This is a genomic window from Aquisalimonas sp. APHAB1-3 (genome assembly GCF_048323695.1).
In the GTDB taxonomy this organism is placed as follows: Bacteria; Pseudomonadota; Gammaproteobacteria; order Nitrococcales; family Aquisalimonadaceae; genus Aquisalimonas.
In genome coordinates this window covers 1-56,810 of record NZ_JBLWFT010000014.1, presented here as the reverse complement: position 1 = coordinate 56,810, position 56,810 = coordinate 1, and the positions used below count along the sequence as shown (strand labels likewise).

Genomic DNA, 56,810 nt, shown 5'->3' with positions numbered 1-56,810 from the left:
CTGGCGATGCGTCGGCTGCGCAATCGCCTCGTTCACGAATACATCGAGTCTGCCGCGGATATGGTGCCGGCGCTGCGGGCGGCGTATTCCTTTGCGGATGACTTGTCGGAAACGTATGGCGGGATTGCGGAGTACAGCAGGCAGCGGCGTCTCGTTTGAAGCGTTTACGTCCGGCGTTCCCGAAGCGCCCCTCACCGCCGGAAAAGCCAGAACACCACGCTCACCACCACGCTGATGACAATGCACGTCGTGATGGGGAAGTAGAACGTGCCGCCGTCGCGTTCGATGATGATGTCGCCCGGCAGGCGGCCGAGGCCGAGTTTCGAGATCCAGGGCCAGAGCAGGCCGGCGGCGAGAGCGACGAGGCCGATGGCGATGAGGGTGCGTTGCATGGTCGCCTCCGGGGGGATCGTTACACCCAGTTCTCCACCAACAGGCCCGGCACCCGCGTGAATTCGCCTTCGTTGTTGGTCACCACGGTGAGCCCCCGGCTGCGCGCGTGGGCGGCGATCATGAGATCGTAGGGGCCAATGGGTGTGCCGGCCCGGGCGAGGTCGGCACGGATCTCTCCAAAGTGGCCCGCCGCGTTCTCGTCGAAGGGCAGGATGTCGAGCCGCGCAAGGAATGACTCGACCTGCAACAGGTTATGCTCCGGCTGCCCCGAGTGCGCCGCACCGTAATAGAGCTCCGCGGCGACGACGCTGGAGGTGCACAAGTGGGGGCCGTGGTGGTTGAATCGCTCCCGGGCCTGCGCGGGACGGTATTTGATCACGTAAATGCAGATGTTGGTGTCGAGAAGGTAGCGTAGCACGCAGCGTTCCCTCGCATGCGGGTGGGGTTACAGGGGGTCGCGTTCCTGTGCGGATGGCTGGTCGCGCTCAGCCATGAAGTCGTCGCTCACGGCAGGGCCATCAAAGAAGTCATCCCACTCGGTCCCCGCAGGGGCGATCAGCCGGGCATTGCCGATGCGGAATATCCTGACCCGCCTGACATGCTCCGGCAATGCCATGTCCTGCGGCAGCCGGACAGCCTGGTTGCGGTTGTTCCTGAAGATGCTTGCTTCGGCCATGGTGCGGCTGCCCTTCCTGATAATGCTTTGAGTATTGAGGGAGGGGGCGTATATGTCAAGAGTAGATGCCGGCGATGCCCGTGTGTCGCATGGCGGTTTGCCCGGTTGGTTTTGCGATAAGGCGATCACGCCTTCAGCGTCTGCACCCCGTCCGCCCCGCCGAGCAGGAGCACGTCGGCGCCGCGGATGGCGAACAGGCCGTTGGTGACCACGCCGGGGATGTCGTTTAGAGTGCGTTCGACCTTCACCGGCTCGGCGATTTCCAGGTTGCGCACGTCCAGGATCACGTTGCCGTTGTCGCTGGTGAACCCCTCACGCAGCTCCGGCTGGCCGCCGATGCGCTTGACGATCTCCCGCGCCACGAAGCTGCGCGCCATGGGGATCACCTCCACCGGCAGCGGGAACGCGCCGAGGGTGCCCACGAGCTTGGTATCGTCGGCGATGCACACGAACGTGCGGCTGGCGCCGGCGACGATCTTCTCCCGGGTGAGCGCGCCGCCGCCGCCCTTGATCAGCGACAGATGCCGGTTGGATTCGTCGGCGCCGTCCACGTAGAGGTCCAGCGGCCCGGCGTTGTTGAGGTCCATCACCTCGATGCCCGCGTCCTCCAGCAGACGGGTGGACGCCTCGGAGCTGGAGACGGCGGCGCGGACCCGGCCCGGCTCCTTCGCCAGCAGTGCGATGAAGGCGTTGACGGTGGAACCGGTCCCTACCCCGAGAATGGCGCCTTTCTCGACGTACTGGAGGGCGGCTTCGGCGGCAGCGCGTTTGCCGGCGTCTGTGGACATTGTCTGGCTCCGTTGTCTGGTTAAGTAACCAGTATGGCACGAGCGCCGGGGTGTTCAGGAGGGGGCCGGCCTTTGCTGCGGGAGGTGCGGAGGTTAGACTGATCGCGGCTTGCGCCGCTCCTACGGCGGGCCTCGACACATGACCGTAGGAGCGGTGCAAGCCGCGACCAAGACCGCGACGACGAACAATACCGCCCACGCACTCATGCGCTGCAACTACGGATAATCCATGACCCAGGCCTATCTGGAACGCATTCTTACTGCCTGCGTTTACGACGTCGCCATCAATTCGCCGCTGGATCATGCCCCGGCGCTCTCGGGCCGGCTCAACAACCGCGTGCTGATGAAGCGCGAGGACCTGCAGCCGGTGTTCTCGTTCAAGCTGCGCGGCGCCTACAACATGATTTCGCTGCTGCCGGACGAGGCCAAGGCCAAGGGCGTGATCTGTGCCTCCGCCGGCAACCACGCCCAGGGCGTGGCGCTGGCGTCCAGGAAGCTGGGGATCAAGGGTGTGATCGTCATGCCGCGCACCACGCCGAGCATCAAGGTAGATGCGGCCCGGCGGCTGGGTGGCAAGGTCATTCTCCACGGTGACAGCTACGACGAGGCCGCCGCCCACGCCACCAAGCTGATGGAAGAGCGGGGCATGACCTGGATTCCGCCCTACGATGCGCCGGAGATCATCGCCGGGCAGGGCACCGTGGGCATGGAGATCCTGCACCAGCACCCGCAGAAGCTCCATGCCATCTTCGTGCCCGTGGGCGGCGGCGGGCTGGCGGCCGGGGTGGCGACCTACGTGAAACAGCTCCGGCCCGACGTGAAGGTGATCGGCGTGGAGCCGGAAGATGCGCCCACGCTGCATGCGGCGCTGAAGGCCAACAAGCGGGTGCAGCTGGAGCAGGTGGGGCTGTTCGCCGACGGGGTGGCCGTGCGGCAGATCGGCAAGGAGACCTTCCGGGTGCTGCGCAAGCACATCGATGACGTGGTGCTGGTCACCACCGACGAGATCTGCGCCGGCATCCGCGACATCTTCGACGACACCCGCACCATCAACGAGCCGGCCGGGGCGCTGGCCGTGGCGGGGCTGAAGAAGTACGTGGAGACCACTGGCATCGAGGGCGAGCACCTGGTGGCCATCAACAGCGGCGCCAATATGAACTTCAGCCGCCTGGGCCACGTGGCCGAGCGCGCCGAGGTGGGCGAGCACCGGGAGGCGGTGCTGGCGGTGACCATCCCCGAGCGGCCCGGCAGCTTCCGCCAGTTCTGTCAGGCAATCGGAAAACGGCAGGTCACCGAGTTCAACTACCGCTTCTCCGATCCGCAGCAGGCGCACGTGTTCGTGGGGCTGGGCCTGCAGGATGGCCTGCACGAAAAGGACGATCTGGTCGCCCATCTGACTGAGAACGACTACCCGGTGCTGGATCTCACCGACAACGAGATGGCCAAGGTGCACCTGCGGCACATGGTGGGCGGCCATGGCCATCAGGTGGAGCACGAGCGGGTGTTCCGATTCGAGTTCCCGGAGCGGCCGGGGGCGCTGATGCAGTTCCTGAACCAGCTCGGGCGCAAGTTCAACATCAGCATGTTCCACTACCGCAACCACGGCGCGGCGTATGGCCGGGTGTTCGTGGGCATTCAGGTGCCCCCGGAGCACGCCGAGCGGTTCGACCAGTTCCTGGACGGCATCGGGTACCGGTTCGAGGAAGAGACCGACAACCCGGCGTATGCGTTGTTTTTGAGTTGATTCTACTCCCGTAGGAGCGGCGCAAGCCGCGACCCGTCAGGCGTCGGATCACGGCCATGGTCGCGGCTCGCGCCGCTCCTACGCCCGTTATGCTGGTAGGAGCGACGTCAGTCGCGCATGGTGGACGTTCGCGTCCGCCAATCCCCGCTATCGCGCACTCCACTGCTGTGTCTCATTTGCTTATCTGTCATTAGTTGACACGTAATGCAAATGCTTGCTTTGATATGGATCAAGGCAAATCACAACGACAACAGTCTGGAGGAGATCATGACCGTGCAGCCTGGAGAGGTGCAGTGCACCGCGCTTGAGAAAGTCATTTTCGGTTATCCGGCCGCAACGGCCATTCGCAGCGAAGCGGAGCGGCTGGGTGCGCGCCGGGTGTTCCTGCTCGTGAGCCGTTCCCTGGAGGAGCAGACCGACGAAATCGTCCGGATTCGTGAGGCTTTGGGCGATCTTTTTGCCGGTTCCTTCTCCGGCATCCCGTCCCACGCCCCGCGGAGTTCGGTCCTGGCGGCCGCCGCCCGAGCCAGTGAGGTGGATGCGGATCTCATCGTTACCGTGGGCGGTGGCTCCGTTACCGATGCGGGCAAGATCATGCCGATCTGCATGAAGCACGGGCTAAAGGAGCACGACGACATGGAGCCGTACCACATGAGTGTGGAATCCGACGGCTCTCTGCACTTTCCCGCGTTCGACGCCCCGGACGTGCGTGTGGTCTCCGTGCCAACCACCCTGTCGGGCGGCGAGTTCAACCCGCTGGCCGGGGCCACGGACGAGGCCAAGAAGCTCAAGCAGGGCTATCTGCACCGGTTGCTGGTGCCGGTGAGCGTGATTCTCGACCCGAGCCTCACCCGGCACACGCCCGAGTGGTTGTGGCTGTCCACGGGCGTGCGCGCCCTGGATCACGCCATGGAGACCCTGGGTTCGCCGTATTCCAACGACTTCTGTGACGGCATGGCCGCCAGCGCCATTCGGCTGCTTCGGGACGGTCTGTCGCGGGTGAAGCGTGACCCCGGTGACATGGAGGGCCGGCTGCGCTGCCAGACCGGCGTCTGGCAGTCCATGCTGCCAGTGGTCGGCGGCGTGCCCATGGGGGCGAGCCACGCCATCGGTCATGTCCTCGGCGGCACCTGCGATGTGCCCCACGGCTATACGTCCTGTGTCATGGCACCGGTGGTGCTGGCATTCAACAAGCCGGTGAACGGCGAGCGCCAGACGCTCATCAGCGAGGCCTTCGGCGAGCCCGACCGGGATGCGGGTGAACTGGCCGCGGCCTTTATCCGTGATCTCGGCATGCCGCGGACGCTCGGCGAGGTGGGCGTGACAGAGGCGGATCTGCAACAGGTTGCGGAGTACACCATGGAGGATCTCTGGGCGCGCACCAATCCACGCACGATCAAAGGTCCCGAGGATGTCATGGAGATCCTCAAGGGCGCTGTGTGAGTAGCACGAGGGGAGAAGCAGTCATGTCGACCAACCAGGACCAAGCCGCCGTCAGTATGGACCCGCGCATCGTGCCGAAAGAGCGCTGCGTCACCCGTTACCTCCTCGATCACCACGCCCTGGAGCGCCCGGACCAGGTGTTTGCGGTGTTCGACGACGAGACCCGCTGGACCTATGCCGAGGTGCACGAGAAGACCCGCGCTTTCGCCGCCGGTCTGGCGGCCCTGGGCGTTCGCCAGGGCGATCACGTCGCGTTCTGGCTGCCCAACGGCAAGGAAGGCCTGATCGCCTTCTTCGCGATCAACTATCTGGGCGCGGTGTTCGTGCCGTTCAACACCGCCTACAAGGGGCGGTTGCTGGAGCACGTGATTGAAAACTCCGATGCGGAGGTATTGATTACCCAGGACTCGCTCCTGGAGCGCCTCGGTGATGTGAGCCTGGCGGGGCTCCGCCGCGCGGTGCTCGTCGGTGACGGTGGCCAGGCGGCGCCGGGGGGCCTGGAATGCCACCGTTTCGAGCAGCTCATGGAGACATCGGCGGAGGTTCCGGAACTGGAGGCGCCGATCGAGCCGTGGCATACGCAGTCCATCATCTACACCTCCGGGACCACCGGGCCGTCCAAGGGCGTGCTCTCGTCCTATCTGCACCTGTTCACCAACGCCGGCCCGGAGACGTGGCACTTCGTGACCGGCGAGGACCGCTTCCTGGTGAACATGCCCATGTTCCACATCGGGGGCGTGGGCCTGCCCTTCGTCATGCTCGCCCGCGGTGGCTCCATCGCCATGATGGGCCCGTTCTCCACGGACACGTTCTGGCCGTTCGTGCGCCGCACCGAGTGCACTGTTGTGTTCCTGCTCGGCGCCATGGCGACCTTCCTGCTCAAGCGCGAGCCGGACGAAGAGGAGCGCAACCACCACGTGCGCCTGGCATTTCTGGTGCCGCTCACCAGTAACCACCGTGAGGTGGCGGAGCGGTTCGGCATCGACATCTACTCGATCTTCAACATGACGGAGATCTCGACGCCGATCCTCACAGGAGCGAATCCGCAGAAGCCCGGCACCTGTGGTCAGGTGCGTGACGGGGTCGACGTGCGGCTGGTGGACCAGAACGACTGCGAGGTGCCGCGGGGAGCCGTCGGTGAGATGATCCTGCGCACCGAGCGCCCGTGGGCCATGAACCATGGCTACTACAAGAATCCGGAGGCGACCGCGGCGTCCTGGCGTAACGGCTGGTTCCACACCGGTGATGCCTTCCGTCAGGATGAAGATGGCCACTTCTACTTCGTGGATCGCGTGAAGGACGCCATTCGTCGGCGCGGTGAGAATATCTCGTCCTTCGAAGTGGAGGCCGAGGTGATTGCCCACCCGGCGGTGCAGGAAGCGGCCGCCATCGGTGTGGCCAGCGAGTACAGCGAGAACGAAGTGCTGGTCGCCGTGGCCCCCGTGCCCGGTCAGACCGTCGATCCGGAGGAGCTGCTTCTGTTCCTGCGGGAGCGCATGCCCCACTTCATGGTGCCGCGCTACATCCGGGTGCTGGACGAACTGCCCAAGACGCCCACGGCGAAGGTGAAAAAGCACCTCCTGCGGGAAGAGGCCGTTACTGACGACTGCTGGGACCGGGAAGTGGCCGGTATCCAGGTGCGGCGCGAGGTGCTGTGACGCCGCGATGGTTTGCTTCCACGTGAAACGCCCGCAGGGATGCGGCCGGTGGCGTGTCGATTGATCAAAATAGATTACGTGTAATTGATCTGCAGAGGCCCGACGGCCAACAGATCGTCAATGCAGAGGCCCAGTTGATGACTTCATCGGATCGCGAGACCGACTTTCACGCCCTGCCGGAGCCGGAGAAGTTCCGACGCGCCGTCGCCGGGGCCAATATCCCGACGCTGCTGCTGATGCTGGTGCAGATGACCGGAGACTTCGGCTGGCTTGAGCCGCCGTACTGTCCCGGTCGCGCCCGTGGACTCGACGACAACGACAGCGGTGGGTTGCCGCAGCCCGTGCAGGATACGATCCGGACTGCGGCGCTGGAGGCGATTCTCGCGTGGCGCAACGGCCGCCCCCTGGCCCTGCCCGAACCGGATGAGGCGGCCATTGTGCATATGCTTGGCGTGGCGACCGGCGAGGCGGTGCCGCCCACGTACGGTGCCATGGTTGCGGCGGACCTGCGCACGGGCGTTCAGGACGAGCCCCCGGTCAGGCCATCCGTGCCGCCTCCTGCCGACTTCCGCGTGGTGGTCATCGGGGCGGGGATATCCGGCCTGTGCGCGTCCTACTATCTCCAGCAGGCGGGTATCGAGCACGTCATCCTCGAGAAGAACGACAACGTGGGCGGCACCTGGTACGAGAACCGCTACCCGGGAGCCGGCGTCGACACCCCGAACCACTTGTACTCGTTTTCGTTCGCGAAACGCGACTGGGAACGGTACTTCGCGCTGCGGGGCGAGATCGAGGCATACCTGGAGCAGGTGGCCGCCGATTTCGGCATCAACGAGCGCACCCGTTTCGGGTGCACGGTGCTCGCCACGGAGTACGACGAGACGAGCCGGCAGTGGCTGACCCGGTATACGGATGCCGAGGGTGGTGAGCAGAGCCTCTGGTCCAATGCCGTCATCAGCGCCGTCGGCGCCCTCAATGTGCCCAAGGTGCCGCCGATCCCGGGCCTGGACGGGTTCTCCGGCCGCGCCTTCCATACAGCCCGTTGGCCGGAGGATCTCGATGTGACCGGCCAGCGGGTGGCCGTGGTGGGCAACGGTGCCAGCGCCATGCAGGTCGTCCCTGCCATCGCGGACCGGGTGGAGTCTCTGGACATCTTTCAGCGTTCCAAGCAGTGGGTCGCACCGTTCGACAAGTTCCAGCAGCCTGTTCCGGAGCCGATCCGTTTCCTGTTACGCGAAGTCCCGCTCTACCAGGCGTGGTATCGCATCAAGCTCGCCTGGAGTTTCAACGACCGCATTCACGAGTCGCTGCAGAAGGATCCCGAGTGGAGCCAGTGCAAACGGTCGGTGAACGCCACCAACGACGTCCACCGGGAACTGTTCGTGCGCTACATCCGGGAGGAGCTCGGCGAGCGACAGGACCTGCTGCCCGAGGTGTTGCCGGACTATCCGCCCTTCGGCAAACGCATGCTGCTGGACAACGGGTGGTACCGGGCCATCGCCAAGCCCAACGTCAATCTCTTCACCGACGCGGTGGCGTCCATCGAGGGCAGCACCGTCGAGACCCGATCCGGCCGGCGGCGGGACGTGGACGTCCTGGTGCTGGCGACCGGGTTCGACGCGGTGCGCTTCCTCGGCTCCTACGAGGTGCGCGGACGCGATGGCGTGACCTTGCGCGAGGTCTGGGGGGAGGACAATGCCCAGGCCTACCTCGGGGTCGCCGTGCCGGGGTTTCCGAACCTGTTCACCCTGCTGGGCCCCAATACCGGCCTGGGGCACGGCGGGAGTGTGATCTCGATCATCGAGACGCAGATGCGCTACGTCACCGAGGCGCTGCAGACCCTGGTCGAGCAGGATCTCGACGCCGTCGAAGTGCGTGAAGACGTGCACCGGGCCTACAACCAAAAGGTGGATGCCGCGCACGAGAACATGGTGTGGACCCACGAGGGCATGGACAACTGGTACCGCAACTCCCGGGGGCGCGTGGTGGTGATCACGCCGTTCCGGCACGACGACTACTGGCACATGATGCGGGAGGTCCGCATCGACGACTACTGGACCTACCCACCGCGCCGGCAGCAGACCGGCGGATCGAACGCCGGCTGAGGCAACCGCGGCTCCTAGAGCCGCCAACAGAAAAGCACCACTGGAGGAGACCACCATGACGACCACCAAGACTGTGACGACTGTTGCCGGGGCGCTGGCCCTCGGACTGGCTTCGTCGCTCAGCGCCGTCGAGGCGCGGGAGCTGAACTTCGCCATCGGCCATCCGCCGGGTGCGATGCTGGTTCAGGCTGCGGAAAAGTACGCGGATGCCGTCGAGAAGGAGAGCGGCGGGGAACTCTCCGTCAGGGTATTCCCCGGTTCGCTCCTGAGCATGGAGGAGACGTCGGCGGGACTGCGTGACGGCATGGCGGATATCGGGACGGTCATGACCACCTATTTCGGTGCCGAATATCCTCACAGTAATCTCATCCTGGAATCCTCCATGATGCTGCAGCTCCTCGGCGATGACGTGCAGGGGGTGGAAGGCATCGCCTATGCCGCGGCAATGACCGAGTACCTGATGCTCCACTGCCCCGAGTGCCTGGATGAGTTCGGGCGACAGAACCAGGTCTACACCGGCGGCGCCGGCACGCCTGGCTACAGCCTCGGCTGCACCAGCGCCGTCAACGACGAGGCCAGCATCCAGGGCAAGCGGCTCCGCATCGGCGGCGCCAACTGGTCGCGCTGGGCGAACTCCGTGGGGGCGAGCCCGGTGACCCTGTCGGGGAACGAGATGCTGGAAGCGCTCGACCAGGGCGCGCTCGACTGCGTGATCCTCTCCACCTCGGATATCGCCAACTTCCGCCTGGACGAAGCGCTCAGCGACGTGACCGTGGCGATGCCCGGTGGCGTCTACGTAGGCCAGCTCACCCAGGTGAATACCGGAGTCTGGCAGTCCCTGAGCGAGACGCACCGGGAGGCCATGCTCCGTGCGGCGGCGGTGGGCGCCGCGGAAGGATCGATGCTGTATCAACAGGGTGAAGACCGCTTCATCGCCGATGCGGAGAGCAACGGGATCACCATCCATGAAGCGGACGAAGGGCTGCAGGAGCTGACCCGGGAGTTCGTCCGTGAGGATCTCGAGCGCATCGCGGCGAACTTTGCCGAGCGGCACGGCGTGGAGCGCAGCGAGGCGATGCTGGAGGAGTTCCGCGACGTGCTCGAGACATGGGTGGAACGGGTCCAGGGCGTGGACAACGCCGAGGCCCTGGCCGACCTCTATTGGGAGCACATCATGTCGCAGGTCGATGTGGCCAGCTACGGCCTGTAATGTAAACGTACCAGTGCGGCGGCGAGTGACAGCTCGCCGTCCCTGGCGCCGCAAGGGGGCGGTCATGACGGAATGGCAGTCCGAGCTGGAGCCGGTTGCCCGGGAGACCGCGGGCGGTCCGGTCAGCGGTCTGGCACACGCGCACATGGGTGCGGTGGTGGACGCATTCGTGGACAACTTTGAGCGGCGTGGCGAGCTCGGCGCCTCCCTGTGCCTGCAGGAGCACGGTCGAACCGTACTCGACCTGTGGGGCGGTTTCGCGGACGCGGAGCGCACCACGCCCTGGACCAGGGATACCGTCTGCGTGGTGTTCTCCTGCACCAAGGCGGCCACGGCCGCCTGTGTCCATCTGCTCAACGAGCGGGGGCTGCTGGACCTGGATGCGCCGGTCGCGGAGATCTGGCCGGCGTTCGGCGACCGGGGCAGGGCGGCGGCCACCCCACGCATGATGCTCGATCATTCCTTGGGCTTGCCTGCGTTGCGCGACCCCGTCAAGGCGGACTGCATCGTGGACACCGGCTACATGGTTGATCGGCTGGAGCAGGAACCGCCGTTCTGGGAGCCGGGCACCCGTCACGGCTATCACGCGTTGACCTACGGGTTTCTGCTGGGCGAGCTGGTGCGCCGGGTCTCCGGCCGCAGCCTGGGACAGTTCTTCGCCGATGAAGTGGCCACTCCGTTCGGGCTGGATTTCTGGATCGGACTGCCCGAAGCGGTGGAATCCCGCGTCTCGCCCATCGTGCCCTACCGGTTGACCGGCGAAGAGCCGGTGACGCCGTTCATGGAGGCGGTCCGGGAGCCCGGGACATTGCCGAATCTGTTCATCTTCAACCACGGTGACTGGGCGGCGCGTGGCGTTAACACGCGTGCCGGACGTGCCGCGGAGATCGGCGCCGCTGGCGGCGTCAGTCATGCCCGCGGGCTTGCGGATCTGTTCACGGCGCTGGCCATCGGGCGGCCCGGGGATGGGCGGACGCTGCTGCAGCCGGAGACCATCGCCGGTCTGGGGGTAGTGTCCTCTGCTTCCCACCGGGACGCCACGTTGCTGGCCCCCACGCGCTTCGGGCCGGGGTTCATGGTTTCCATGGATAACCGTCGCCGCCGCGAGGCCACGGATAGCGTGATTCTCGGCCGAAACGCCTTTGGTCATGTGGGTGCCGGCGGCTCCATCGGTTTCGCCGATCCCGACCGCGGGCTTGCCGTCGGCTATGCCATGAACCGTCAGGGGCATGGGCTGTTGCTGAACGAACGGGGCCAGAGTCTGGTGGACAGCATCTACCGGCAGTACGAATGCACCACCAGCCGCTCGGGTTTCTGGGCGTAGGAGGAGGAATGGACCGCCAGTTCCCCGACGAAGAGCTTGCCCGCCTGACCGCGCCGTTGGAAGCGCGAGCAATTGCCGCGTTGGAACAGGATGATGACCCCGCGCTGGACGACTGGCTGCAACGCATGGAGACCGGTCACCTCGGGTTGCACATGCTTTCCATTCACACCCTGGCGCGCAAGGCGGGCATGTTGCGCCGGGACCACGGCGAAGCGAAGGCGCGGGAGGAGCTTCTGCGCATCGGAGCGCAGTTGATGGCCACCTGGGTACGACAGTACAGGACGGGGGATTATCGCGGCGCCATTGCCGATCTGGTTGCGATCTATGTTCACCAGGCCGGCGCTGTACCGCAGCCACTGGAGGAGACCGACGACGCGGTGGTCCTTGATCTCTCGCCCTGCGGCAGTGGTGGTCGGCTGGAGCAGGACGGTTTCGCGGACAAGCACCCGGAATGGTATGGCGGCTGGCGCGATGGTGTCAGCAGCCTCTGCCAGGCTTGCAAGGCGTGCCAGGGCGCGCTCAACAGCGCCCTGGGCGAGACGGTCTGGAGCACGGAGAAGGGGGCGGGTGGCCACTGTCGCATGCGTTTTGCCAAGCCATCGGGCCGGACTGCGCCACTGTTCAGCGATCAGGAGCGCACGGCGTTGGTCACCACCCGCGTTCAGTCTGCCCGTGCCCGGCTCGCCGCCGGCGGGCGTGACATTCGCGAACTGCTGGAGGGTCAGCGGCAGGAGTGGCGACCCTGGCACGACTTCGCCGTCGCCTGGCTGGCCTGCTTCTACGGAACGGCGCTGGAGTCGGGCGGCGCTGATTATCTCGACGCGATGCTTGCCGAGACGTTCGAGCCGGCGTTTCAGGTCGGTTTTCCCCGTTACGCCGCGCTGTCCGACGCGGAACTGGTGCACGAGGTCGCGCAGACCTGGCACTATCACTGCGCGGACTTCAGCGTGCGCGAGGAGTCGGATCGGTTCGTCTTCACGCTCGATCCGTGCGGTAGCGGAGGGCGGCTGTTCCGCGGCGAATTGTGGCGCGGGCTGCTCAATTACGGGGACGACCTGGTGCCGATCATGGACGAGCCGCATCCGGTGAATTTCCACCGTGTTGGGGCACCGTCTTACTGCACCCATTGTGCGGCGGCGAATCGCGCGCAGTTTGCCGGCCATGATGCCGGTGCAGCGCCTCTGTTCTTCATTGTGGACGGCCACGCCCAGCTCGTGCCCGGGCAGCCTTGTCGGCAGTTTTCTTACAAGAAAGGGGTTTCGGGGGGTGGCGTGGCTGCGGAGTTACGTAAGCAGATTGCCCCCAACGCCTGACGGGCCTTGCTATCCGTGATGGTCGGACCCGTTGGCGTAATCCGGCGACTTGCTGATTCCGAGAGCGACTTCAGGCAGGGTGTTCGCCCTGATGCGGTCGGTCAGCCGCACAAGCGTTTCCAGTTCATCGTCGTCAAGGATGCCGAAGATGCGCGCGGTCCAGTCCTCGTGTTCTCCCGCGATTGCGTGAAACACGTTCTCGCCTGCCTCGGTCATGAAAATGTGGCTCACGCGTCGATCTTCAGAGCAGGGGCGGCGCTGGACCAGGCCGTCGGTCTCCATGCGGTCAATCAGTCGCGTGATGTTGCCCTTGGAGGCGATCAGGCGTTGTGCCAGCCCCTTCGTGCTGAGCCCGTCCGGACCGGCGTGGTGGAGTTGGGACAGCACGCTGAAACGGGTCATGGAGGACTCATGCCGGATGCGCAGGAGATCGTTGATTGTCGTTTCCATCCGTTTCGAGCACATCAGCAGGTGCAACCATCCCCGCAAAGCCTGCTTGCTGGAGGGCGTTGTTCCGGCGTGGTTCAGAGGATTCAGCGTGGTTTTCATGGGTATGCGCCGACCTGTCTAAGACGGGATGGTGGATAACGACTGGTCTGTAAATGCTATCAGTCCGTGCGCCGAATACCTAATTCGGTTACGTGTGAACAATCTTGGCGCCGTTCCCGGCCGGTGGACCTGAAGGTCCGGCCGGGGCCGGTCGCGACTCACGTCGCTCCTACCAGGGTGATCGGCGTAGGAGCGACGTGAGTCGCGATTACCCCGTCTACTTCTTCTTCGCAGCCCGAAACGCGTCCGCGAGGCTGCCTTCCGCCGGCTTCTCTTTGGGCTTGTCCTGGTTATCGCGCGGTTTGCCGGGTTTGCCTTTCTTCGGGGCCGGTTTCTCCGCCGGCTCCTCGCCGGGTAGCGGGTCGTCCATGCGCATGGTGAGCGCGATGCGCTTGCGGCGCTCGTCGACGCTGAGCACCTTGACCTTCACCACGTCGCCCGGTTTCACCACTTCCCGCGGGTCGCGGATGAACTGTTTGCTCATGGCGGAGATGTGCACCAGGCCGTCCTGGTGGACGCCGAGATCCACGAAGGCCCCGAAGTTGGTGACGTTGCTCACCGTGCCCTCGAGCTGCATGCCGGGTTTCAGGTCGGCGAGGGTTTCCACGTCGTCGCGCAGGTTGGCGGTGACGAACTCCGGGCGGGGGTCGCGGCCGGGTTTGTCCAGCTCGGCGAGGATGTCCCGCACCGTGGGCTCGCCGAAGCGCTCGTCGGCGTAGTCGGCAGGGCGCAATTTGCCGAGAAAGGCGCTGTCGCCGATGGTGTCACCCAGGTTGCGGCCGTTGGCCTTGAGGATGCGCTCCACCAGCGGGTACGCCTCCGGGTGGACGGCGGAGCGGTCCAGGGGCTGGGCGCTGTCGTTGATGCGGAGAAAGCCCGCCGCCTGCTCGAAGGTCTTGTCGCCCAGGCGGGGCACTTTGTGCAGCGCCTTGCGGTCGGGGAAGGCGCCGTTGGCGTCGCGGTGGGCCACGACGTTCTCGGCCAGGGTGGTGTTGAGGCCCGAGACCCGTGCCAGCAGCGGCGCCGAAGCGGTGTTCACGTCCACGCCCACGGCGTTGACGCAGTCCTCCACCACGGCGTCCAGGGTGCGGGCGAGCTGGGCCTGACTGACGTCGTGCTGGTACTGCCCCACGCCGATGGACTTGGGGTCGATCTTCACCAGCTCCGCCAGCGGGTCCTGCAGTCGGCGGGCAATGGAGACGGCGCCGCGCAGGCTCACGTCCAGATCCGGGAACTCCTTCGCGGCCACTTCCGAGGCGGAGTACACGGAGGCGCCTGCCTCGGAGACCATGACTACCTGGGCGCGCAATTCCGTGTGGCGCTTGCCCACCTCCTTTGCCAGGCGTTCCGTTTCGCGGGAGCCGGTGCCGTTGCCCACGGCGACCATGTCGACGCCGTGGCGCTCAATCAACTGTGCCAGGGTGTGGACGCTCTGGTCCCAGGCGTTCTTCGGCGGCAACGGGTAGATGGTGGCGGTGTCCAGCAGCTTGCCGGTGGCCGAGACCACCACGACCTTGCAGCCGGTGCGGATGCCCGGGTCGATGCCCATGACGCAGCGGCTGCCCGCCGGTGGCGCCAGCAGCAGATCGTGCAGGTTGCGGCCGAACACCTGGATGGCTTCGGTTTCGGCGCGCTCGCGCAGGCTGCCGATGAGGTCCGTCTCCAGCCGGGTGTAGAGCTTCACCCGCCAGGTGTGGCGGACCAGGGCGGTCAGCCAGTCGTCTCCGGGACGGTCCTGGTGGCGGACACCGAAATAGCCGGCGACGCGATCATGGCAGGGCCCCGGCTGGTCGCCGTCGATCTCGATGGCGAGCCGCAGGATGCGCTCCTTGCGCCCGCGCAGCAGGGCGAGCGCCCGGTGGGAGGGGACCGCCTTGAGCGGTTCCCGGTAGTCGAAGTAGTCGCTGAACTTGGCGCCGGCCTCCTCCTGCCCGGGCGCGACTTCCGAGACCAGGACGCCCTTGTTCCAGGCGTGCTCGCGTAGCCCCGTCACCAGATCGGGATCCTCGGCGGCCTCCTCGGCGAGAATGGCGCGGGCGCCTTCCAGGGCGGCATCGGCGTCTGCCACGCCGGCGTCGGCGTTGACGTAATCGGCGGCGCGGGTATGGGGATCCACGGACGGGTCGCTGACCAGTACGCGCGCAAGCGGCTCAAGGCCGCCCTCGCGGGCGATCTGGCCCTTGGTGCGGCGCTTCTTCTTGTAGGGAAGGTAGAGGTCTTCCAGCCGCTGCTTGGTGTCCGCCGTCTGCAGGGCCTGGTGCAGGCTGTCGGAGAGCTGTCCCTGCTCGCGGATGGTGCTGATGATGGTGTCGCGGCGCTCTTCCAGCTCGCGCAGGTAGCCCAGGCGCTCTTCCAGCTGGCGCAGCTGGGTGTCGTCCAGGCCGCCGGTGGCCTCCTTGCGGTAGCGGGCGACGAACGGCACGGTGGCGCCGTCGTCCAGCAGCTGCACGGCGGCGTCGACCTGGTTGGTGCGCACGCCGAGTTCCTCGGCAATCCGTTGAGTCAGGGTATTGGCCATTGGGTCTTGTCGGGGTAGTGAATGTGGGGCCGGATGATAGCAGATCGGTTGGTGGGGCCTGGTGGGCGAGTGGCGTTATTGGTGGACCTGAAGGTCCACCCTACGGGCGCGTGCCCGCCGCCGAGACGTATGGGCGTAGGGCGTAGGGTGGATCTTCAGATCCACCATCATCAGGTCCACCATCCCGAAGGCCGACGTTCCCGTCACCGCATGATGCCGATCCCGATCCCGAAATTCACCCGCGGTTCGCTTCGCGTCCCGTGGCTGGTCCGGCGCGGCCACAGGTGGAGGTCCTCGGCGTGCACCACCGCGTAGGTGTACTCCGCCTCGCCGATGGTGGCCGTCCGCGCCTCCTCGAGCGGACCGCGCACGGTGATCTGGCGGCCCTCGCCGTAGTCGGCGGGCTCCAGGTAGCCGTCGGCGATAATCAGGAACCGGCCCTGGGATGAGCGGTCGATCCGTGGCTGATCCCCGCGGTCGAGCGGGTAGGCGAGGACCTCGATCTGGGTGGTGTCCTGTTGCGGTTTCACGGACAGAATCGTGCCGCCCCAGATCACCTGCTCGTCGCGCACCTGATCGGCGGCGGCCTGCCGCGGCTGCAGATCGCGGTTGACGCCATCGGTGTCGAATTGCGGGCCGGTGGCGCAGGCCGTGAGCACCAGCATGGCGGCGATTATGGGGAGCGTTTTCATCGCTGTGCGGCGCATGGGCGTCCTCAACATGGCAGTCAGTAGCGGAACCCGCGGCGATGGGGGTACCACGGATCGTACCAGGGGTCGTACCAGGGCCCGTAACGGGGGTCGTAGTAGGGGCCCGGGTAATAGCGGGGGGCGTGGGCGTACGGATCGGGCCGGGGTTCGGGCCACAGGTGATGGCCGCTGGCGCGCACGCGCACATACCGGTAGTCATGCTCGCCGACCGGGCGGGTCTCTTCCCCGTCCACGGTGCCCGTGGCGGTCATGCGGCGGCCTTCCTCGTACACGGCCGGGTCGAGGAAGCCGTCGATCACCGCCAGGAAGCGGCCTTCACTGGTGTCGCCGGTGCGCGGCCTGCCGCTGCGGTCCAGCGAGCGGCCCACCACTTCCACAAGCGTGACGTCCTGCCGGTTCTCAACACCGGCAATGGTGCCGCCCCAGCGGACGGTCTTGCCCTGGTGTTGCTCCGGTGATTCACGCACATCGCTGATCGTCGGGGCGCCACGCCCAGGGTCGGGAATGCTGTCCCGGGTGGTGCTGCAGCCGGTCAGCAGCAGCGCCAGACATGCCAGACACAGTAGAGCGGTCCTGGTCATGGATCCATGCCCTCGTCACACCGGGGGTCTACAGCGCCCCACGCGCTGTCAGGACTTCCGGTTCTCTGTTGAGACCGCTGAATCGGAGCCGGGTTCGTTTCGCCTGCCGCGATCCGCCAGCGTCACGGTCGCGACACCGGCTCCAATCAATAATAGCCCGACAATGTTGGTGCCGGTCAGTGCCTCTCCCAGCAGGACGGCGGACGCTGCAACGCCGAACGCCGGCACGCCAAGGCTGCCGATGGAGGTGGTCACGGCGGGCAGCGCCCGTGTGATGGTGATGATTGCCCAGAACGGAAACGCAGTGGCCAGCGGGCCGTTGTAGAAGAGGATGCCCAGCAGGACCGGATCCGACCACTCCACGGTGCCGGCGTCCTCGACCATCAGCGCAATGGGTAGCAGGACGACCGCGGCGATGCCGAACTGCCACGGGGCCAGCGTCAGTGGCGGGCCCTGGTTGCGCTGGGCGCGCACGTAGACGATCAGCAGGGCCCAGCACAGCGCGGCGAGCAGCAGCAGGCCGTTGCCTATGACCACGGACGGACTGGTCCAGTCGAAACCGAACGGGTTGAACATCACCGCGACGCCGCCGATGCCCAGGGCGAAGCCCAGCAGGCGCGGGCGCGTGAGGGTTTCGCCCAGGGTCATGGCGGCAATGGGCAGTACCCAGAGCGAGGTGGTGTAGGCGAGAATGGACGAACGCCCGGCGGGGACGTACTGCAGGGCTATGGTGACCAGCCCCAGGAACAGCGCCATCTGGATCAGGCCGACGCCGAACACCAGTGTCCACTCGTCGCGGTAGGGGCGGCGGAGCTGCCCCATGATGGCGGCGGCGATCACCATGCACAGGCAGCCCAGCACCATGCGGATGCTGGTGAACAGCAGCGGCGGGATGTACTCCAGGCCGACCTTCATCACCGGCCAGTTCAGCCCCCAGAGCACGATCACCAGCCCCAGCAGCACCAGGGCGGCGCGCCCCGACGGGATCATTCCTCGTCCCGCATCGCCAGCTGTTGTTCCTGCTCCTCGTGCATATCGTCGAGCTGCGCCACGAGGGGGGCGGCGCGGGCGACGAAGTCATCCATGTGTTCGCTGGCAACCGGGTCGCCGCTGGGCAGGTCCACCCGCATGGGGTTGCGGTGGACGCCGTCCTTCATGAATTCGTAATGCAGGTGCGCGCCGGTGACCAGTCCGGAGGCGCCGACATAGCCGATGGTCTGTCCCTGCTCGACGCGCGTGCCCACGCTGATGCCATTGGCGTAGCGCGACATGTGAGCGTACAGGGTGCGGTACCGGTTGGCGTGCTCGATGATGACGGTGCGGCCGTAGCCGCCCTTGCGCGAGGCGTGGACGACCCGGCCGGCACCGGCAGCCCGGATCGGCGTGCCCGAGGGCGCGGCGAAGTCCGTGCCCAGGTGCGGGCGGCGGACGCCCAGTACCGGATGCCTGCGGTTGGGGTTGAATCCGGAGCTGATCCGCGCATCGCCAACCGGGCGACGGAGAAACGCCTTGCTCAGGTTCTCGCCCTCGGGGCTGTAGTAGCCGCGGGTGCCGTCCGGGTCTTCGTAGCGCACCGCGTCGATCGCATTGCCGCGGTTAACGTAACGGGCCGCCAGAATGGGGCCGTCGCGCACGTGTTCATCGTCGATGTAGTAGGACTCGTAGGCCACCGAGAACATGTCCCCGGAGCGCACGTCGCGTCCGAAGTCCACCTGCCACTTGAAGATGTTCATCAGCCGCATGATCTGGCCGTGGCTGAGCCCGGCGTCCTGGCCGGCGACGAACAGGGAGCTGTTGACCGTGCCGCTGGCGTGCTTGACCCGCGTCTCGATGGCGCGGCTCTCGATGCTGACTTCAAAGCCGTCGTCACCCCGGGCGACGACCAGCGTGTCGGCATCGTCGATGTCGTGGCGCAGCCCCTGCAGGGCGTCGCCTTCCACATGGAAGTGGATTTCATCACCGGGGTAGATGCGCTGGAGCTGCGCGGTGCGGTCATCGGTATTGACCAGGCGGTGAAGCTCGCCTGCGGACAGGCCGGCGCGGCTGAAGATCGCGGCCAGGGAGTCGCCGGAGCGGACTTCGATGGTCTCCCATTCCGGCCCTTCGTGCGGCGCGGCCAGCTCCTCCATCTCGGCCTCGGCTTCGGCCGCGCTCTCGGCGGTATCGTCGCTGGCGTTGGTGCTGCCGGTACTAGCGTTGATGTAGCTGGCCCAGCCCGAATCCATGTCGGCTTCCGTGGCGTTGGCGGTACGCAACGGGCCGGAATCCGCGGGCGTTCCGTTATCGGTGACCGGCGCGGGGCTGTCGTCCATGGTGGCGGAGGTCGTGCGGCTGCCGTTGCCACGGGCCCGCTGTGCAACCATGTCGCCAACGCGGGTGCCCGGCATGCCCAGCTCCATCGCGACCGTATCGCCGGAGGCTCCCGATCCGGAACCGCTGCTTCCGAGGCCGATCAGGCCCGCGGTGATCAGGCCCACGCCCACCGCGCCAATGGCCAGCGGAATCGGGCGAAGCCACCATTTCAGGCCGCGCCGGGGCGAGGAACCCTCGTGCAGTAGCCACTGTTTTTGACGATGCCCCAACGTTCTATCCCCCTGCATCCGCGACGAGTGATCAGACTCCTCGCGCACAATGAGTGTTACCTTATAGCAGGCACTTTATGAATACAAATGACTTTGTTCGCCAAGCCGTTCAAATTGTTGGTTTTTGGTGACATGTCATTGGCTGGTGACAATAGCCCCTACGGCGTACGGTTCGCCAGTTCGAGATCCGGCATGTGGTGCAGTTCGTTCTGCCGGATCATTGCACGGACTTCATCCACGTAGTCCTGACCCCTTTCAGAGTAGCGGATCAGGCCGCTGGCGAGGGTGATCCCGTCCAGCGGTTCGCCCTGTTCGCGCAGGTTCGCCCGTTGCTGTCGCAGCTCACCGTAGGCGTGCCCGACGTTGATGTTGCGTATGTATGAGCGCACCGAAGCATGGAGATCGGGGAAGATGCGGACAAAATGGGTCGCGCCCTCCGCACGTTGCTGTGGCAGCAGGCCCTGGTCCTCGTTCCATGTCCATTCACCGAACAGGTTGTTGGCCTCCCGGGTGAACCGTGATGTGCCCCAGCCGCTTTCGTTGGCCGCCTGCGCCAGCGCCAGGGACGCCGGTACGGCATCGATCCGTCGCAGCAGTTGCTGGCGCACGGCGGCGTCGTTCAGGTCGCCCTCGACCCGGTAGCGCTCCTTGAGCTGTCCGAGATAGACACGTTCGTCGGTGCCCGGTTCCGGCGGTGCACCCCCCTGCAGCAGTGCCCGGGCGTTGTCCCTATGGTGGCGCAGCATCGCGTTCTCGTGCAGCACCAGCGGCAGCAGGGCGCGGAAGAACACCGCCTTGCGCGCGTCAGCGTCCAGATCCGCCATGTCCCCCGGGAAGTGCTCCACCTGGATGCGCGGCACGCTGCTTTCCGGCGGCCAGGGGAACTCCATCGCGTCCAACTCGTCCGCCAGCCCCGCAGCCGAGTCGGCCTCAACCGTGTCCATGGGGAGGTCGAAGGAGAACGCGTCGATGCCCCGGGACGGCGTGTCCAGGTCCCGCACCTGCTGCCAGCCCACCGCCAGCGCGGCGGTGACCGCGATCACCGCGGCGACCGCCAGCACGACTCGATGATCGGTCGGCCCGAGGCCGTATTCTGTTGCCTGTGTCTCGCTCACTGCGCTCATCCGTTGGTCGCACATCGCACGATCGGCACGGCGGTCACTCCGGACCGTCCCGAGAGAGTATGCGTTCGCTGCCTGTCGTGATCCGGGACGAGAGTCACGGAATGACGCTCCCGTTTCCGTGTCCCGATGGGCGGCAGGTCATTCGAGCCCGAGAATGAACTGCCACTGCTCCGGGGTGACCGGCATGACCGACAGGCGGTTGCCCTTGCGCACCAGGGGCATATCGGCCAATTCCGGGCGATCCTTGAGTTCCTTGAGCTCGGTGAGGCTGATGGTGCGGCCAAGCTTGCGGACGAAGCGGATGTCCACCATGAACCAGCGCGGGTTGTCCGGGTCGCTTTTCGGATCGTAGTGGGGGTCTTCCGGGTCGAACGCCGTGTGGTCCGGGTAGCCCTCGCGCACCACTTCGGCGATGCCCACCACCCCGGGCACCTTGGTGTTGGAGTGGTAGAACAGGACCTGATCGCCCTGTTTCATCTGGTCGCGCATCATGTTGCGCGCCTGGTAGTTGCGCACACCGTCCCAGTGGTCGGTCTGGTCGGGGCAGTTGGCGAGGTCGTCAATGCCGAACACGTCCGGCTCGGATTTCATCAGCCAGTATTGCATCGGGGCTCCAGCCGTGGCTTCGGGGCAAGCCGCACAGGATACCGGGGTTGGCTAGGAAAGGGACACCCCCCGCTGGCGCCGTGCGGTATCGCCCCTTGAACCCTGAGGTTCAGGTGGGGAGGACGAGCGGGGCCTTAGGCTTTCCGCACGGGGCGGACATGCGCACCGGATACCGCCACGTCAGTTCCCCTGGCGATTCAATTGAGGGTCAAGGAATAGCTGTGACCGCTGTCGAACGCCGCAGGGGGTGTCCAGTGCCATGGTGGGGGCTGGACGCCGGGACTGCAAGGGGGACGGACGGGTGGTGTCCGGATCAGGACTCCGGCAGCACCTGGTTGATGCGCTGCTCCATGGCGCGCACGCGGTCCTCGACCAGGGTGGCGGTCTCGCGCTGGTCGTTCTGCGCCTGCAGCAGCTCGTGGGTGAGATTCAGCGCCGCCATCACCGCGATGCGATCCGCTCCCTGGATGCGCCCGGCGTCGCGGACTTCGCGCATGCGTCGGTCGAGCATGTGGGCCGAGCTCAGCAGGCCCTCTTTCTCGTCCGGCGGGCAGGCCACCATGTATTCCTTGTCGAGAATGGTGACCCGGACCGGTTCGATGTCGTCGCGCATGTCAGTGGTGCTCCATAGCCTTGAGGCGGCTGATCATGGATTCGATCTTGGAGCGGGCCATCTCGTTCTTTTCCAGCAGGCTGGCACGCTCCGCGTTCAGCGAATCCTGGGACTGACGCAGCACCCGGTTTTCTTCTTCGAGTCGGGCACAATAGCGCACCAGCGAGTCCACCTGGCGTTCCAGCCGGTCAAGCTCCCTGCGCAGTGCCTTCGGGGACGATTCACTCATGCCTGCAACGGCCCGCGATGCCTCATATGTCGTGGTAGGATAGCGATTTTGTACGGCCTTGGATATGTCCGCGCCATGACTGACTCTCTACCCGATTACGACGCCCTCAACGAAGCCCTCGCCGAGGTGGAGGCCGAGATCGGTGCTGCCGAGGCCCACGGCCTGCTTGCGGGGATGCTCAGCGCTTCCGCGCAGGTGGAAGCGGCGCAGTGGATCGCCCAGGTCCTCGCCGGCACCGAGCCGAAGGGCGATCCGGCCCGGCGCTGCCTGGAAGGCCTGGCCGCCCTGTACGGCGCCACCCAGCAGGGCATGGATGACAGCAACCTGGAGTTCCAGCTGCTGCTGCCCGACGGGTCCGCGCCCGTGGACCGGCGTGCCGAGAGCCTTGGCGCCTGGGCGCACGGGTTCATCTACGGCCTCGGCGTGGGCGGGTTGCCGGAGGAGAGCAAGCTGCCGAAGGAGGTGGCGGAGATCATCGGCCACCTGGGCGAGGTCAGCCACGCCGTGAGCGACGAGGGCGGCGAGGCGGACGAGGCGGCTTACGAGGAGCTCCTGGAGTTCGTGCGCACCGGCGCCCTGCTGGTGCGCGAGCACCTGCAGCCGCGCAAACGCGACAAACCCGTGCCGGTGCCGGGCGCCGATCAGGGCAGCCAGCGCACCCACTGACCCACTCACAAACACCTGCTCCGCAATCACGGAGGCCCCATGGATCAGCAGGAATACGCCCGCCGGCGCCGCGAGCTCATGAACCTCATGGGTGACAACGCGGTGGCGGTGGTGGCCGCAGCCCCCGAGCGGCCGCGCAACCGGGATGTGGTCCATCCCTACCGTCAGGACAGCGACTTTCACTACCTCTCCGGCTTCCCGGAGCCCGATGCCGTGCTGGTGCTGATACCCGGGCGGGAGCATGGTGAATTCGTGCTGTTCTGCCGCGAGCGTGATCCGGAAAAGGAGGTATGGGACGGGCCGCGCGCCGGTCAGGACGGTGCCTGCGAGCGCTATGGCGCCGACGACGCCTTTCCCATCGATGACATCGACGAGATCCTCCCGGGGATGCTCGAGGACAAGCATCGCCTCTACTGCACCATGGGGCTGAATCCCGACTTCGATCACGCCATTCTCGGCTGGGTGAATCAGGTCCGCACCCGCGCCCGTGCCGGCGCGCGCACCCCCGGCGAGTTCGTGGCGCTGGAGCACCTCCTCCACGAAATGCGGCTGATCAAGAGTCCGGCGGAGCTGGAGCAGATGCGCGAGGCCGCGCAGGTTTCGGCCGAGGCCCACCGGCGCGCCATGGTCGTGTGCCGGCCGGGAATGGCCGAGTATGCGCTGGAGGCGGAATTTCAGTATGTCTTCCGCCGCAGCAACGGCTGGCAGGCGTATCCGCCCATCGTCGGCGGCGGTCGCAACGGCTGCATCCTGCACTACATCGAGAACAACGCCACCCTGCGTGACGGCGATCTGGTGCTGATCGACGCTGGCGTGGAGCTGGACTGCTACGCCTCGGACATCACCCGGACCTTCCCGGTGAACGGCCGCTTCACCCCGGAGCAGCGGGCCGTCTACGAGATCGTGCTGGCGGCTCAGGAGGCGGCCATCGCCGCCGTGCAGCCCGGCAACCACTGGAACATGCCCCACGAGGCGGCGCTGCGCGTGCTGGTGCAGGGGCTGGTGGACCTGGAGCTGCTGCACGGTGACGTGGATCAGCTCATTGCCGACGAGGCGTACCGGCCCTTCTTCATGCACCGGACCGGCCACTGGCTGGGCATGGACACCCACGACGTGGGCGATTACCGCATCGATGGTGAATGGCGATTGCTGGAGCCGGGCATGGTGGTCACCGTGGAGCCGGGCCTGTACATCGCCGACAGTATCCCCGAGGTGGACCCGCGCTGGCATAACATCGGCGTGCGCATTGAGGACGATGTGGCCGTCACGGCCACGGGCCACGACATTCTCAGCGCCGGCGTGCCCAAGACCGTCGCCGACGTGGAATCCGCCATGGCGGGGGAGTAAGCGCGGTGACGGCGGCAACAGCGGATGTGGTGATCGTCGGGGGCGGCCTGGTGGGCGCCAGCCTGGCCATTGCCCTGGGCGGCAGCGGGCTGCAGGTGCGCGTGGTCGACCCGGTAACCGCCACAGCCCCGGAGCAGCCCAGCTACGACGACCGCAGCACGGCCCTGTCGCCCACCAGTCGCAGGATTCTCGAGGCGCTGGAGCTGTGGCCGGCCATCAACGGCGAAGCGGCGCCGATCCGCACCATCCACGTTTCCGACCGGGGCGGGTTCGGCGTCACCCGCATGCAGGCGGAACGGGAGGGCCTGGACGCTCTGGGGCACGTGGTGCCCAACCGCGTGCTGGGTCGGGTGCTGCGGGACCGGCTCGCGGCGCAGCCGGATGCCGTGCGGTCCGTGACCGCCCGGGTCGAGTCTGCGGAGCCGGGGCAGGACGCCGTGCATCTGACCCTGGACGACGGCACCGGCCTGGCGGCGCGCGTCGTCGTGGCCGCCGACGGCACACGCTCGGCGCTGCGGGCGTGTCTGGGCATCGAGATGCGGGAGACCGACTACGACCAGGTCGGCGTGGTGGCGAACGTAACCCCCGCCCAGCCGCCCGACGGGCGGGCGTTCGAGCGGTTCACGCCGGAGGGGCCACTGGCGCTGTTGCCGCTCTCCGGTGGCCACTGCTCGCTGGTCTGGACGGTGGCGCCGGCGCGCGCGGAAGCGCTCGCGGCCCTGGATGATGCGGCGTTTCTCGACGCCCTGCAGGACGCGTTCGGCCATCGGCTGGGGCGCTTTCTGCGGGTGGGCCGGCGCGCTGTCTATCCGCTGGCGCTAAGTCGCAGCACCCGGCGCGTTGCCGACCGGAGCGTGCTCATCGGTAATGCCGCGCGCACCCTGCATCCGGTGGCTGGCCAGGGCTTCAACCTGGCGCTGCGCGATGTGGCCGAACTGGCCGAACGGCTTCACGGGGCCGCGCGCCGTGGCGAGGATCCCGGCGCGCCAGCCCTGTTGCGCGGCTACGCCGATGCCCGCGCGAGCGATCATCGCCGGGTCACGGCCATGACCGACGGGCTGGTGCGGTTGTTCTCGAACCGTCTGCCGGGGCTACGGCTGGCCCGCAATCTCGGGCTGGTAGGCATGGAGCTGTTGCCCGCGGCGCGGGACGGGCTGGTCCGTCAGGCCATGGGCCGGGGCAGCCGTGTGCCGCGTCTTGCCCGCGGGCTGTCACTGGAGTCGGACCATGGCTGAGCAGCGTACCGACGTCATCATCATCGGCGGCGGAATGGTGGGGCTGGCACTGGCCGCGGGGCTGGCCGATTCCGGTTTCTCCGTGGCGGTGATCGAGGCACGGCAGGCGCCGCCCTGGGACGAGGCGCGCACCAGTAACCGGGTCTCGGCGATCACCCACACCTCGCGCCGGATTCTGGAGCGCGTCGGCGCCTGGGACGCCATCGCCGCCCGACGGGTCAGCCCCTTTGAAGCGATCCGCGCCTGGGACGCCGCTGGCCATCCAGGGGTGACCTTCCACGCGGCGGATCGGGGCGAGGCGTGGCTTGGCCACATCGTCGAGAATACCCTGATCCAGGACGCGCTGCGCGAGGCCGTGGGCCGACGCCCCGGGGTCAGCCTCTACTGCCCGGTTGCGGTGGATGAGCTGGACACGGCCGAAGACGCGGTGGCCGTGCGCCTGGAGGACGGCCGCCGGCTGCGCGGCGGTCTGCTGGTGGGTGCGGACGGCGCCAGCTCCATGGTTCGGGAGCACGCCGGCATTGCCGTGCGCGAGCGGGATTACGGCCAGCGCGGGATCGTTGCCACCATCACCACCGAACAGCACCATGGCGCGGTGGCGCGACAGCGGTTCCTCCCGGAAGGGCCGCTGGCGCTCCTGCCCCTTGCGGACGGTCGCTGCTCCATCGTCTGGTCGGCGGACAACGCCCGCGCCACGGAGCTGCAGGCGCTGTCCGACCGCGAGTTCAATACCGCCCTGACCGCCGCCTCGGAGGCCGTGCTGGGCCAGGTGACGGCGAGCGTCGATCGCGCTGCGTTTCCCCTGCGCAGGCTGCACGCGGAGCGCTACGTGGCGCCGCGAATCGCCCTGGTGGGCGACGCCGCCCACGTCATCCACCCGCTTGCCGGGCAGGGCGTCAATCTCGGCTTTCTCGACGCCGCCGCGCTGGTGGACGTGATGGCGGCGGCTCGGGAGCGGGGGCGTGACCCCGTCGGCTACGGCGTGCTGCGCCGCTACGCCCGCTGGCGCCGGGGCGACAACCTGCTCATGCAGTCGGCCATGGACGGGTTCCACTGGCTGTTCAGCAACGACGACCCCTGGCGTTCGCTGCTGCGCAATGCCGGTCTGGGCGTGACCGACCGGCTGGCACCGGCCCGGGCGCTGTTCGTCGATCAGGCCGTCGGTCACCGCGGAGACCTTCCCAGCCTCGCTCGCAGGTGATACATGTTGGTGGGGTGTAACCCCTGATGGCGACGGATCACCCGACATGGCAAGGCAGCTGACATCTGAAAAGCGGACCTTTCTCGTAGGCGCGGCCATCGGTGCCGGTATGACAGCCCGGGCGGCCGCCCATGGCGGTGCCGACTTCCTCCTGGCGCTGCACGCCGGGCGCCTTCGCGTCATGGGCGCTCCGTCCATCTCCTGCATGCTCCCGGTCGCGGACAACAACCGCGCCGTGCTGGAGTTCGCCCGCGCCGAGATTCTCGGCAGGGTCGACCTGCCGGTGTTCTTCGGCGCCTGCGCCTTCGATCCCCGCGTTGATCTGGAGGCGCTGGTGACGGAGGTGAAGGCGGCCGGCTTCGACGGCATCTGCAACTTCCCCACGGCGGTCCACTTCGACGGTGCCATGCGCGAGAACCTGGAGTATGGGGGTGGCGGGTTCGGTCGCGAGGTGATGCTCATGCAGGTGGCCCGCAATCAGGGCCTGCAGACGTGCGGGTACGTCCGCCAGCAGGAGGAGGCGGTGCTTATGGCGGATGCCGGCGTGGACGTGGTGTGCATCAACTACGGCTGGAACGCCGGCGGCATGGCCGGAGTGCCGAGCCGCTACACCCTGGAGGATGCCGGGGAGCATGCGCGGCAGGTGTTCGAGGCGGTGCGCCGCCGGCGGCCGCGGGTACGCTGCGCAGTGGAGGGTGGCCCCATTACCACGCCGGAGGAGGCTCAGCAGGTGGCGGAAGCCTCCGGCGCCGCCGGCTACATCGGCGGTTCCACCATCGACCGGATCCCCCTGGAGACCGCGGTCGCCGAGACCACCTCCGCCTACAAGGCGGTGGCGACGCTGCAGAAGCGTATCCACAGCCTCAAGAGCGAGTGGCTCGGCGAGGGGCACGAGTTCGGGCTCATCGGTCGGTCCGCCGCGATCACGGCGGTGGTGCAGATGATCCGCAAGGTGGCCGACAGCGATCTGTCCGTGCTGATCTCCGGCGAGAACGGTACCGGCAAGGAGCTGGTGGCGCGCGCCGTTCATGCCGCCAGCAGCCGCAGGGATCAGCGCATGGTGGCGGTGAACTGTGCCGCCATCCCGCGCGAGCTGCTGGAGAGCGAGCTGTTCGGGCACGAGGCGGGGGCGTTCACCGGTGCCGTCAAGGCGCGGGTGGGGCGCTTCGAGCAGGCGAGCAACACCACGCTGCTGCTGGACGAGATCGGCGATCTGGCGCTGCCGCTGCAGGCCAAGCTGCTGCGCGTGTTGGAGGATGGCTCCTTCGAGCGCCTCGGCACCAATACGCCGCGCAAGACCCATGCGCGCATTCTCTGCGCGACCAACCAGCCCTTGCGGCGCATGGTGGCGGAGGGGGCGTTCCGGGAGGATCTGCTGTACCGCCTGAATGCGGTGGAGATCACGCTGCCGCCCCTGCGCGACCGTATCGAGGACATCCCGCTGCTGGTGCGCCACCTGCTGCCCACCATCGCCGAGGAGATGAACCCTCGCGTGCAGCAGATGGATGCCTCGGCCTACCGGGCGCTGATGCGCCACACCTGGCCGGGCAATGTGCGGGAGCTGCGCAATGTGCTGGAGCGGGCCGTGATCATGTGCGACGGCGATGCCGTTACCGCTGCCGACCTGCCGGTGCTGGACGCTGAGCCTCTCGGTGGCGCCTTGGTGCCGGCGGACGCTGCGGCGGCGCCGGCGGTGGCGGCGGTCGCAGCCCCCGCGGTACAGGAGCCGCGAGACGAGCGGGCGTGGATTCTCGCTGCCCTGGAGCGCAACCGTTTCCGGCGCGGAGAGACTGCCCGGGATCTCGGCCTCGCGCGCAAGACGCTCTACAACAAGATGCGCCGTTACGATCTGCTGTGATGCCGGATGGCGCCCACTCCCTTGGGGCGTGTTGCCGACTGCAGTGCCTTGAAGCCCGGATGGAGGTGAATGTTCACCGAGCCGGCGCCGGCGCGCCGCGCCTCGGCCGCCATGGCGAGCACCGTCTCCGACCGCTTCTCCCGCTGCTCGGCGTCCGGGCTGCTCAAGCCCGGCGTGATCACCAGCATGCCCGGCGGGTGTTCCAGCGCCGCCGCCATCTGTTCACGGGTGTGAATGACCAGCGCCGTGTTCATCCCCGCATCCGCCGCCAGTCTGATTAGTGCCAGTTCCTCCTCGAATCGGAAGCCGGAATGATCCAGCGCGGCGGCCAGCTCGCCGGCCAGGGGCGCCACGGAAGGCCAGTTGGCAATCCCGCGGAAGCCGGCGGCCTGGAGCTGATCCAGCAGCTCGGCGGGGCGGCGGAACGGGTCGTGTGCCAGCACGGCCGCGAAGGTGGAAGCCCCCGGTCTGGTGCCGTCGGCGGTGGCGGCCAGCAGCGTGTCGTTGTTGTCGCCAATGGGCAGCGTGCACGCCATGGTGGCCAGGTGGGGGTCGAGGCCGGCCGTGAGCGGACTGAACAGGGTCGCGGCGGGGTGCAGCGCCACGGCCTCCGCAAGCGTGGCAACAATGAATCCGTCCTGCTGGTGTTCTGCTTCCATGGCGATTTCCCGTTCAGGGTAACAATGAGTAGATCCGGGTATTGCGTACTCAGGATTACTCGTTGTGTTTTGGTTCAAATGCCCGGAAAACGGCGTTATGGCCCGGTTTCCCGGCCCTGGCACGGCCTGTGCAAAGTCCCGGGCCAGAACGACAAGCCTGCGTGGACAACCGTTTCAAGGTTGCCACAGGTCAGGCGGGGGTGCCGACCCAGCCCCCAGACCCCGGAGCACGGAGGAGAATCATGACGCGCAAGGCGTACGTTATCGGAACCTGTGACACCAAGAGCGCCGAGCTGCGCTATGCCTGCGGCCTGCTGCGCACGGCGGGCGTGGAGGCGGTGCTGGTGGACATCGGCACCCGCGGGGATGGCGGCGAGGCGGATATCCGCGCCGCTGACGTGGCTGCCAACCACCCCGACGGTCAGGATGCCGTGTTCGTGGACGACCGTGGCCGGGCGGTGGCAGCCATGGGCGAGGCGCTGCGCCGCTTCATCACCACCCGCTCTGACCTGGGAGGTGTTCTCGGCATGGGCGGCTCAGGGGGCACCGCCATGATCGCCCCGGCCATGCGGGAGCTGGACGTGGGCGTGCCCAAGGTGCTCGTTTCGACGGTTGCTTCCGGCAACGTGGCACCCTACGTGGGCCCGAGTGACATCACCATGATGCCGTCCGTGACCGATGTTGCCGGCATCAACCGGATCTCGCGCCAGGTGCTGGGCAATGCCGCCAACGCGCTGGCAGGCATGATGAGCAACCGGATCCCCGAGGACCGGGGTGACAAGCAGGCCATTGCGCTCAGCATGTTCGGCGTCACCACCGACTGCGTGAACCGCGTCAAGGACGTGCTCGCCGCGGATTACGACTGCCTGGTCTTCCACGCCACCGGCACGGGCGGGCAGTCCATGGAGAAGCTCGCGGACAGCGGCATGGTCGCGGGCGTGCTGGACATCACCACCACCGAGGTCTGCGACCTGTTCATGGGCGGCGTGTTCAGCGCCGGCGAGGAGCGGTTCGACGCCATCGCGCGGACCGGGGTGCCCTACGTGGGCTCCTGCGGGGCCCTGGACATGGTCAACTTTGGCGCGCCGGATACCGTGCCCGCCGAGTACAGCGGGCGCACCTTCTACGAACACAATCCGCAGATCACGCTCATGCGCACGACTCCGGAGGGGAACGCGCGCATGGGGCGGTGGATCGGCGAGAAGCTCAACCGCTGCAATGGACCGGTGCGGTTCCTGCTGCCGGAAGGTGGCGTGTCCCTGATCGATGCGCCGGGGCAGCCGTTCCACGATCCGGAAGCTGACGCGGCCCTGTTTCAGGCACTGGAGGAGACGGTGCAGCAGACGGCCGACCGTCAGCTCATCCGTTATCCCCACAACATCAACGATCCGGAGTTCTCGCAGGCTCTGGTGGAACACTTCCGCGCCGTCATGGCGGCCCGGTGAAGGAGGCGACAGTGAGCAGGTGGACACGGGACAAACTGGTCAGCCAGTTCCAGGATATGGTCAAGCGCGGTCAGCCCATCATCGGCGGCGGCGCGGGCACGGGGCTGTCGGCGAAGTGCGAGGAAGCCGGCGGCATCGACCTGATCGTCATCTACAACTCGGGCCGCTACCGCATGGCCGGCCGGGGCTCCCTGGCCGGGCTGATGGCCTACGGCAACGCCAACGAGGTGGTCAAGGAGATGGCCCGCGAGGTGCTGCCGGTAGTCAAGGAGACGCCGGTGCTGGCCGGCGTGAACGGGACCGACCCGTTCATGATCACCGACCACCTGCTGGCGGAACTCAAGGCCATGGGCTTCGCCGGTATCCAGAACTTCCCCACCGTGGGGCTCATCGATGGCACCTTCCGGGCGAACCTGGAAGAGACCGGCATGAGCTACGCCCGCGAGGTGGAGGTGGTCAGTCGGGCGCGGGAGATGGACATGCTCACCACGCCTTACGTGTTCAGTGAGGAGGATGCCGTGGCCATGACCCGGGCCGGCGCCGACATCATCGTGTGTCACCTGGGCCTGACCACCGGTGGCAGTATCGGCGCGGAGACCGCCATGACGCTGGACGACTGCATCCAGCCCATCAACGACTGGATCGCCGCCGCCCGTGAGGTCCGCCCGGACGTGATCGCGCTGTGTCACGGTGGCCCCATCGCCATGCCGGATGATGCCCGCTACATCCTCAAGCACTGCCCTGGCTGTAACGGCTTCTACGGCGCCTCCAGCATGGAGCGGCTGCCCACCGAGCAGGCCCTCACCGATCAGACGCGGGCCTTCAAGGCCATCGCCGAAGGCTGACGGGAAGCGGTGCAAGTATGACTCTGGATACGTTCTATTTCCTGTCCCTGAACGGGCTGACCCTGGCTGCCTTGCTGTTCATCATGGCGACCGGGCTGACCCTGGCCTTCGGCCTGATGCGGGTCGTGAACCTGGCGCACGGGGCATTCTACCTGCTGGGTGGTTACGTCGGCGTACAGGTGGTTCAGGAGACGGATTCCCTGACGTTGGGCATTCTCGTGGGCGGGCTGGTGGCCATGGTCGGCGGCGTGCTCATGGAGCGCCTGCTCCTCCAGCGCGTGCGCGGGCTGGATCTCTCGGAGGCGCTGCTCACCATCGCCGTGGGCATGATCATCGCCGACGGCCTGCTGGCCATCTACGGCGGGTCCTCCATCAGCCTGCCGCTGCCCCCCGAGCTGCGCATGCCCATGGACCTGGGCGTGATGATGTACCCCACTTTCCGGGTCTACATCATGATCGGTGCCCTGGCGCTGGGCGCGGTGCTCTGGGTGGTAATGACCCGGACCCGCATCGGTGCGGCCATCCGCGCCGGTGTGGATGACCGCGAAACCGCCATGACCCAGGGCATCAACGTGCCGTTGCTGTTCGCCGGCGTGTTCGGCGCCGCCAGCTTCCTCGCCGGCGCCGCCGGGGTGATCGGCACGTCCTACATGTCACTCGGGCAGGGGCTCGACGTGCGCGTGCTGATGCTGTCGCTGGTGGTGATCATCATTGGCGGGATGGGGTCGCTCAAGGGCGCGGCGGTGGGCGCGCTGATCACCGGCATGGTGTACAGCTTCGCCTCAGGCTATCTGCCGCATTTCGCCCTGTTCTTCCTGTTCCTGCCCATGACGCTGATTCTGGTTTTCCGGCCCCAGGGCCTGTTTGGACGGACGACATGAAACGCGAAACGCTAGTGATTCTGGGTGTGGTCGCCGGGCTGCTGGTGTGGCTGTTGATCGCGGGTGATTACGCTGTCTCCCGCACCAACCGCGCCATGATTTATGCCCTCATGGCCCTGAGCTTCTCGGTTCTGGCCGGTCGGCTGGGCTGGTTCTCCCTGTGCCAGACGACCCTTGCGGGCGTGAGTGGCTACGTGGTGGCCATCCTCGGTGCCCAGCACGGGCTGCCCTATGCGGTGGTCATTCCCGCGGCGATTCTCACATCGGTGCTGTTCGCGGTGGTCTTCGGCGTGCTGACCGTGCGGGCCAGAGCCGTGAGCTTTCTCATGCTGACCCTGGCACTGGGCCAGATGGTCTGGGCGCTCTCGTTCCAGTGGGTGGGACTGACCGGCGGCTATAACGGGATCTCCGGCGTGCGTCTGCCCATGGTGCTGGGTTTCAATCTCAATGACCCGCGCGTGTTCTACGTGCTGCTGGCCACCTGCACGGTGCTGATCTTCCTGGCCGTGCACCGCTTCTACAACTCCCGCTTCGGCCTGCTGTTGCTTGGCATCCAGGAGAACGAGCAGCGCATGCGCGCTCTGGGGCACCCGGTCTATCTGGCCCGTTTCGCCGCGTTCGTGCTGGCCGGCGCCATTGCGGGCGTGGCCGGGGTCTTCCTGGTCTACGACATGGGCATCATGTCGCCGTCGCCCCTGTCTCTGAACCAGGCGGTGCTGGTGCTCACGGCCGCCGTGCTGGGCGGGTACCGGACGGTCTGGGGCCCTGCCCTTGGGGCCGGCATCCTGATTACCCTGCAGACGGGCGTTGCCCAGTACACCGATCGCCACATGATGGTGGTGGGGGCGGTGCTGGCGCTGTGCATCCTGCGGGCTCTCCGAGTTCTCGTGGAAATCCCTGGTTCGCGGCCGCAGGGCCACGACATCGTCCACATAACGACAATCCGTTCCGGAGGAGGACGTCCCATGAAGACACTCAAGACCATTGCAATCGGCAGCGCTTCGGCCCTGGCCGTTGCCGCCACCGTCAACGCCCAGGCCGATGACACGCTGCGTGTCGGCGTGATCGGCCCCACCAGCGGTGTGTTCTCGTTCTTCGGTGAGCAGCAGCGCATGGGCGTGGAGCTGGCCATCGAAGAGCTTGGTGACGAGGTAGCCGGCTACAACCTGGAAGTGGAGTTCTACGACTCCCAGGGCGACGCCGAGGTGACCGTGGATCAGCTGCGCGCCATGGATTCCCGTGACGACGTGGACATCGTGGTGGGCCCGGTGCTCGGCGGCACCGGCCTGGCCGGCCTGGAGTGGGCCAGCGGCTCGGGCGTGCCGACCGTCATCTCCTACTCGGCCCCCGAGGACATCACCATGCGGGATCGCGTGGAGAACGTGGTGCGCGCGGGCTGGACCGGTGCACAGCCGATGTTCGCCTTTGGCGAATATGTCGCCGAGGAGCTGGGGCACGAGGACATCGTCATGGTCGGCCAGGACTACGCCTTCCCCTACGACCAGCTCGGTGGGTTCATGCGCGGGTTCTGTGCGGCCGGCGGCAACTCGGTGGAGCGGATCTGGCACCCCACGGATACGGCGGACTACAGCTCCATCCTCGCCACGCTGCCCCAGGGCGATGCGGTGCTCTACAACGGCGCCGGCAGTGACGGCCTGGCCTTCTTCGAGCAGTACCGCGACTTCGGCATGCACGAGCGGATGCCGCTGCTCGGTGGCTCCAACTTCTACGCCGTGGGTGACCTGCCGGAAATGGGTGAGGCCGCCAAGGGCGGTGTCTCGGCCCTGCAGTACGCGGAAGGGCTGGAAACCGACAACTTCATCGCCTTCCGCGATGCCTTCTGGGAGATGCACGGCGAGGACACCATGCCGCTGGCGCCGGCCGAGCATGGCTACGTGGCGCTGAAGATGGCGGTGGGTGCCGTTGACGAGTCCGGCAGTCTGGACCGTGACGCCATCATCTCCGCCCTGCGTGACACGGAGATGGAGGATGCCCCGCGTGGCCCGTTCCACCTGGACGAGTACGGCAACCCGGTGCAGAACATCTACATCAACGAGGTCAAGGAAGTGGACGGTCGTCTCAAGAACGTCCCGATCAAGACGTACGAGGAAGTGAGTCAGTTCGGCCCCTACGACGCGGAAGAATACATGGCGTCCGAGCCGTACAGCCGTGACTTCCCGCCGTCCGACTGCAGTGACGACTTCTATCAGCAGTAACCGCAGCGCAGGAGCGATTGCATGAGTACGGAGCAGGCACTGGGCGTCGCTGGCATTGCCAAGTCGTTCGGTTCGCTGGTGGTGGCCAGCGACGTCCACCTCTCCGTGGCGGCGGGTGCCCGCCACGGCCTGATCGGCGTCAACGGCGCGGGCAAGACCACGCTGTTCAACATGATTGCCGGAGAGCTGAAACCGGACCAGGGGGACATCCATTTCTTCGGTGAGCGGATCACCCGGGACTCGGTGATTCAGCGCACCCTGAAGGGGCTTGGGCGGACGTATCAGGTGTCCACGCTGGTGCCCACCGTGACCGTGCGCCAGAACCTGGCGCTGGCACGGGGCGATGGCCGGATCCCGTCGCTGTGGCGGCCCTGGGATGATGGCCTTGATGATGCCCTGCTGGCCACGGCCGATCGCCTCGGCCTGACGCCCCTGCTGGACGATCTGGTGGCCAACCTCTCTCACGGCACTCTGCGCCAGCTGGAACTGGCCATGGTGCTGGCACGGGAGCCGCGGCTCCTGCTGCTGGATGAACCTGCTGCGGGGTTGTCGCGTTCCGAGCGCCAGGTGCTCACCGGGATGCTGCGTGATCTGCCCCGGGAGGTGACCCTGCTGATGATCGAGCACGACATGGATATGGTGCTTGCCCTGAGTGACCGCATCTCCGTCCTGCATCAGGGGGAGGTCTTTGTCGAGGGCACACCGGATGAAATCGCCGCCAACGAAGGCGTGCGGGATATCTATCTGGGGCGCGCCCATGGCTGAATCAATGATTTCCGTGACCGAACTGAACGCCCACTACGGACTCAGCCATGCGCTGCAGGGCCTGAATCTGGGGGTGGGCAGGGAATGCGTCGCCATCATGGGGCGCAACGGCGTGGGCAAGACCACGCTGGCAAGGGCGCTTGTCGGCCTCAATCCACCGCAGGTGGAGGGCCGGATCAGCATTTTCGGCACCGACGTAACCGGCTGGGCTCCGCACCGCATCGCGCGCCACGGCGTCGGTTACGTGCCTCAGGGCCGGCGGCTGTTTCCGTCGCTGACGGTCGAGGAGCACCTGACGCTGAACAGTCGCCCGGGGCCGACCGGTGACCGATGGACCCTGCAGGCCGTCTACGACATGTTCCCTTCGCTGGCGCAGCGGCGCCGGTCTTACGGCAACCAGATCTCCGGCGGCGAACGCTCCATGCTCGCCATCGGCCGGGCGCTGGTAACCAATCCCGGATGTCTGATCCTCGACGAGCCCACCGAGGGGCTGGCCCCGTCCGTGGTGGAGACGGTCTCCAATGGGCTCCGGGATCTGAGCCGTGAGGGTGTTGCCGTGCTGCTGATCGAGCAGAACGTCAAGGCGGCCGCCCTGGCTGCGGACCGGGCCTACTTCATGGCCGAAGGGCAGATCGTCTACGAGACGGATGACAAGGCGGCCATGACCGACGACGAGGTGCTGGGCAGGTATCTGGGCGTGTCCGCCTGAGGCGTCGCGGCCATGGCAAAGTCGTCGCACGTGACTATACTTCCGATGCGAAATAACTCTACCAAGCGTTTAGGCTGGTCCACAACGCACGGGGGCATCGGGCGTGCTGGCACGCAGTCTGCTTCACATCAGTCCATCGGGGGAAGCGGCACCGCTGCCGGAGGCATTAGGGGCCTGCGGATGGACGTCATTCCCGGCGGAGACGCCTGAAGAGGCAGAGGCTCTGCACCAGCGGGAGCGGTTCCGGGTCGGGGTCATCAGTCTTGGCCCCAGCGGACTGACCCGGGACTGGCATGATCTGCTGCTGTCCATGCGCCACATCCGCTGGGTCGCTTCGCTGCCCCGGGAGTGTCTCGCCATTGGCGCGGTCGTGGATGCGATCTGCGATCACTGCTACGACTACCACGTGCTTCCGCTCGACGAGCGCCGCCTGGCCTACTGTCTTGGCCACGCCTGGGGGGTTGCCGGTCTCGGTGCCGAGCCGCCCTGCGAGGGTCGCTCCGGGTCGATGGTCGGCAATGGCCTGGCCATGCAGCGGCTGTTCCGACTGATCCCGCGCTACGCCCGCTCCCGGGCACCAGTGTTGATTCAGGGTGAAAGCGGCACGGGCAAGGAGCTGGCCGCCCAGGCGATCCACGACGCGTCCGCCCAGGCGGACGGCCCGTTCGTAGCGGTGAACTGCGGCGCGCTGCCGGCGTCGCTGATCCACTCCGAACTGTTCGGCCACGAGCGCGGTGCCTTCACCGGCGCTTCGAGCCGGCGTATCGGGCGGCTGGAGGCGGCCGATGGGGGCACGCTGTTCCTGGACGAAATCGGCGACCTGCCCATGGATCTCCAGGTCAACCTGCTGCGTTTCCTCCAGGAGGGGACGTTCGAGCGGCTCGGCGCCTCCCGCCAGGTCCATCCACGGGTGCGTGTCATCGCTGCAACATATGTGGACCTGGAAGAGTCCATTACCCGTAACCTCTTCCGTGAGGATCTCTACTATCGCCTCAACGTCCTGCGCCTGGAACTCCCGCCGTTGCGCGATCGCGCCGACGACGTGATCACGCTCGCCCAGCATTTCCTGCAGGAGTACTCCGGGGAAGGGCGTGGGCGCGCCAAGGGCTTCAGCCGCCATGCCATGGAGGCCATGCAGGCCCATAACTGGCCAGGTAACGTGCGCGAGCTCATGAACCGGGTTCGCCGCGCCGCGGTGCTGAGCGATCACGCCCTGATCACGCCGCGGGATCTGGGGCTGGAGCGCCGCCGGCAGGTGCACCGGACGGTGGATTCCCTGGCAGTGGTGCGGCAGGAAGCGGAGCGGGTGGCGATCCGCAACGCGTTGGCACGGTACACGCATAACTACTCCCTGGCGGCGCAGGCCCTGGGGGTATCGCGCGCCACTCTGTACCGCATGATCAGACGTCACGGACTGGAGGTGCGCTAACCGAACAGCGGAGCGCGACAACGGACTGATCGGCGGTGCCCGGAAGAAACACAATGCCCGCCTGACGGGCTCAGAACACAGGGGTCCGGCGATGGGAATGGTGCGTTGGTCGTTGGTTGGTGCGGCGGTGGTTCTTTCCCTCAGTCATGCTCAGGCCCAGGCTCAGAGCGAGGATGGTGGCAGCAGGGCCCGCGACGTGGGCGTGGTCACCGGCGAGCGGTCGGTGCTGAGTTCCCGCGGATCGCTGGTGGTGGAGCCTTCCCTGCAATACACCCACGCGGGGTCCACGCAGGTGGACATCCAGGGGTTTACCGTCATCCCCGCCATCGCTATCGGCCTCATCAACGTCAGCCAGGTGCAGCGGGACACGCTCACCTCCGCCCTGACCCTGCGCTACGGGCTCACTCAGCGGCTGGAGGTGGAGGCGCGCGTCCCGTACCTCTACCGGGAGGAGACGATCCGGGAGCGGGAGATTCTGGCGGATACCAGTTATCCCGGCGTGGAGCGCTCCACGGGTCATGGCCTCGGCGACATCGAAGCGGGGATCCGCTACCAGATCAACACCGGCGCTGAAGGGCCCTTGTTCGTGGGCGGAGTGCGGATCAAGTCCGACACCGGGCGGGGACCGTTCGATGTGGACACGCAGGAGCTCCTGACCGACGAGGGTGACAGTATCGGCGAGGCGTTCCTTGAGCAGCCCACGGGCTCGGGGTTCTGGAGCGTGCAGCCGAGCCTGAGCATGGTCTACCCTACTCAGCCGGCGGTGCTCTATGGCCACGTCAGTTATCTCTGGAGCATCGAGCGCGACGTGGGCGGCGAGTACGGTCGGGTCGACCCGGGTGATGCCATCAGTTTCGGTCTGGGCATGGGGCTGGCGGTGAACGACCGGACGTCGTTCAGCCTGGGCTACGACCACTCCATCGTAGGCCGGACCCGCATCAAGGATCCCGCAAACCAACTCCAGCCGAATTTCCGCCGCGTGCAGGTCGGTACTGCGTCCCTGGGAATCAGCCAGAGGTTGAGTGCCCGTACCACCGCCAACATCGGCTTCGGGTTCGGAGTCACCGACGCGGCGCCGGATGTGCAGATCTCCCTGCGGCTTCCGATCCGGTTTTGATTGTGTTTCGAGGTCGAACCTCGATTCGGGTATCGCGAGTGGGGGGCGAGCCTGTCGGGCGACTCGCGAAGCCCCGGTCCGCAGGCCGTCCGGCCCGAAGGGTGGCGGCAGGGACGCCGCCATCGATTTACAGCACAGGGATGTGCTGTAAATCGACCAGGCCGGAGGGACGGATCAAGGCGTAGCGCCGGAGCCCGACAGGCTCGATCCCCGCTCGCCCTCGCCTCGGGCACCAGTTAATGGATGACCTGCATTACCGCCTGGGCTTCCAGCATGCGGTCGCGGCTGATGCTGGTCACACCCCGCATGCCCTGCAGGTCCACGTTGAACTCGGTGTAGTTCTGGATACGAACGTTGTCGAGCTGGTTCTGAACGACCCAGCCGATGGACTGCCCCGCGGCCATGGCGTCCGCGTCCAGGGCGCCGACCCGCAGGCCTTCGGCGTCGAGGCCCGTGTGGTTCAGCAGCACACGGCCGTTCTCCCACTGCACGTGGGCGGCGTAGTCGCCGTTGATGAGCACGCCGCTGTCCATGCTCAGGGTGAGCATGCCGCCGCCGGGCAGCATGAAGCCGCCACGCATGTCGGCGAGCAGGGCATCGTCCACCGGATCGAGTGCCCGGAAGAACGGCTCAGCGCCGTGCGCGTGGGGGGCGGCGATGCACAGGGTCAGGGTCAGTGTTCGGAGCAGGGCGCGCATGTCAGTAGTCTCCCGCGCGGGGCAGCGAGAGCGTGAACCCCTCCACCGTTGGCCTTTGTAGCGCGATGCCGTAGGGGATGCGCGTGCGCACCGCCCACTGCTCGGTGCGGTTGAACGTCTCGCTCGCCTGTTCCACGTTGTCGCGCACCAGGAACAGCAGGCCGTTCCAGATGCGCTTGAATTCGGCGCGGCTGTAGACCCGCACCCCCAGCGCCGGGTCGCCCACCAGCACCTCGTCCGGTGACACCCCCTGGATCACCACGAAGTGGCGGTAGCCGTCGGTGGTGATCAGGGCGATCGCCGGGATGCCGGTGCCCGCCAGCGCGTCCAGCCCGGCGCGGAAGCCGTCGGCGTTGAGGCCGCGCTCGGCGAGAAAGTGCTTCATGTCCAGCATCGAGAACCCCTCGGTCTGCACGCGCTCCGCATCGGCATTCTCCAGCATGCCGTCCAGCGCCGTGCGCTCATCGATGGGGTCGTCGTAATGGTAGGTAAGCAGCGTTGCGACGGACGCGGCGCCACAGCTGAAATCGTAAGCCTGGCGAACCACTCCGTGGAAGCGGGCGTCGCGCATGTTGACCAGGTCCACGGCCAGGGTCGTGGCCGCGCCGGATATCCAGACCGTGCCGGCACTGAGCGGGGCCGCAACCACCAGCAGGCAGGCGAGGCACAGCCATTGTTTCATTGTGACACCGTGACGTTGAGGATGGTGGAGTCCTGGATGATCACGTGGTTGCCGCTGTTCTGGATCACCGATGTGATGCCGTGCACGTCGCTGAAAGCGCCGTGGGAGACGTTGTTATCGCCGGTGTAGGCGGTGCCGATCTCGTTGTCGGTGAGCACCGCCTGCCCCGATAGCAGACCGAGTTGGGCGTGGTACTGGCTCGACATGCCGCGGTGGGATTCCATCTCCTCGGTGTCCAGCGGCGCGGCGAACAGCGCGTCGCCATCGGCGGCACCGGCTAGGGGAAACAGCAGTAGGGTCGTCGCCGCTGCGGTACAGAGCAACAGGTTCCGGGTCTTCATGGATCGCACCTCCTAAGGGCGGGCCCCCGCGAACGGAAGCCCGCCATGGATCACGCTTGATCAGTCGAAGCTCAGGTTCGACTGCACCGTGACGTTCTGCTGGGTCAGGCTGTTGGAGCCGCTGTTCTGCGACGCCTGGTTGATGCCCGCGACCTCGCCGAAGGCACCACCGCCGATCCAGTTGTCCGCCGAGAAGTTGCTCTCGCCGTTGAGGCCCACGGAGTTGCCGGAGACCTCGCCCGACAGTTCGCTGCTGGCGACCGCCTGGCTCATGTTGACGGTGTTGGTGGAGTTGTCGTTGTTGGAGTCCGCAACGGAGTTGTCGGAGTTGTCGTTGTAGGAATCAGCGATGCTGTTGTCGGAGTTGTCGGAATTGTCCGAGTGATCCGAATTATCCGAATTATCGTTGCCGGAGTCGCTGATGCTGTTGTCCGAGCTGTCGTTGTAAGAGTCAGCGATGCTTGTGCTGTTGTCCGAGCTGTCGTTCCCGGAGTCCGAGATGCTGTTGTCGGAGTTATCGTTCCCTGAGTCCGAGATACTGTTGTCGGAGTTGTCGTTGCCGGAGTCGCTGACCGTGGTGTTGCCGGAATCGCTGATGCTGTTATCCGAGCTGTCATTGCCGGAATCGGCGATGCTGTTGTCGGAGTTGTCGTTTCCGGAGTCGCTGATGCTGTTATCCGAGCTGTCGTTGCCGGAGTCGGCAATGCTGTTGTCGGAGTTATCGTTGCCGGAGTCGTTGGTGCTGTTGTTGGAGCTGTCGTTCGCGGAATCAGCCCAGCTGTTGCTGCTGTCGGCCGAGGCCGTGGACTCACCAGACGCCGCCGCGGACGCATTGTCGGCGTTGGCGTTGTTGTCGTTCTCGGCAAGCACCATTCCGTGCATCCCCAGGCCGAATACGGCAGCAATGGACGCGGCGATAATTGCGTTGGTCTTCTTCATGGTTGAACCCCTTCACACGTTTGTCTCTGAGGAAAACTACCGGCACGGGCGCACCGCTCGGCTCGGCGTGGTGCAGGACAGCAAGAGGCGGGCCAAAGGGGGGCGTTCGCGCAGGAGTATTGTGAGAGTGTTTTCAAGTCCCTGATTTATAGGCGCACACACGGGGGCGGGGAGATGGCCAAAGTCGCCTGATGGCGTGTCGGCGTGGCGGCGCCCCGTTCGCAACGTGGCGAGCCCCGGGTCCGGCGATCAACGTGTTTCACGGGCGAGACGTCAGCAGGCGCTTAAAGCCTCAAACGCCTGATACCGGCTGACTGGCGGCCTGGCGGAGTGGTGTCTCAGAGATGCGACGCCACTCCGCCCCCGTCATCGCGGCAGATCCTCTTCGTCACCCATGGCGAACAACGACGCGTTGCCCCCGGCCGCAGTGGTGTCCACGGTGACTGTGCGCTCCGTGGCAAAGCGGTGGAGATAGCGCGGTCCGCCGGCCTTCGGGCCGGTGCCGGAGAGCCCCTCGCCGCCGAAGGGCTGCACGCCCACCACCGCGCCGATCTGGTTGCGGTTCACGTACAGATTGCCTACCCGCGCGCGCTCTGCCACCCGGTCGGCGACGGCGTCGATACGGCTGTGGACGCCTAGGGTGAGCCCGTAGCGCGTGTTGTTGATGGCGTCCACGACCCGGTCCAGCTCGCCGGCCTTGTACCGCACCACGTGCAGAATCGGGCCGAAGTGCTCGTCGTCCAGGTCATCGATGCTGCTGATCTCGAAGGCGACAGGAGCGACGAAGGTACCGTGCTCGGTATCCGGCCCCAGCGGTGTTTCGCCGATCAGGCGCCCGTCGCGCTTCATCGCCTCCACGTGCCGCAGCAGCCCGTCCCGTGCCTCCGCGTCGATCACCGGTCCCACATCGGTGGCTAGCCACGCCGGGTCACCCACCGTGAGCTCCTGCATGGCGCCGTTGAGCATGTGCAGGACGTGATCCGCCACGTCCTCCTGCACGTAGAGCACCCGCAGGGCCGAACAGCGCTGGCCGGCGCTCTGAAAGGACGAAATGAGCACATCCCGGACCAGTTGCTCGGGCAGGGCGGTGGAATCGGCGATCATGGCATTCTGGCCGCCAGTCTCGGCAATTAGCGGAATGATCGGCCCCTGCCGTTGGCTGAGGGTCTGGTTGATGCGCCGGGCCGTGGCCACCGAGCCGGTGAAGGCAACGCCGTTGATGCGCTCGTCGGCGACCAGCCGGCCGCCGATATCGCCCGCCCCGGGCAGCAGTTGCAGGACTTCCGGCGGAATGCCCGCCTCCAGTAACAGCTCCGCGGCCCGGGCGCCGATGAGGCTGGTCTGCTCGGCGGGCTTTGCGACCACGGTGTTGCCTGCGGCCAGCGCCGCCGTGACCTGGCCGGTGAAGATGGCCAGCGGGAAGTTCCAGGGGCTGATGCACACGAACACGCCGCGGCCGTGCAACGCGATCTCGTTCTTCTCTCCGGTGGGCCCGGGCAGCGGCATGGGCGTGCCAAAGTCGAGGCGGACGCGCTGGGCGTAGTAGCGGCAGAAGTCCACCGCTTCGCGCACTTCGGCCACTGCATCCGGAATCCCCTTGCCCGCTTCGCGCACGCACAGGGCCATGAGTTCGGCCATGTGGCTTTCCATCAGGTCGGCCATGCGGTCGAGGCACTTGGCGCGTTCCTCGGCGGTAGTGGCGGACCACTCGGCGGCGGCGCGGCTGGCCATGGTGATGGCCTCATCCGCCTGTTCCGGTGTTGTCCAAACGACGCTGCCCACCTGCCGTCGCCGGTCGGCCGGGTCGTGGACCGCTTCCGCCTCGCCCTCGCGCGCCTTGCCGCCGATGAGTGGCGCCGCGTGCCAGCGCTGGTCTGCTGCTGCGGCCATGGCGTCGCCCAGGGGTTCGATGACCAGGTGATCGGCCAGGTTGACGCCCATGGAGTTGCGGCGTTGTTCGCCGTAGATGTTGGCCGGCAGGGGAATGCGCGGGTGGGGTTTGCGCTGCAGGCCGCGAACCGCCTCCACCGGGTCGGCTACCATCTCTTCGATGGGCAGCTTTTCGTCCTGGATGCGGTTGACGAATGAACTGTTGGCGCCGTTCTCCAGGAGTCGCCGGACCAGATAGGGCAGCAGCTCCTCGTGGCTGCCCACAGGGGCGTAGATGCGCACCGGCCGATGCCCCTGCTTGCGGCCGACGATGGGCTCATACAGGGCCTCGCCCATGCCGTGCAGCCGCTGGAACTCGTAGGGCGCGTCGCCGGCCTCTTCCATGACCCAGGCCAGGGTGTGGGCGTTGTGGGTGGCGAACTGCGGGTAGATCCGGTCGCTGCCCGCTTTCAGCAGGCGCCGCGCGCAGGCCAGGTAGGAGACGTCGGTGCTCGCCTTGCGGGTGAATACGGGGTACTCCGGGTAGCCGCTTTCCTGCGCCTTCTTGACCTCGCTGTCCCAGTAGGCGCCCTTCACCAGCCGGACCATCAGCCGGCGGTCGTGCCGGTCGGAAAGGTCGGCGAGCCAGTCGATCAACGGTGCGGCGCGCTTCTGGTAGGCCTGCACGGCCAGCCCGAATCCGTGCCAGCCGGCGAGGCTGCCGTCGCCGGAGACGGCCTCGATCACGTCGAGGGAGATATCCAGCCGGTCGGCCTCTTCGGCATCGACGCACAGGCCGATGTCGGCATCCCGGGCCAGTTCCGAGAGCCGCCCGAGGCGCTCGACGAGGATGTCTCGGCTGCGGTTGAAGTGACCGAACTCGTACCGCGGGTGGAGTGCCGAGAGCTTCACCGAAATGCCCGGCCCGTCGAGCACGCCCTTGCCCTTGCCATTTCTGGCGATCGCCTTGATGGCGTTCTGGTAGGCGGCGTAGTAGCGGTCGGCATCCTCCATGGTGCGCGCCGCCTCGCCCAGCATGTCGTAAGAATGGCGGTAGCCGTGCTTTTCGTCGTCCCGGGCGCGCTTGAGTGCCTCGTCAATGGTGCGGCCGATGACGAACTGCCTGCCCATGATACGCATGGCTTGCCGGATCGCCTGGCGGATCACCGGTTCGCCGCTGCGCTGGACCATGCGTCGCACCGTATAGGCGAGATCCCTCGTGGAGCGCTCGTCGAAGCGCACCACCCGGCCTGTGAGCATCAGCCCCCAGGTGGAGGCGTTCACGAACACCGATTCGCTGTGGCCCATGTGGGAGGCCCAGTCGCCGGTGCTGATCTTGTCCCGGATCAGGTCGTCGGCCGTCGCCGAGTCGGGCACGCGCATCAGCGCTTCCGCCAGGCACATGAGCACCACGCCCTCCTTGCTGGAGAGGTCGTATTCGTGCAGCAGGGCGTCGATCCCGCCCTGGGAGACGCGGTTGTCGCGGACATGCTGGACCAGCCGCGCCGCTTCGCCCGCGACGCGCTGCTGGCGCTCGGGCGCATGCGCGGCTTCGTCGAGCAGCGCCTCGACCATGGCGGTCTCGTCGCGGTGGTACGCCTCGCGGACGGCCTGTCGCAGGGTGGAAGGGCGTGGACCGGGTTTGATGATCATGAGCAACGACCCCTGATCGGGTGGTGGCCGGGACGGCCACCACCAGAGTGGATTGATGGCGGGCCACGACCCGCCGGGGAGGCGTTCGTCGGCCTAATCGTGCGCCCGTTCGAATTGGACGCGCATGGACGCCGACGGTTCCGGGCCGATCCGGCTGAACACGACGATGGCGACGGTTGCGAAGATGAAGCCGGGCAGGATCTCGTAGACGTCGAAGATGCCCGCGGGGCCGCCTTCGAGCATGTCCCAGACGATGACCGTGACGGCACCGACCACGAGGCCCGCGAGTGCGCCGTTGCGGGTCATGTCACGCCAGAACAGGGACAGGATGATCACCGGCCCGAAGGCGGCGCCGAAGCCGGCCCAGGCGTAGGCCACCAGATCCAGCACCAGGCTCTCGTCGTCCATGGCCAGCAGTATGGCGATGGCTGCTACCCCAAGCACCGCGGCGCGACCGACCCAGACCAGTTCGCCCTCGGTGGCGTCGCGCCGGAGCATGGCCTTGTAGAAGTCGGCGGTGAGTGCACTGGAGGAGACCAGTAGCTGGGAGTCGATGGTGCTCATGATGGCCGCGAGAATGGCGGCGAGCAGAATGCCGGCAACCCACGGGTTGAACAGCACCTGGTTCATCATGATGAAAGCCGCTTCCTGATCGTCCAGCGGCGCATCCCCGAACCATGCCATAGCCACCAGTCCGGTGAGGACGGCGCCGATCAGCGAGAAGACCATCCAGGTCATGCCGACCCCCATGGCCTTGGGGATCTGGTCTTCGGAACGGATGGCCATGAACCGGGCCAGGATGTGCGGCTGGCCGAAGTAGCCCAGCCCCCACGCCAGCAGGGAGACGATGCCCAGGAAGGTCATGTCGTGCCAGATGTCCATGCCGCCCGGCTCGACCTCACGCACACCAGCGGCGACCTCGCTCCAGCCGCCCATGGCGGCGATGCCCACGGCGGGCACGAGCAGCAGGGCGCAGAACATGAGGATGCCCTGCAGGAAGTCCGTCCAGCTCACCGCCAGGAAGCCGCCCATGAAGGTGTAGGCGATGATGACGGCGGCCCCCACCAGCAGGGCGGTGTGGTAGTCGAAGCCGAACGTGTTCTCGAACAGCGTTGCACCGGCCACCATTCCCGACGAGGTGTAGAACGTGAAGAACAGCAGGATGACCACGGCCGAAACCACGCGGAGGATGCGCGTGTTGTCCTCGAAGCGGTGCTCCAGGAAGTCGGGCAGGGTGATGGCGTCATCGGCGATCTCGGTATGGCGGCGCAGCCGGCGCGCCACGAACAGCCAGTTGAGAAAGGCACCGGCTGACAGTCCCACCGCGATCCATATCTGGTTCATGCCCGCCGCGTAGACGGCACCGGGCAGTCCGAGAAGCAGCCAGCCGCTCATGTCGGAAGCGCCCGCGCTCAGCGCCGTTACCCCCGGGCCGAGCTTGCGGCCCCCGAGGATGTAATCGGAGAGGTTGTTCGTGAGTCGATAGGCGAACAACCCGACCAGGAGCATGAGAACAAGATAAAGGACGAACGTGATCAGCGTGGGTACGTTCAGTTCCGCTTCCATCAGGCACCCTTCCGGTTGTTGTCGTGGTTTGCCTGTAGGATTAGCAGTCGCCGGGCCCGCGCACAAGTCGTGCGTACGCCCCGCGCCGGAATTTCCTGCGCGTCGGCGTGATTGGTGTCAGCGCCAGCCGACGCGGTCGAACATGCGCACCGCGGCCGGGTTGTTGTTGCCCAGCTCGCTGATGTTCAGTGCGTCACGCTCGATCGGCCCCCATGACTCCACTGTATCGTCGCCGGATATCCCTTCCACCACGGGTAGCTCGTGATTGCCGGCGGCGAAGAGTTCCTGCGCCTCGTCGGAGGCCAGGAACTCCAGGAAGCGAATGGCGTTATCGCGGTTGGGGGCGCCGTCCACGACCCCGGCGCCACCGACGTTCACGTGGACGCCGCGGTCCCCCTGATTCGGGAAGATGATGCCCACGCGCTCGGCAAGCTCACGGTCACGGGTGTCGTCGGAGTTCAGCATCCGTACGTAATAGTAGTGATTGGCAACACCGATCTCGCACTCGCCCGTGGCAACGCCGCGGATCTGGTCGGTATCCCCGCCCCGGGGTGGTCGGGCCAGATTGTCCACCACACCCTGCGCCCACGCTTCCGAATCTTCCTCGCCATGTACGGCGATCATGGAGGCCAGCAGCGACTGGTTGTAGATGTTGCTGGACGAGCGGATACACAGCTGGCCGTTGAAGCGTGGGTCGGCCAGGTCTTCGTAGGTCTCCAGCTCATCCGGATCAAACGCCTCCTTGTTATAGAACACCACGCGCATGCGCTGGCTGAATCCGAACCACAGCCCGTCCGGGTGGCGCATGGCCTCCGGCAGGCGCTCGCTCAGCTCCGCGGATTCGACGGCCTGGAAGATGCCGTCCTGCTCGGCACGCCAGAGCCGGCCGGCGTCCACGGTGATCAGCACGTCCGCCGGGCTGGCGGCGCCCTCACGACGGATTCGCTGGATCAGCTGGTCGGAATCCGCCTCGAGAACGCGCACGTCGATCCCCGTGCGTTCCGTGAACGCATCGTAAAGCGTGCGATCCTCGTCATAGTGCCGGGCTGAGTAGACAGTCACTTCATCAGCGAAGGCGGTGAGGGAGGCAGCCATGGTGGCCGCGGCAAGCGCGGCAGTCACGGCGTGGCGGGCAGAGGCGCTGGTCATTGGAACTCCATGAACCCGGAAACGATAACGGTTCGTATTCGCATTGAAGCGTAGTGGACACCGCCTCTGGTAGTGCTGTCAAGATGATGCGCTGCGCGTTTACAAATGATTCGCATTTACATACCATCGGGGAGACATCCCTCACCAGATGAGTCGAATCCATGGTTGCCACGCCGAGTTCCACGCATGCGGTTCAGTCTGCGTCGGAGAATGCGCCAGTCCTGGTGGTTGAGGGCGTTTCCCGGGCGTTCGGGAGTCTGGCGGCGGTGACCGACGTGGACCTCACCGTCCACCCCCACGAGGTGGTCTGTCTGTTGGGTCCTTCGGGCTGCGGCAAGACCACGCTGCTGCGCATCGCCGCGGGCCTGGAGTCGCTGCATCGTGGACGTGTCGCCATTGACGGGCAGACCGTGGCGGGCGAGGGGCGCCACGCGGTGCCGCCGGAGCGTCGCAGTGTGGGCCTCGTGTTTCAGGATTCGGCGCTGTTCCCGCACCTGTCCGTCGCGGACAACGTCGCCTTCGGGCTGACGGAGCGCTCCGGGCGCCGGCGGCACGAGCGGGTGCGTGCTCTGCTGGAACAGCTGCGCATCGGTCAGTACGAGGACAGTTTCCCTCATACCCTGTCGGGTGGTCAGCAGCAGCGCGTCGCGCTGGCCCGGGCGCTCGCGCCCGCGCCGCGGCTCATGCTGCTCGATGAGCCGTTCTCCAGCCTCGATGCGCGGTTGCGCAATCAGATCCGCGATGACACGTTGCACCTGCTCAAGGACAGCGGCACCGGTACGCTCATGGTGACCCATGACCCGGAAGAGGCGCTGTTCATGGCCGACCGAATCGCCCTGATGCGCGACGGGCGGATCGTGCAGGTCGGCACGCCCATGGAGCTTTACTGTCAGCCCCGTGACCCCTTCGTGGTGACTTTCTTCGGCGACGTCAACGAGTTCTTCGGCGAGGTCCGTGGCGGTACCGTGGAGACGCCGGTGGGTCACGTGGACGCAACGGGCATGGCCGACGGCACGTCGGTGCGCGTGATGATTCGGCCGGAGGCGGTGAACGTCACCGTCCAGGGTGAGCCGGATGGACGCCATGACCGCAGTCACGTGGTCATGTCCAAGCTGCTCGGAGCGAGCAGCCTGGTCCACCTCTGCGCCCATGACGCCGCCGGGGGCGAGTCCCATCTGCATGCCCGCATGCCGGGGGTTTTTCTGCCCGCACGCAACCAGCCCGTGGACATCCGGCTGGACCCGTCCCAGGCGTTTGTCTTTCCGCTCGATGAGCAGCAGGCGGGGGGGGCATCGTCCGCCCAGGCAGACGGCAGCCCGTTACGCGCCCAGGGCTGGAACTGACCGGCCGCTATTCAGAACGACCCGATCCGGCCGCGCGCCTATTCGCTGCTGCCCGGCCGCGCCCGCCGCATGGCCAGGCTCAACAGAATCACGGGGATGATCCCGACGATGACGATGGCCAGGGAGGATGTGGACGCCTGCGCCAGACGCTCATCGGAGGCGAGGTTGTGAGCCCGTACCGCCAGGGTGTCGAAGTCGAACGGCCGCAGGATGATGGTGGCCGGCAGTTCCTTCATGGCGTCCACGAACACCAGAATCCCCGCGGCCAGCAGGCTGCTGCGCATGATGGGCGTGTGCACGCGCCGCAGCGTACCGCCCGCGGTTTTGCCCAGCGTGCGGGAGGCCGCGTCCATGGTGGGGGTCACCTTGCCGAGGCTGGCTTCCACGGTGTTGAACGAGACCGCGAGAAAGCGGGCCACGTAGGCATAGACGAGAATGAACATCGAGCCCGACAGGATCAGGCCGAGATTCATGCCGAGCCAGTCGCTGGCGATGACGTTGAGCTGGCTGTCCAGCCAGCCCAGCGGGATCAGCACCCCGACGGCGATGACTGCACCGGGGATGGCGTAGCCCATGGCGGCGATCCGTGCGGCGCCGCGGGTAACGGGGCCAGGGTTGAGGCGTACGCCATAACTCAGGACCACCGAGAGCGCGACGGCAAACACGGCGGTCACCGCCGCCAGGGTCAGGCTGTTGCGGGCGAACTCCAGGAAGCGCGTCCCCAGCAGTGCGTCGCCCTGCTGGATACTCATGCTGCTCAGCAGCAGCGCGGGGCCGATGAAGCCGATCAGCACCGGCAGTCCGCAGGCGAGGATGGCCCCGATCCGGCTCCAGCCCCGCAGCTGGTATTCCGGCAGGGCCTGATAGCGGCTGGACGTATGGAAGTAGCGGCTGCGGCCCCGTGACCATCGCTCCAGCACCACCAGCACCAGCACGAACACCATCATGAAGGCGGCGAGCTGGGCTGCGGCCACAGGTTCGCCGAGCCCGAACCAGGTCCGGTAGATGCCGGTGGTGAACGTGTCCACGCCGAAGAACTGCACCGCACCAAAGTCGTTGAGCGTCTCCATCAGGGCCAGCGCGACGCCGCCAGCGAGGGCGGGCCGGGCCAGGGGCAGGGCGACCCCGGAGAACAGCCGCCAGGGTCCGCGGCCGAGGGTGCGCCCCACGTCCAGCACACAGACCGACTGCTCGAGAAAGGCGGCGCGGGCGAGCAGGTAGACGTAGGGGTAGAGCACGAACGTCATGAGCGTGGCCGCGCCGCCGAGGGAACGGATCTCCGGAAACCAGTAATCGTGACGGCTCCACTCGAACACTTCCCGCAGCCAGGTCTGCACCGGCCCGGCGAACTGCAGGAAGTCGGTGTAGGCGTAGGCGATCACGTAGGTGGGAACGGCGAGGGGCAGCAGTAGCGCCCATTCGAAGATGCGCTGGCCCGGAAACCGGCACATGACCACCAGCCATGCCGTGCTCGCGCCGATCACCAGCGTGCCGCAGCCGACCGTGACCAGCAGGAACAGCGTATTGCCCACGTAACGGGTGAGGACGGTATTGGAGAGGTGCGTCCAGATGCCGTCGGTCGGAATGACCACGTGCGCAAGCACCACGACCACCGGCAGCGCCACCAGGGCGGCGATCGCGAGCGTGAGCGCCTTCCACACATCCATCCGCGGGAGCAGTTCCCGGATCAGGGATGGGAGCCGGGCGCTGGCCATCGGCGGCAAGGGCGACCTCCTGTGGGCGTGGTTCGGCTGGCCATGGGCGGATGCCCGGCCGATCAGTGGTTGCAAATGATAACGGTTCACGCTTGGGTGTGCATCCGCTGCAGGCGCAATGGCGGGAGAAACCGGTCGGAAAGAATCCATTTCCTGTCGGAGAAGGGGCTTTCTCCACCGTCGGTGGCTGCGCTCCATGTGCGATCAAAAACCTGTTTAAAGTCTCTGTTTTTTAGGGGGTTTGTCTGGGTTTAAGGGCATGGTGGCCGGGCTGTTGAACGCCCATTCGGCCGGGCGTCGCTGCATGCACCCGTTACCGGGCAGCGGTTGCTACTGAACTCCAGCCGGCATACCCTTGCGGTTTAGATTTTGACCAGCGAAGCGGTTCAGGGGCGTTGCGCTACGGCGGCAACGCTCGGCCCGAACCGCTCGTCCGCCCGTGGTGGAGCCCCAATCCTGTGCTTCTGCTGCGGGCAGACGCGCCACGCAATCAGGAGGGTTCTGCGCAACCATGTTGCAGCGCACACCGTTGTACGAACGTCACAAGGCCGCAGGCGCCAAACTCGTGGACTTCGCCGGCTGGGAAATGCCTGTGAACTACGGCTCTCAGATCAAGGAACACGAGCAGGTGCGCACCGCCGCCGGCCTGTTCGACGTGTCGCACATGGGAGTGGTGGATGTCTCCGGTGCGGACGCGCTCGCCTTCCTGCGCCACATTCTGGCCAATGATGCGGCGCGCCTGAAAGAGCCGGGGCAGGCCTTCTACACCTGCATGCTCAACGACGAAGGCGGCATCATCGACGACCTGATCGTCTATTACCTTTCCGAGGGTCGCTACCGCATCGTGGTCAATGCGGCGCGGCGGGCCGAGGACATCGACTGGATCACCCGCCATGCCGAGCAGTTCGACGTGCGGGTTCGCGAACGGGCGGATGCCGCCATGATTGCCGTGCAGGGGCCGCAGGCGGAGCAGTGCCTGGGGCATGCGGTGGACGCGCGCCTCGAGCATCGGCTGAGCACATTGAAACCCTTCCGTGCCGTGGAAACCGGGGACTGGCTGATCGCCCGCACCGGTTACACCGGCGAAGACGGCTTTGAAGTGATTCTTCCGGCGCGCTCCGCCGTGGATCTCTGGGACCACCTCACGGCGGCGGGCGCCGCGCCCTGTGGTCTGGGCGCCCGTGACAGCCTGCGCCTGGAGGCGGGTCTGCACCTGTACGGCCAGGACATGGACACCACGACCACGCCGCTGGAAGCGGCGCTGGGCTGGACCGTGGCGTGGACGCCGGAAGACCGGGACTTCATTGGCCGCAGTGCGCTGGAGGCTCAGCGTGAAGCGGGCGTGCCGCGACGCCTCGTGGGCTTCGTGCTGGAGGGCCGGGGCGTGCTCCGGCACGGCCAGGCCCTGAGTTCCGAAGCCGGCGGCACCGGAGAAATCACGTCCGGCGGCTTCTCGCCGGTACTGGGCTGTTCCATCGCCATGGCGCGTATTCCCGCCGGCGATGACGGCCCGTGGACAGTCGACATGCGCGGACGGGCGCTGCCCGTGCGGCGGGTGAAACCGCCGTTCGTCCGCAATGGTCAAGCTTTCATTAATTGAACGACCCGGTTGTCGAGGGTCAGAAACTTAAGGGACGCAAACCAATGAGCAACGTACCCAGCGATCTGAAGTACGCATCGAGCCACGAGTGGGTCCGTCAGGACGACGACGGCACCGTGACCGTCGGCATCAGCGACCACGCCCAGGACGCCCTCGGCGATCTGGTGTTCGTGGAAACGCCGGAGATCGACCGCACCGTGGAAGCGGGAGAGGCCGTCGCCGTGGTTGAGTCCGTGAAGGCCGCCTCCGACGTGTACGCGCCGGTGTCCGGCACCGTCATCGACGCCAACGCCCAGCTCCAGGACGCGCCGGAACTGGTGAATACCGACGCCTACGGCGAAGGCTGGATCATGCGCATCAAGCTGGATGATCCGGACGCCCTGGAAGAGCTCATGGACGCCGACGCTTACGAACAGCTCATCACGGAAGAAGACGACGGGTGAGGTCTGTTTTTCAAAACGGAGGCGGGTAATACCATGCCGTTCATTCCACATACCGATGAAGACATCCGCCGCATGCTGGCGGAAGTGGGCGTCGACAGCATCAACTCGCTGTTCGACGAAGTGCCCTCGGACCTGATCGATCCCGGCCTGCCCGGCATCCCCGAAGGTGTCTCCGAGATGGAGATCACCCGGGAGATGAACGAGCGCGCCGCCAGCGACATGCTGGGGCCGTGTTTCCTGGGGGCGGGGGCGTACCGCCATCACGTCCCCGCGGCGGTGTGGGAGATCACCACCCGCGGCGAGTACTACAGTGCCTACACGCCCTATCAGGCCGAAGCCAGCCAGGGCACGCTGCAGCTCATCTACGAGTACCAGAGCATGATGTCCGGGCTGATGGGCATGGATGCGTCCAACGCATCCCTGTACGACGGCGGCTCCGCACTGGCCGAGGCCGTGCTCATGGCCGTGCGCGCCAACCGGAAATCCAAATCCGGTCGCATCCTCGTGCCGGACACGGTCAACCCGATGTACTGCGATGCCACTCGGACCATCGTCGGCAACCAGGGCATCACCCTGGAGACAGTGGCCAGCAACGCTGAAACAGGTGCCGTGGACGTCGAGACGCTGGAGCAATGGGAGGGCGAGGACATCGCTGCGCTGGTCATTCAGCAGCCCAACTGGTTCGGCCGCCTGGAGGAAGCACAGGCGCTCACCGACTGGGCCCAGCGCAACGGCGCCCTGGTCATCGCGGTAGTCAATCCCACTGCCATGGCGGTGCTGACACCTCCCGGGGAGTGGGGCGAGAACGGTGCCGACATCGCCTGCGGCGAGGGGCAGCCCCTGGGGATCCCGCTGTCGTCGGGCGGCCCGTATTTCGGCTTCATGTGTTGCCGCAAGGCGCATGTGCGACAGATGCCGGGTCGTATCGTGGGCCGTACCGTGGATCTGGAAGGTCGCACCGGTTACACGTTGACTCTGCAGGCGCGGGAGCAGCACATCCGGCGCAACAAGGCCACCTCGAACATCTGCACCAACCAGGGCCTGATGGTGACCGCGGCGACGATCTACCTGTCGCTCCTCGGTGCCGAGGGGTTGGAGCGGGTGGCGGGGCACTGCCACGCCAACACCCGCAAGCTCACCGAGCGCCTGGCCGGCATCAAGGGTGTCAGCCTGCGTTTCGACGGCCCCTACTTCCATGAGCGCGTGGTCGAGCTGGACCGGCCGGCCGAGCCGGTGTTCCAGCAGCTCGCGAGCCAGGGCATTCTGGCGGGTTATCCGCTGGGCCGTCACGACAAGCGCCTGAGCAATGCCCTGCTCGTTTGCGCGACCGAGACGGTGACCGACGCCGATATCGATCGCTTCGCGGACGCCCTGAGCCACGCGCTGGCCAAGGCCGCCTGAGCAACCGGAGGTTCTACCGTGAGTCAGGAATCGCTGATCTTCGACCTGGGTCGCAGCGGGCGCTATGCCCGCGCCCAGGCGCCGGCGGAACACGCCGATCTGGCCGACATTCCGGCCGAGTTCCGGCGCAAGCAGCGCGCCGTGATGCCCGAAGTCTCGGAGTTGCAGGTGGTGCGTCACTACACCCGCCTGTCGCAGAAGAACTTCTCCATCGACACCAACTTTTACCCGCTGGGCTCGTGCACCATGAAGTACAACCCGCGAGCCTGTAACAGCCTGGCCATGCTGCCCGGCTTTCTGGATCGCCACCCTCATGCGCCGGACAGCACCGGGCAGGGTTTCCTGGGGTGTCTGTACAACCTCCAGGAGATGCTGGCGGAAGTCACCGGCATGAAGACCGTGTCGCTGGCCCCCATGGCCGGCGCGCAGGGTGAGTTTGCCGGGGTGGCCATGATCCGGGCCTACCACGACGCGCGCGGTGACGATGGCCGCACCGAGATCATCGTCCCGGATGCCGCCCACGGCACCAACCCGGCGACGGCCGTCATGTGTGGCTACAAGGTGCGGGAAATCCCCACCGCCGCCGACGGGGACGTTGACATGGCGGCGCTGCAGGAGGCCGTCGGACCCCAGACCGCCGGCATCATGCTCACCAACCCGTCCACCGTGGGCGTGTTCGAGCGTCGCATCCAGGAGATCGCCACGCTGGTCCACGAGGCGGGCGGGCTGCTGTACTACGACGGCGCCAACCTTAACGCCATTCTCGGCAAGGTGCGCCCCGGCGACATGGGCTTTGATGTCATCCACATCAATCTGCACAAGACCTTCTCGACGCCCCACGGCGGCGGCGGGCCGGGTGCCGGGGCCATCGGGGTGGGCGAACGGTTGCTGCCGCACACGCCGATTCCCCAGGTCGGCGAGGACAACGGCCAGTACTACTGGCGCACCGAGAAGGACATCCCGCAGACCATCGGTCGCCTGTCGGCGTTCGGCGGCAACGCCGGCGTGCTTCTGCGTGCCTACGTGTACGCCCGCATGCTGGGCCGCGAGGGCATGACGCGCGTGGCCGAGTACTCCACGCTCAACGCCAACTACCTGATGACCCGCCTCAAGGCGGAGGGCTTCCAGGTCTGGCTGCCGGAGCGGCGGGCGAGTCACGAGTTCATCATCAGTCTCAAGGGCGAGGCCAAGGAGCTGGGCGTGACCGCCGGCGACTTCGCCAAGCGCCTGCTGGACCTGGGGTATCACGCCCCGACGGCCTATTTCCCGCTGCTGGTTCCGGAGTGCCTGCTGATCGAGCCCACGGAGACGGAGACCGTGGATGATCTCGACGGCTTCGTGCAGGCCATGGTGACCATCCGCGAAGAGGCCCGTCACGACAAGGAGTTCGTCAAGGGCGCACCCTACAACATGCCGGTGCGGCGCCTGGACGAGGTCAAGGCGGCCAAGGAACTGGATCTGAAATGGCAGGGCGAGGCCAGCTGACGCTGGCCCGCCGCCACGCCCCCCATCTCTGCGCTCGGAGGCCTCCGGCTCGCGGGGGAACGGGCGTGGCATGCCAGCCGTCCGGCGCGTCCGGCCGATCGATTTCATTAGCAAGAGGGGAGAGCAACACATGTCCGCACTGATCAGCGGTTCCGTTGCGTTCGATACCATCATGGTCTTCCGGGACCGTTTCAAGAATCACGTGCTGCCCGAGCAGGTGCACATCCTCAACGTCGCCTTCCTGGTGGACGAGCTGCGGCGCGAGTTCGGCGGCTGTGCCGGCAACATCGCCTACAACCTGATGCTACTGGGTGAGCGCGGCCTGCCGCTGGCCACCGTGGGCAAGGATTTCGACAAATACAGCGAGTGGATGAAGGACTGGGGCGTGCCGCAGGACTACGTCCGCCGCTACGACGACCAGTACTGTGCCCAGGCGTATATCACCACCGATCTGGACGACAACCAGATCACCGCCTTCCACCCGGGCGCCATGAACATGGCCCACGAGGTGAGCGTGCCCACCAACGAGGGCGCGAAGATCGGCATCGTGGCGCCGAACGGCCGTGACGGCATGATCGCCCACGCGCAGCAGTTCGCCGATGCCGGCATTCCGTTCATCTTCGATCCGGGCCAGGGCCTGCCCATGTTCAATGGCGAGGAGCTCCTGGACTTCGTCAACAAGGCTACCTACATGGCGGTGAACGACTACGAGTCCCGCATGGTTCAGGATCGCACCGGCCTGAGCATGGATGACCTGGCGAAGAAACTGGATGCGCTGATCGTCACCCGCGGTGGTGAGGGATCGGACATCTATGCCAATGGCGAAACCATCCACGTGGACGCCGTGAAGCCCGAGGACGTCCTCGACCCCACCGGCTGTGGCGACGCCTACCGTGCCGGCATCCTGTACGGTCTGATCAAGGGTCTGGACTGGAAGACCACCGGTCAGATCGCCTCGCTCATGGGCAGCATCAAGGTGGCCCGCTCCGGCACCCAGAACCACCACTTCACGCTGGAGCAGTTCAAGGGCTGGTACAAGCAGGCCTTCGGCGAGAGCTTCTGAGGCTTCTGTCTCCGCACGAAAAAGCCGGCCCGAGGGCCGGCTTTTTTTTGGATGGTACAGGCCGTGGTGAGCACGGTGGACCTGAAGGTCCACCCTACGGATGCCCGGATGCCGGATGCCGGATGCCGGGTGCCGGGTGCCGGGTGCCGGGTGCCGGGTGCGCGGGTGCGCGGGTGCGCGGCGCGGGGTGCGGGGCTCGGGGCGCGGAGGGCGTAGGGTGGACCTTCAGGTCCACCACCCCCGCCCAGGCACCGCCGCTACAACCACTCCGCCGGCATGGCCCCGACCGCATCATCCCCGGCCAGCACCGCCGGCAGCAGCGCT

At 66.6% G+C, this 56,810-nt stretch carries 50 protein-coding genes and 1 other RNA gene (1 of these 51 running past the window's edge); 27 read left to right on the top strand and 24 right to left on the bottom strand.

Annotation, left to right across the window (positions count from 1 at the left end):
* Positions 1-159 carry the final stretch of a HepT-like ribonuclease domain-containing protein gene (locus ACNSTU_RS15620; RefSeq protein WP_418212601.1) on the top strand. The gene continues 315 nt to the left of window position 1, outside the view, so 159 of the gene's 474 nt are visible here — the last part of the coding sequence; its start codon lies beyond the left edge, outside the window; the stop codon is at positions 157-159.
* A gap of 32 nt (positions 160-191) precedes the next feature.
* Here ACNSTU_RS15620 and ACNSTU_RS15615 read toward each other — a convergent pair whose 3' ends face one another.
* The 4 genes from ACNSTU_RS15615 to rpiA form a co-directional block, all read right to left on the bottom strand.
* A complete protein-coding gene (locus ACNSTU_RS15615) occupies positions 192-392 on the bottom strand; it encodes a DUF2905 domain-containing protein (protein WP_418212600.1) in 201 nt (66 codons plus the stop codon).
* A 20-nt stretch (positions 393-412) separates the two neighbouring features.
* Positions 413-811, bottom strand: coding sequence for a type II toxin-antitoxin system tRNA(fMet)-specific endonuclease VapC (gene vapC, locus ACNSTU_RS15610; protein WP_418212599.1), 399 nt, complete (start codon positions 809-811; stop codon positions 413-415).
* Positions 812-838: 27 nt separating this feature from the next.
* Positions 839-1,069 carry a type II toxin-antitoxin system VapB family antitoxin gene (gene vapB / locus ACNSTU_RS15605; RefSeq protein ID WP_418212598.1) on the bottom strand — a complete coding sequence of 77 codons (231 nt, stop codon included), beginning with the start codon at positions 1,067-1,069 and terminating at the stop codon, positions 839-841.
* Positions 1,070-1,194: 125 nt separating this feature from the next.
* On the bottom strand, positions 1,195-1,857 hold the full coding sequence (rpiA, locus tag ACNSTU_RS15600; protein WP_418212597.1) for a ribose-5-phosphate isomerase RpiA: 663 nt from the start codon (positions 1,855-1,857) through the stop codon (positions 1,195-1,197).
* Positions 1,858-2,086: 229 nt separating this feature from the next.
* Between rpiA and ilvA the strand changes: the two genes are divergently transcribed.
* From ilvA to ACNSTU_RS15565, 7 genes are all read left to right on the top strand, one after another.
* A complete protein-coding gene (ilvA, locus tag ACNSTU_RS15595) occupies positions 2,087-3,601 on the top strand; it encodes a threonine ammonia-lyase, biosynthetic (RefSeq protein ID WP_418212596.1) in 1,515 nt (504 codons plus the stop codon).
* A gap of 267 nt (positions 3,602-3,868) precedes the next feature.
* On the top strand, positions 3,869-5,044 hold the full coding sequence (locus ACNSTU_RS15590; protein ID WP_418212595.1) for an iron-containing alcohol dehydrogenase: 1,176 nt from the start codon (positions 3,869-3,871) through the stop codon (positions 5,042-5,044).
* A 23-nt stretch (positions 5,045-5,067) separates the two neighbouring features.
* The gene (locus ACNSTU_RS15585) at positions 5,068-6,702 is read left to right on the top strand and encodes an AMP-binding protein (RefSeq protein WP_418212594.1); all 1,635 of its coding nucleotides are present in this window, start codon (positions 5,068-5,070) and stop codon (positions 6,700-6,702) included.
* Between the two features lie 137 nt (positions 6,703-6,839).
* Positions 6,840-8,807 carry a flavin-containing monooxygenase gene (locus ACNSTU_RS15580; RefSeq protein WP_418212593.1) on the top strand — a complete coding sequence of 656 codons (1,968 nt, stop codon included), beginning with the start codon at positions 6,840-6,842 and terminating at the stop codon, positions 8,805-8,807.
* 55 nt (positions 8,808-8,862) lie between these two features.
* A complete protein-coding gene (locus ACNSTU_RS15575; protein WP_418212592.1) occupies positions 8,863-10,017 on the top strand; it encodes a C4-dicarboxylate TRAP transporter substrate-binding protein in 1,155 nt (384 codons plus the stop codon).
* A gap of 64 nt (positions 10,018-10,081) precedes the next feature.
* Positions 10,082-11,341: a serine hydrolase domain-containing protein gene (locus tag ACNSTU_RS15570; RefSeq protein WP_418212591.1), complete on the top strand. Its 1,260-nt coding sequence runs from the start codon at positions 10,082-10,084 to the stop codon at positions 11,339-11,341.
* 8 nt (positions 11,342-11,349) lie between these two features.
* Positions 11,350-12,654: a hypothetical protein gene (locus tag ACNSTU_RS15565; protein ID WP_418212590.1), complete on the top strand. Its 1,305-nt coding sequence runs from the start codon at positions 11,350-11,352 to the stop codon at positions 12,652-12,654.
* Between the two features lie 9 nt (positions 12,655-12,663).
* Here the strand turns inward: ACNSTU_RS15565 and ACNSTU_RS15560 are convergent, their stop codons facing one another.
* The 11 genes from ACNSTU_RS15560 to ACNSTU_RS15510 all read right to left on the bottom strand — a co-directional run bounded on the left by ACNSTU_RS15560 (position 12,664) and on the right by ACNSTU_RS15510 (position 22,166).
* Positions 12,664-13,104 carry a MarR family winged helix-turn-helix transcriptional regulator gene (locus tag ACNSTU_RS15560; protein ID WP_418212589.1) on the bottom strand — a complete coding sequence of 147 codons (441 nt, stop codon included), beginning with the start codon at positions 13,102-13,104 and terminating at the stop codon, positions 12,664-12,666.
* A 316-nt stretch (positions 13,105-13,420) separates the two neighbouring features.
* A complete protein-coding gene (locus ACNSTU_RS15555; protein ID WP_418212588.1) occupies positions 13,421-15,721 on the bottom strand; it encodes a Tex family protein in 2,301 nt (766 codons plus the stop codon).
* Between the two features lie 203 nt (positions 15,722-15,924).
* Positions 15,925-16,428 carry a Slp family lipoprotein gene (locus ACNSTU_RS15550; protein ID WP_290636794.1) on the bottom strand — a complete coding sequence of 168 codons (504 nt, stop codon included), beginning with the start codon at positions 16,426-16,428 and terminating at the stop codon, positions 15,925-15,927.
* A gap of 20 nt (positions 16,429-16,448) precedes the next feature.
* Positions 16,449-17,012, bottom strand: a complete 564-nt coding sequence (locus tag ACNSTU_RS15545; protein ID WP_290636793.1) for a Slp family lipoprotein — start codon at positions 17,010-17,012, stop codon at positions 16,449-16,451.
* Positions 17,013-17,060: 48 nt separating this feature from the next.
* On the bottom strand, positions 17,061-18,002 hold the full coding sequence (locus ACNSTU_RS15540) for a DMT family transporter (protein WP_418212587.1): 942 nt from the start codon (positions 18,000-18,002) through the stop codon (positions 17,061-17,063).
* Positions 17,999-19,594, bottom strand: coding sequence for a M23 family metallopeptidase (locus ACNSTU_RS15535; protein ID WP_418212586.1), 1,596 nt, complete (start codon positions 19,592-19,594; stop codon positions 17,999-18,001). Before ACNSTU_RS15535 ends, ACNSTU_RS15540 begins: the two co-directional genes overlap by 4 nt.
* 158 nt (positions 19,595-19,752) lie before the next feature.
* A complete protein-coding gene (locus ACNSTU_RS15530) occupies positions 19,753-20,709 on the bottom strand; it encodes a glucosaminidase domain-containing protein (RefSeq protein WP_418212585.1) in 957 nt (318 codons plus the stop codon).
* A gap of 147 nt (positions 20,710-20,856) precedes the next feature.
* Positions 20,857-21,324 (bottom strand): EVE domain-containing protein, encoded by a 468-nt coding sequence (locus ACNSTU_RS15525; protein WP_290633205.1) that lies wholly within the window; start codon positions 21,322-21,324, stop codon positions 20,857-20,859.
* A 62-nt stretch (positions 21,325-21,386) separates the two neighbouring features.
* Positions 21,387-21,574: non-coding RNA, 6S RNA (gene ssrS, locus ACNSTU_RS15520), on the bottom strand.
* Between the two features lie 63 nt (positions 21,575-21,637).
* Positions 21,638-21,937, bottom strand: a complete 300-nt coding sequence (locus ACNSTU_RS15515; RefSeq protein WP_290633207.1) for a cell division protein ZapA — start codon at positions 21,935-21,937, stop codon at positions 21,638-21,640.
* A 1-nt stretch (position 21,938) separates the two neighbouring features.
* A complete protein-coding gene (locus ACNSTU_RS15510) occupies positions 21,939-22,166 on the bottom strand; it encodes a TIGR02449 family protein (RefSeq protein WP_091646189.1) in 228 nt (75 codons plus the stop codon).
* A gap of 75 nt (positions 22,167-22,241) precedes the next feature.
* Here ACNSTU_RS15510 and ACNSTU_RS15505 point away from each other — a divergent pair, with 75 nt between their 5' ends.
* The 5 genes from ACNSTU_RS15505 to ACNSTU_RS15485 are packed head-to-tail and all read left to right on the top strand — an operon-like array spanning position 22,242 to position 28,473.
* Positions 22,242-22,832 carry a UPF0149 family protein gene (locus ACNSTU_RS15505; RefSeq protein WP_290633211.1) on the top strand — a complete coding sequence of 197 codons (591 nt, stop codon included), beginning with the start codon at positions 22,242-22,244 and terminating at the stop codon, positions 22,830-22,832.
* 39 nt (positions 22,833-22,871) lie between these two features.
* Positions 22,872-24,179, top strand: coding sequence for a Xaa-Pro aminopeptidase (pepP, locus tag ACNSTU_RS15500; RefSeq protein WP_290633213.1), 1,308 nt, complete (start codon positions 22,872-22,874; stop codon positions 24,177-24,179).
* 5 nt (positions 24,180-24,184) lie between these two features.
* Entirely contained in the window at positions 24,185-25,414 is a 1,230-nt protein-coding gene (ubiH, locus tag ACNSTU_RS15495) for a 2-octaprenyl-6-methoxyphenyl hydroxylase (RefSeq protein WP_290633215.1), read from the top strand.
* Positions 25,407-26,615: a UbiH/UbiF/VisC/COQ6 family ubiquinone biosynthesis hydroxylase gene (locus tag ACNSTU_RS15490; protein ID WP_290633217.1), complete on the top strand. Its 1,209-nt coding sequence runs from the start codon at positions 25,407-25,409 to the stop codon at positions 26,613-26,615. Before ubiH ends, ACNSTU_RS15490 begins: the two co-directional genes overlap by 8 nt.
* A 46-nt stretch (positions 26,616-26,661) precedes the next feature.
* A complete protein-coding gene (locus ACNSTU_RS15485) occupies positions 26,662-28,473 on the top strand; it encodes a phosphoenolpyruvate hydrolase family protein (RefSeq protein WP_290633219.1) in 1,812 nt (603 codons plus the stop codon).
* Here the strand turns inward: ACNSTU_RS15485 and ACNSTU_RS15480 are convergent.
* Complete coding sequence (locus ACNSTU_RS15480) at positions 28,458-29,132, bottom strand: phosphoenolpyruvate hydrolase family protein (protein ID WP_418212584.1); 675 nt, start codon at positions 29,130-29,132, stop codon at positions 28,458-28,460. The genes ACNSTU_RS15485 and ACNSTU_RS15480 overlap by 16 nt on opposite strands.
* A gap of 242 nt (positions 29,133-29,374) precedes the next feature.
* On the opposite strand from ACNSTU_RS15480, the gene ACNSTU_RS15475 reads away from it, so the two are divergent.
* From ACNSTU_RS15475 to ACNSTU_RS15440, 8 genes are all read left to right on the top strand, one after another.
* Complete coding sequence (locus ACNSTU_RS15475) at positions 29,375-30,577, top strand: Tm-1-like ATP-binding domain-containing protein (RefSeq protein WP_290637984.1); 1,203 nt, start codon at positions 29,375-29,377, stop codon at positions 30,575-30,577.
* Between the two features lie 11 nt (positions 30,578-30,588).
* Positions 30,589-31,422, top strand: coding sequence for a phosphoenolpyruvate hydrolase family protein (locus tag ACNSTU_RS15470; RefSeq protein WP_290634133.1), 834 nt, complete (start codon positions 30,589-30,591; stop codon positions 31,420-31,422).
* Positions 31,423-31,439: 17 nt separating this feature from the next.
* A complete protein-coding gene (locus ACNSTU_RS15465) occupies positions 31,440-32,303 on the top strand; it encodes a branched-chain amino acid ABC transporter permease (protein ID WP_290634131.1) in 864 nt (287 codons plus the stop codon).
* The gene (locus tag ACNSTU_RS15460; protein ID WP_418212583.1) at positions 32,300-34,519 is read left to right on the top strand and encodes an ABC transporter substrate-binding protein; all 2,220 of its coding nucleotides are present in this window, start codon (positions 32,300-32,302) and stop codon (positions 34,517-34,519) included. Before ACNSTU_RS15465 ends, ACNSTU_RS15460 begins: the two co-directional genes overlap by 4 nt.
* A 21-nt stretch (positions 34,520-34,540) precedes the next feature.
* Entirely contained in the window at positions 34,541-35,284 is a 744-nt protein-coding gene (locus ACNSTU_RS15455) for an ABC transporter ATP-binding protein (RefSeq protein ID WP_290637997.1), read from the top strand.
* The gene (locus ACNSTU_RS15450; protein ID WP_290636810.1) at positions 35,277-35,993 is read left to right on the top strand and encodes an ABC transporter ATP-binding protein; all 717 of its coding nucleotides are present in this window, start codon (positions 35,277-35,279) and stop codon (positions 35,991-35,993) included. Before ACNSTU_RS15455 ends, ACNSTU_RS15450 begins: the two co-directional genes overlap by 8 nt.
* Before the next feature lie 103 nt (positions 35,994-36,096).
* Complete coding sequence (locus tag ACNSTU_RS15445) at positions 36,097-37,422, top strand: sigma 54-interacting transcriptional regulator (RefSeq protein WP_418212582.1); 1,326 nt, start codon at positions 36,097-36,099, stop codon at positions 37,420-37,422.
* Positions 37,423-37,513: 91 nt separating this feature from the next.
* Positions 37,514-38,539 carry a hypothetical protein gene (locus ACNSTU_RS15440; RefSeq protein ID WP_418212581.1) on the top strand — a complete coding sequence of 342 codons (1,026 nt, stop codon included), beginning with the start codon at positions 37,514-37,516 and terminating at the stop codon, positions 38,537-38,539.
* Positions 38,540-38,775: 236 nt separating this feature from the next.
* On the opposite strand, the gene ACNSTU_RS15435 is transcribed toward ACNSTU_RS15440, so the two are convergent.
* The 7 genes from ACNSTU_RS15435 to ACNSTU_RS15405 form a co-directional block, all read right to left on the bottom strand.
* Entirely contained in the window at positions 38,776-39,237 is a 462-nt protein-coding gene (locus tag ACNSTU_RS15435) for a hypothetical protein (RefSeq protein ID WP_418212580.1), read from the bottom strand.
* Position 39,238: 1 nt separating this feature from the next.
* Entirely contained in the window at positions 39,239-39,919 is a 681-nt protein-coding gene (locus ACNSTU_RS15430) for a C39 family peptidase (RefSeq protein ID WP_418212579.1), read from the bottom strand.
* Entirely contained in the window at positions 39,916-40,260 is a 345-nt protein-coding gene (locus ACNSTU_RS15425; protein ID WP_418212578.1) for a hypothetical protein, read from the bottom strand. Before ACNSTU_RS15425 ends, ACNSTU_RS15430 begins: the two co-directional genes overlap by 4 nt.
* A 60-nt stretch (positions 40,261-40,320) precedes the next feature.
* Positions 40,321-41,199 (bottom strand): hypothetical protein, encoded by an 879-nt coding sequence (locus ACNSTU_RS15420; RefSeq protein ID WP_418212577.1) that lies wholly within the window; start codon positions 41,197-41,199, stop codon positions 40,321-40,323.
* Positions 41,200-41,565: 366 nt separating this feature from the next.
* On the bottom strand, positions 41,566-44,721 hold the full coding sequence (putA, locus tag ACNSTU_RS15415; RefSeq protein WP_290637863.1) for a bifunctional proline dehydrogenase/L-glutamate gamma-semialdehyde dehydrogenase PutA: 3,156 nt from the start codon (positions 44,719-44,721) through the stop codon (positions 41,566-41,568).
* Positions 44,722-44,814: 93 nt separating this feature from the next.
* Positions 44,815-46,287: a sodium/proline symporter PutP gene (gene putP, locus ACNSTU_RS15410; RefSeq protein ID WP_290634204.1), complete on the bottom strand. Its 1,473-nt coding sequence runs from the start codon at positions 46,285-46,287 to the stop codon at positions 44,815-44,817.
* Between the two features lie 117 nt (positions 46,288-46,404).
* Complete coding sequence (locus ACNSTU_RS15405) at positions 46,405-47,436, bottom strand: Fe(3+) ABC transporter substrate-binding protein (protein ID WP_290637861.1); 1,032 nt, start codon at positions 47,434-47,436, stop codon at positions 46,405-46,407.
* A 161-nt stretch (positions 47,437-47,597) separates the two neighbouring features.
* On the opposite strand from ACNSTU_RS15405, the gene ACNSTU_RS15400 reads away from it, so the two are divergent.
* The gene (locus ACNSTU_RS15400) at positions 47,598-48,779 is read left to right on the top strand and encodes an ABC transporter ATP-binding protein (RefSeq protein WP_418212576.1); all 1,182 of its coding nucleotides are present in this window, start codon (positions 47,598-47,600) and stop codon (positions 48,777-48,779) included.
* Positions 48,780-48,817: 38 nt separating this feature from the next.
* On the opposite strand, the gene ACNSTU_RS15395 is transcribed toward ACNSTU_RS15400, so the two are convergent.
* On the bottom strand, positions 48,818-50,494 hold the full coding sequence (locus ACNSTU_RS15395) for an ABC transporter permease (protein WP_290634220.1): 1,677 nt from the start codon (positions 50,492-50,494) through the stop codon (positions 48,818-48,820).
* 511 nt (positions 50,495-51,005) lie between these two features.
* On the opposite strand from ACNSTU_RS15395, the gene gcvT reads away from it, so the two are divergent.
* The 5 genes from gcvT (at position 51,006) to ACNSTU_RS15370 (ending at position 56,486) form a co-directional block, all read left to right on the top strand.
* Positions 51,006-52,094, top strand: coding sequence for a glycine cleavage system aminomethyltransferase GcvT (gcvT, locus tag ACNSTU_RS15390; protein WP_290634210.1), 1,089 nt, complete (start codon positions 51,006-51,008; stop codon positions 52,092-52,094).
* Positions 52,095-52,138: 44 nt separating this feature from the next.
* The gene (gene gcvH, locus ACNSTU_RS15385) at positions 52,139-52,537 is read left to right on the top strand and encodes a glycine cleavage system protein GcvH (protein WP_290637859.1); all 399 of its coding nucleotides are present in this window, start codon (positions 52,139-52,141) and stop codon (positions 52,535-52,537) included.
* A gap of 33 nt (positions 52,538-52,570) precedes the next feature.
* A complete protein-coding gene (gcvPA, locus tag ACNSTU_RS15380; protein WP_290637857.1) occupies positions 52,571-53,938 on the top strand; it encodes an aminomethyl-transferring glycine dehydrogenase subunit GcvPA in 1,368 nt (455 codons plus the stop codon).
* Between the two features lie 18 nt (positions 53,939-53,956).
* The gene (gene gcvPB / locus ACNSTU_RS15375; RefSeq protein WP_290634216.1) at positions 53,957-55,423 is read left to right on the top strand and encodes an aminomethyl-transferring glycine dehydrogenase subunit GcvPB; all 1,467 of its coding nucleotides are present in this window, start codon (positions 53,957-53,959) and stop codon (positions 55,421-55,423) included.
* Between the two features lie 130 nt (positions 55,424-55,553).
* Positions 55,554-56,486 carry a carbohydrate kinase family protein gene (locus ACNSTU_RS15370; protein WP_290634218.1) on the top strand — a complete coding sequence of 311 codons (933 nt, stop codon included), beginning with the start codon at positions 55,554-55,556 and terminating at the stop codon, positions 56,484-56,486.
* Positions 56,487-56,810: the final 324 nt, after the last annotated feature.

Bases quoted from the DNA above. Each gene is read 5' to 3' on its own strand.
- ACNSTU_RS15615 (WP_418212600.1), bottom strand. From the start codon at position 392: ATGCAACGCACCCTCATCGCCATCGGCCTCGTCGCTCTCGCCGCCGGC.
- vapB (WP_418212598.1), bottom strand. From the start codon at position 1,069: ATGGCCGAAGCAAGCATCTTCAGGAACAACCGCAACCAGGCTGTCCGG.
- rpiA (WP_418212597.1), bottom strand. From the start codon at position 1,857: ATGTCCACAGACGCCGGCAAACGCGCTGCCGCCGAAGCCGCCCTCCAG.
- ilvA (WP_418212596.1), top strand. From the start codon at position 2,087: ATGACCCAGGCCTATCTGGAACGCATTCTTACTGCCTGCGTTTACGAC.
- ACNSTU_RS15590 (WP_418212595.1), top strand. From the start codon at position 3,869: ATGACCGTGCAGCCTGGAGAGGTGCAGTGCACCGCGCTTGAGAAAGTC.
- ACNSTU_RS15585 (WP_418212594.1), top strand. From the start codon at position 5,068: ATGTCGACCAACCAGGACCAAGCCGCCGTCAGTATGGACCCGCGCATC.
- ACNSTU_RS15580 (WP_418212593.1), top strand. From the start codon at position 6,840: ATGACTTCATCGGATCGCGAGACCGACTTTCACGCCCTGCCGGAGCCG.
- ACNSTU_RS15575 (WP_418212592.1), top strand. From the start codon at position 8,863: ATGACGACCACCAAGACTGTGACGACTGTTGCCGGGGCGCTGGCCCTC.
- ACNSTU_RS15570 (WP_418212591.1), top strand. From the start codon at position 10,082: ATGACGGAATGGCAGTCCGAGCTGGAGCCGGTTGCCCGGGAGACCGCG.
- ACNSTU_RS15565 (WP_418212590.1), top strand. From the start codon at position 11,350: ATGGACCGCCAGTTCCCCGACGAAGAGCTTGCCCGCCTGACCGCGCCG.
- ACNSTU_RS15560 (WP_418212589.1), bottom strand. From the start codon at position 13,104: ATGGAAACGACAATCAACGATCTCCTGCGCATCCGGCATGAGTCCTCC.
- ACNSTU_RS15555 (WP_418212588.1), bottom strand. From the start codon at position 15,721: ATGGCCAATACCCTGACTCAACGGATTGCCGAGGAACTCGGCGTGCGC.
- ACNSTU_RS15550 (WP_290636794.1), bottom strand. From the start codon at position 16,428: ATGCGCCGCACAGCGATGAAAACGCTCCCCATAATCGCCGCCATGCTG.
- ACNSTU_RS15545 (WP_290636793.1), bottom strand. From the start codon at position 17,012: ATGACCAGGACCGCTCTACTGTGTCTGGCATGTCTGGCGCTGCTGCTG.
- ACNSTU_RS15540 (WP_418212587.1), bottom strand. From the start codon at position 18,002: ATGATCCCGTCGGGGCGCGCCGCCCTGGTGCTGCTGGGGCTGGTGATC.
- ACNSTU_RS15525 (WP_290633205.1), bottom strand. From the start codon at position 21,324: ATGCAATACTGGCTGATGAAATCCGAGCCGGACGTGTTCGGCATTGAC.
- ACNSTU_RS15515 (WP_290633207.1), bottom strand. From the start codon at position 21,937: ATGCGCGACGACATCGAACCGGTCCGGGTCACCATTCTCGACAAGGAA.
- ACNSTU_RS15510 (WP_091646189.1), bottom strand. From the start codon at position 22,166: ATGAGTGAATCGTCCCCGAAGGCACTGCGCAGGGAGCTTGACCGGCTG.
- ACNSTU_RS15505 (WP_290633211.1), top strand. From the start codon at position 22,242: ATGACTGACTCTCTACCCGATTACGACGCCCTCAACGAAGCCCTCGCC.
- pepP (WP_290633213.1), top strand. From the start codon at position 22,872: ATGGATCAGCAGGAATACGCCCGCCGGCGCCGCGAGCTCATGAACCTC.
- ACNSTU_RS15490 (WP_290633217.1), top strand. From the start codon at position 25,407: ATGGCTGAGCAGCGTACCGACGTCATCATCATCGGCGGCGGAATGGTG.
- ACNSTU_RS15485 (WP_290633219.1), top strand. From the start codon at position 26,662: ATGGCAAGGCAGCTGACATCTGAAAAGCGGACCTTTCTCGTAGGCGCG.
- ACNSTU_RS15480 (WP_418212584.1), bottom strand. From the start codon at position 29,132: ATGGAAGCAGAACACCAGCAGGACGGATTCATTGTTGCCACGCTTGCG.
- ACNSTU_RS15475 (WP_290637984.1), top strand. From the start codon at position 29,375: ATGACGCGCAAGGCGTACGTTATCGGAACCTGTGACACCAAGAGCGCC.
- ACNSTU_RS15465 (WP_290634131.1), top strand. From the start codon at position 31,440: ATGACTCTGGATACGTTCTATTTCCTGTCCCTGAACGGGCTGACCCTG.
- ACNSTU_RS15460 (WP_418212583.1), top strand. From the start codon at position 32,300: ATGAAACGCGAAACGCTAGTGATTCTGGGTGTGGTCGCCGGGCTGCTG.
- ACNSTU_RS15455 (WP_290637997.1), top strand. From the start codon at position 34,541: ATGAGTACGGAGCAGGCACTGGGCGTCGCTGGCATTGCCAAGTCGTTC.
- ACNSTU_RS15450 (WP_290636810.1), top strand. From the start codon at position 35,277: ATGGCTGAATCAATGATTTCCGTGACCGAACTGAACGCCCACTACGGA.
- ACNSTU_RS15440 (WP_418212581.1), top strand. From the start codon at position 37,514: ATGGGAATGGTGCGTTGGTCGTTGGTTGGTGCGGCGGTGGTTCTTTCC.
- ACNSTU_RS15435 (WP_418212580.1), bottom strand. From the start codon at position 39,237: ATGCGCGCCCTGCTCCGAACACTGACCCTGACCCTGTGCATCGCCGCC.
- ACNSTU_RS15430 (WP_418212579.1), bottom strand. From the start codon at position 39,919: ATGAAACAATGGCTGTGCCTCGCCTGCCTGCTGGTGGTTGCGGCCCCG.
- ACNSTU_RS15425 (WP_418212578.1), bottom strand. From the start codon at position 40,260: ATGAAGACCCGGAACCTGTTGCTCTGTACCGCAGCGGCGACGACCCTA.
- ACNSTU_RS15420 (WP_418212577.1), bottom strand. From the start codon at position 41,199: ATGAAGAAGACCAACGCAATTATCGCCGCGTCCATTGCTGCCGTATTC.
- putA (WP_290637863.1), bottom strand. From the start codon at position 44,721: ATGATCATCAAACCCGGTCCACGCCCTTCCACCCTGCGACAGGCCGTC.
- putP (WP_290634204.1), bottom strand. From the start codon at position 46,287: ATGGAAGCGGAACTGAACGTACCCACGCTGATCACGTTCGTCCTTTAT.
- ACNSTU_RS15405 (WP_290637861.1), bottom strand. From the start codon at position 47,436: ATGACCAGCGCCTCTGCCCGCCACGCCGTGACTGCCGCGCTTGCCGCG.
- ACNSTU_RS15400 (WP_418212576.1), top strand. From the start codon at position 47,598: ATGGTTGCCACGCCGAGTTCCACGCATGCGGTTCAGTCTGCGTCGGAG.
- ACNSTU_RS15395 (WP_290634220.1), bottom strand. From the start codon at position 50,494: ATGGCCAGCGCCCGGCTCCCATCCCTGATCCGGGAACTGCTCCCGCGG.
- gcvT (WP_290634210.1), top strand. From the start codon at position 51,006: ATGTTGCAGCGCACACCGTTGTACGAACGTCACAAGGCCGCAGGCGCC.
- gcvH (WP_290637859.1), top strand. From the start codon at position 52,139: ATGAGCAACGTACCCAGCGATCTGAAGTACGCATCGAGCCACGAGTGG.
- gcvPA (WP_290637857.1), top strand. From the start codon at position 52,571: ATGCCGTTCATTCCACATACCGATGAAGACATCCGCCGCATGCTGGCG.
- ACNSTU_RS15370 (WP_290634218.1), top strand. From the start codon at position 55,554: ATGTCCGCACTGATCAGCGGTTCCGTTGCGTTCGATACCATCATGGTC.